Origin of the sequence: Notoacmeibacter marinus, assembly GCF_002238045.1 — a bacterium.
Classification (GTDB): Bacteria; Pseudomonadota; Alphaproteobacteria; order Rhizobiales; family Rhizobiaceae; genus Notoacmeibacter; species Notoacmeibacter marinus.
On sequence record NZ_NBYO01000003.1, the window covers coordinates 227,418 to 284,132 of the forward strand.

Consider the following 56,715-nt stretch of genomic DNA (forward strand, 5'->3'; position numbering starts at 1 on the left):
GCACATTGGCATAGCTGGTCTCATACATATGGCTCATCGCATCGATAACGGCGCGTGGCTTCTGTGCCGAAGCGCCATTGTCCAGATAGATCAGCGGCTTGCCGTGGATCTCGCGCGACAGGATCGGAAACTGCGCGCGAATGGCCTCGACATCGAAGCCGGCGAGCGGATCGCTTATGGTCGCCGCCTCAGCCATTTTTCGCGAACCATTCATCGACCTTGGCGACAAGCGCCTCGGAGATCGCCTCGTGATCCAGTTCCTCGATGATCTCGTCGACAAAGGCCTTGACGAGCAATGCGCGCGCCTGGTTTTCGGGAATGCCGCGGCTCATCAGGTAGAACAGATGATCCTCGTCGATCTCGGCGACCGTCGCGCCATGCCCGCAGGCCACATCATCGGCAAAGATCTCCAGTTCCGGCTTGGCCGAGAAATCGGCTTCATCCGAGACGAGAAGCGTGTTGCACGCCATGCGGGCATCGGTCTTCTGCGCTTCCTTGGCCACGCGAATCTGCCCTTGGAACACGCCCGACGCCTTGCCGGATGCGATGTTGCGAACAATCTCGGTACCCGTCGTATTGGGCACCACATGATCGAGCACCATGGTAACGTCGACATGGCTCTCGCCGCCAAGAAGATTGACACAGCGCATCTGGAAATCACCGCCCTCACCTTCCAGAACGCCACGAATTTCGTGACGCACCAGTCGCCCGCCAGCATTCAGAATCGCCAATGTGAATTTGCTGTCGCGGCCCAGGCGGAACTTCATCTGCGTCAACTGGTCGGTATCGGCCGGCTGCTCCTGGACAAGCACCCAAAGCAGTTCGGCGCCGTCGCCGACCGTCAGTTCGGTAACCCCGGTGATCAGCGCCGCGCCATCACCGACCTGCCGCTCGACGATGGTCGCTTTCGCGCCCGCGCCAACCGTGACCGGAACGCGCAGGTGCGCCTGCCCTTCGCCATGAAACGCCGACAGCTCGAGCGGCGTTTCGAGGTGCGTTCCGTCGTCGATTGCCAGAGCCACACCATACGACACGAAGGCCGCGTTGAGCGCCCCGATCACATCTTCCGGGTCGGCGGGCGCAAGCGAGCGATCCAACTCGCCCTTTTCGAGAAGGTCGCGCAAAGGTGTAACACGAACGCCTGCCGGCAGGTCCGAGGGCGCATCATCGGCAAAGAGATCGAGCCGCACCATCCCGTCGGCCAACGACGTCAGCGCATCACCAGCGGTGCGGGCATCACCCTCAGGCACCTGCTTCAACCGGTTGCGCAGGTCGGTGTAATGCCATTCCTCGACCCGTCGCGTCGGCAGGCCGCGCATGGAAACACCGCCGATGGCCGTCTTGCGTGCGGTCGTCGTGGTGGCAGCGCCAGGCAGTGTATCGACCAGCGCGCCGAACGTCTCGATCAGCGCGCTCTCGGCTTGCGTGTTCTTGATTAGCGTATGGGCTGTCATCAAACTGCTCCGTTACGCCGCTTCGCCGATGATCTCGGCATAGCCCTGATCCTCGAGCTGGAGCGCCAGTTCCTTGCCGCCCGATCGGATGACGCGTCCCTTGTAAAGTACATGGACGCTGTCCGGCACGATGTGATTGAGCAGGCGCTGGTAATGCGTGATGACGAGGAATGCCCTGTCCTGGCTGCGCAGATGGTTGACGCCATCGGCAACGACCTTCAGCGCATCGATATCAAGACCGGAATCGGTCTCGTCCAGCACGCAAAGCTTCGGCTCCAGCAGTTTCATCTGCAAAATCTCGGCGCGCTTCTTCTCACCGCCTGAAAAGCCGACATTAAGCGGTCTCTTCAACATGGAAAGGTCCATTTCCAGTTCGGCGGCTGCCGCCTTCACCCGCTTCAACATCTCCGGAATCTTCAGCGGCTCATCGCCGCGCGACGTCCGTTGGGCGTTAAGCGCGGTCTTGAGAAACTCCATCGTCGGAACGCCCGGAATTTCCATCGGATACTGGAAGGCCAGAAAGACACCGGAGGCGGCGCGCTCGGCCGGATCCATCTCCAGAATGCTCTCGCCGTTCCAGAGAATATCGCCATCGGTGACCTCATAATCGTCGCGGCCGGCGATCACGTAGGATAATGTCGATTTGCCCGAACCGTTCGGCCCCATGATTGCGGCAACCTCGCCGGGTTTCACGGTCAGATCGACGCCGTTCAGAATGGGAGTGCCATCTTCGGCAATGCGGGCGTGCAAATTCTTGATTTCAAGCATTTTTGTTTCCGATATTCAGATAACGCCAAACCATTGGAGGCCGGCTATAACGATGATGGCGATTATGACGAGGACCGCGTTCGCCTTTGTCGACTGCCGCCGCAGATTGGGTGACAGCCGCGTGGCGAGATAAGTGCCGACGCCTGCGCCAAGCGGTATCAGGGCCTTGTCGACAAGCGCCGCGAAATCCATTAGCCGACGCTGCCTTCCAGGCTGATTCCGATCAGTTTCTGTGCCTCGACAGCGAACTCCATCGGCAGTTCCTGAATCACGTCCTTGACGAAGCCATTGACGATCAGTGCGATCGCTTCCTCCTCGGGGATACCGCGCTGCATCACGTAGAAGAGCTGGTCCTCGGAAATCTTCGAGGTCGTCGCTTCATGCTCGAGACGCGCGGAGGCGTTTTTCGCCTCGATGTAGGGCACGGTGTGCGCCCCGCATTCATTGCCGATCAACAGGCTGTCGCACTGGGTGAAGTTGCGTGCATCGCTCGCCTTGCGCAGCACGGAGACCTGACCGCGATAGGTGTTCTGACTGTTGCCTGCGGAAATGCCCTTGCTGATGATCCGGCTCGTCGTGTTCCTGCCGATATGGATCATCTTGGTGCCGCTATCGATCTGCTGGTGACCGTTCGACACCGCGATCGAATAGAACTCGCCGCGGCTGTCGTCACCACGCAGAATGCAGGACGGGTATTTCCAGGTGATGGCCGAACCCGTCTCGACCTGCGTCCACGAAATGTGGCTGCGGGCGCCACGGCAATCGCCGCGCTTGGTGACAAAATTATAGATGCCGCCCTTGCCGTCCTTGTCGCCGGGATACCAGTTCTGAACGGTCGAATATTTGATCTCGGCGTCGTCCATCGCGATCAGTTCGACCACGGCCGCGTGAAGCTGGTTCTCGTCGCGCTGGGGCGCCGTGCAGCCTTCCAGATAGGAAACGTAAGACCCTTCTTCGGCGATGATGAGCGTCCGCTCGAACTGGCCGGTGTTCTGCTCGTTGATGCGGAAATAGGTGGACAGTTCCATTGGGCAGCGCACGCCCTTCGGCACGAAGACGAAGGAGCCGTCGGTGAAGACCGCACTGTTGAGCGCCGCGTAGTAATTGTCGCCCTGCGGCACGACCGAGCCCAGATATTTCTTGATGAGGTCGGGATGCTCCCTGATCGCCTCGGAGATCGGCATGAAGATCACGCCGGCCTTCTTCAACTCCTTCTTGAAAGTGGTCGCGACCGACACGGAGTCGAAGACGGCGTCGACCGCCACGCGGCCCTTGCCGTAGGGGGCGTCCGACAGGATCTCGCCATCGTCATCGAGCTGGCTCGGCTCGTCCATGCGGCGCACGCCAGCCAGAATTTCCTGCTCTTTCAGAGGAATGCCAAGCTTTTCATAGGTCTTGAGGATCTCGGGATCGACCTCGTCGAGGCTCTTCGGACCATCCTTGAAACCCTTGGGCGCCGAGTAGTAGTGAATGTCCTGGAAATCGATTTTCGGATAACTGACGCGCGCCCAGTCGGGCTCCACCATGGTCAGCCAGCGCTTATAGGCTTCCAGCCGCCATTCCAGCATCCATTCCGGCTCGTCCTTCTTGGCCGAAATCATGCGGATCGTATCTTCGGACAGGCCTTTCGGGGCCGTGTCGCTCTCAATGTCGGTCTGAAATCCGTATTTATACTGGTCCACATCGAGCGTGCGGACCTGCTCGATCGTCTCCTGCACAGCAGGCATGGCGTTCTCCATTCCTCGCCGGAGTCAAGGTCCGGCGGTTGGGGCCCGGCTCACCCGGGCATATCAGACGGTCTATCCGTCCATTTAGTGTGCCGGCACCGCGATTGAAAGCGGCGAGCGGCGACATTTGCATCATCCGTTTCAGGCGGCGTGAGCACTCAGGCTCCGCTTCAAGAGACGTTCGAGGCTGGCGAGGATCCGGTCGATATCGGCCGGACCTGCGCCCGGCACCAGCGACACGCGCAGAGCGCCATCGACCTTCTCCACACCCATGGCTTCGAGCACATGGCTCGGACCCACCTTTCCAGAGGAACAGGCCGAGCCCGCGGATACGGCGATACCATCGAGGTCCAGCGCGATCTGAGCCGTCTCGGCCTTAATACCAGGCAGGCTAAAAAAACTGGTATTGGGCAAGCGCGGCACGTGCTCTCCATAAATCGTCACCGATGGGCAAAGCGCCCGAAGACCGGTTTCGAAACGATCCCGCATCGTCGCAATTGCAGCCCAGCGGTCCCGCGCCAGATCGGCAAGCGCCGCTTCTACCGCCGCGCCGAACCCAGCGATGCCGACGGTGTTTTCCGTTCCGGCGCGATGGCCCTTCTCCTGTCCGCCGCCCCGAACGAGCGGCAGCGGCATCATGATGTCGGACAAGGCGATAAGCGCGCCAATACCGCGCGGCCCGCCAAGCTTGTGCGCCGAAACGATGAAGTAGTCGCCGACCGGCTCCGAGAGGCCTATCGCCATGCGTCCCGCCATTTGTACCGCATCGACCACGAGCGTTCCGCGATGCGCACGAACGAGGGCCGCGATTTCGCGGAGCGGCTGCAATACGCCAGTTTCGTTGCAAGCTGCCGGCATCGCCACCAAAGGCAGGCCGCTATCGGTGTCATGATCGCCGACCGTCCGTTCAAGGGCCGGAAGATCGACCATTCCATCGCCGGTCACGGGGACCTGTACGATATCATCTCCGGTGAACCGACCGCCCGAAAGCAGGCAGGGATGCGCGCTGGACGCCACATAGAGTTTGGAAAAGCGAACAAGGGCGCGTCCCATCGTCCAGTCCGGCGTCAGCGCAAAATTGGCGGCTTCGGTCGCCCCCGAAGTGAAGACAACCTGCTTGGCCTGAGAATCGAACAGCTTACCGATCTGTGAGCGCGCCTTTTCGACAACGGCCCGGGCCTTTCGACCGTCGTCATGGACGGACGACGGATTGGCGTCCAGATCCATAGCGGCAACCATGGCCTGCCGTGCCAGCGACCCCAGGGGGGCGCTGGCGTTGTAGTCCATGTAAAGACGCTCGTTGCTGACTGGCATTTCCGTCCATTGCTTCACGATACGCGCCGACGCACCGTAATTTTCTTGAAAAACAAGCCTTGGCTGTCCTATCTAGCCCACCGACCGCTCATCGCCACGATCATTTAGAATGGTTCTAAATGGTTGTAGGAAGCCGGCCGGATCGCGTCAAGACGCCGCAGTCGTCTTGCGTTGAGCAATGAACGCAATTCAAGAAAGAGTGAACAATGCCAGAGGTGATCTTCGCCGGCCCCGCCGGTCGGCTCGAGGGCCGTTACCAGCCTTCCAAGGAGAAGAATGCTCCGATCGCCATGGTGCTTCATCCGCACCCGCAATTTGGCGGTACGATGAACAATAAGATCATCTACGATCTGTTCTACATGTTCCAGAAACGCGGCTTCACCACGCTTCGGTTCAATTTTCGCTCCATCGGCCGTTCGCAGGGCCAGTTCGATCATGGCGACGGCGAACTGTCGGATGCAGCGGCAGCGCTGGACTGGGTGCAGAGCCTGCATCCCGATTCCAAACATTGCTGGATCGCCGGTTACAGCTTCGGTTCCTGGATCGGCATGCAGCTTCTAATGCGGCGGCCGGAGATCGAGGGTTTCATTTCGGTATCGCCCCAGCCCAATCTCTATGATTTCTCGTTTCTGGCGCCCTGTCCTTCCTCCGGCCTCATCATTCACGGGACGGAAGACCGCGTTTCAACACCGAAGGACGTGCAGCCGCTGGTCGACAAGCTTCACACGCAGAAGCACATCACGATCACCCAGCGCCAGATCGAGGGCGCGAACCATTTCTACACGGACCACCACGACGAACTGATCGAGAGCTGCTCGGAATATCTGGATCGCCGGCTCAACGGTGAACTGACCCAGCCGAAGCCAAAGCGTATACGCTAATCTCCCTTCGGGCGGTGGAGAACACCGCCCGTCACCGGCCTTGAGACGCCGGTCGTCGTTGGCCAGGTCAAGGGCAGGCTTTGCAGGCTTCGAACAGCCAGAAACGCCCACGCCTCCGCTTCCATCATGTCACCCGACAGACCACATTGCTCGGCGCTTTCGACCTGCACGCCGCCCGATGCCTGGCGGAGTTCATGCATGATGGCGGCATTGCGCGCACCGCCGCCGGCGACGATCCAACGCGCCGGCAGTATGTCCGCCAGCTTCGCTGCTTCGAGGATCCCGGTGGCGGTCAGCCGGGCCAGCGTTGCCGCGCCGTCGTGCAGTTCGACACCGTCCATCAAAGCCAGGGAGAAGTCGTTTCTGTCCAGCGATTTCGGGCCGTCTTTTCTGAAGAAAGGGTCGTCCAGATAGGCATTCAGCACCCGCTCAACGACCCGACCCTCGCTGGCGATGGTGCCGTTTTGGTCAAACGCGATTCCCGCTTGCTCCTGCATCCACTGGTCGATCAATGCGTTGCCGGGCCCGCAATCGAAAGCGACTGGCGGTTCACCCGGCTGGACGAAGGTGACGTTCGCTATACCGCCAATATTAACGAAGGCGACCGTCTCATCGCCGGCTCCGATCAGGCCGGCGAGAGCGGCGTGGTAAGCCGGTACGAGCGGCGCGCCCTGCCCGCCATGGATCATGTCGTTCGCACGCATATCTGCAATCGTTGCAATGCCCGTCGCAGTCGACAGCCGCGCACCGTCCCCCAACTGAACGGTCAGGGCATTCTTGGGTCGATGAAGAACCGTCTGGCCATGAAAGCCGATCACATCGATTTCAGAGGCACTTATTGCGAACTGCCGACAAAACGAATCAACGGCGGCAGCGTGGCGGTCGGTCAGTTCGACTTCGAGTTCGGCCAGGCCACCCGGCCGCTCGTCGCGACCGGTCAGCGCCTGCGCCATTGACAAACCGCTCTCCAGCCGCCGTCGGAAAGCCGCCTCATATGGGAAAAGATGGCTCGGCCCGCGCTCGACGATGACACGACCGTCCGACCGGACCAAGGCGACGTCGATCCCGTCCATCGAGGTGCCGCTCATAAGACCAAGTGCGGTTCGGACCGATACGATTCTTGTTTCGCTCATACGGACAGTGTTAAAGCGCCGGCGAACGCCGCGCCAGAAGCGCGCGCCCCTTCTCCCTAGCCGGAATACCCATCATGGCCTTCAAGTCCGATTTCCTGCGCATCATGTCCGAGCGCGGCTTCATCCATCAGATTTCCGACGAGACCGGGCTGGACGATCTTTTCGCGACCGAGACCGTGACGGCCTATATCGGCTTCGATCCGACGGCGAAGAGCCTTCATGTCGGCTCGCTTATGCAGATCATGATGCTGCGATGGATGCAGCAGACCGGTCACCGGCCCATAGCGCTGATGGGCGGCGGCACGGGTATGATCGGCGATCCATCCTTCAAGGACGAAGCCCGCAAGCTCCAAACGAACGAGACCATCGCGGAAAATCTCAGCGGCATTCGCCAGGCGTTCGAAAACTACCTGTCCTTCGGCGAGAGGCCGACCGATGCTCTCATGATCGACAATGCGGAATGGCTGATGGAGCTGCAATATGTGCCGTTCCTGCGCGATGTGGGACGGCATTTTTCGGTGAACCGGATGCTCTCCTTCGATTCCGTCAAGCTGCGGCTCGAGCGCGAACAGTCGCTGTCCTTCCTGGAATTCAACTACATGATCCTCCAGGCCTACGATTTCGTGGAACTGAACCGCCGCCATGGCTGCCGGCTGCAGCTCGGCGGCTCCGATCAGTGGGGCAACATCATCAACGGGATTGATCTGGGCCACCGGATGGGCACGCCGCAGCTCTACGCGCTGACCTCGCCACTACTGACGACGTCTTCCGGCGCGAAAATGGGCAAGACCGCCGACGGCGCCGTCTGGCTGAATGCGGACATGCTCTCGCCCTACGATTTCTGGCAGTTCTGGCGAAACACCGAAGACGCCGATGTCGAACGGTTCATGAAGCTCTACACCACGCTGCCGATGGACGAGATCGCGCGACTGGCCGCGCTGAAAGACGCCGAGATCAACGAAGCTAAGAAGGTGCTGGCCAATGAGGTGACGGCCCTGCTTCACGGCCGTGCGGTCGCGGAGGAAGCAGCGGAAACCGCCCGAAAGACGTTCGAAGAGGGCCAGAGCGGCTCGGCGCTGCCGCGTATCGCCATCCCACATGGCGAACTGGAGAAGGGCGTCGGCATTCTTTCGCTCTTCGTCCAGGCCGGCCTTGCCGCCTCGAACGGTGAAGCGCGCCGGCAGGTGAAGGGCGGCGGCCTCAAACTCAACGACCGGCCGGTTACCGACGAACGCGCCACGGTCACGGCGGACGATCTGGGCACCGAAGGTCACATCAAGCTGTCGGTCGGCAAGAAGCGACACGCGCTGGTCGTCCCCGAATAGGCGAACCTCAACGGAAGGCGAAGATCGACCGGAAAATTCCCGGCGCGACCACCGATAGCGGATTGATGGTCAGCTCCGGGTTTTTCGCCCTGCCCGACAGCCTATAGGTCACGCCGATCAACCCCTTATCGCGGCCATTTCCAAGCACCATGCCCAGGATCGGGATCTCGCCGAAGATGCGGTTGAGACCGTAGGCCGGCATGAAGGTGCCGGTCATGTTCATCTGTCCCTGTGAATCGTAGACGGTGCCTTCGAACATCATACCGATCTGCGGGCCGCGCACCACGCCATTGGCCACGTCGAGACGGTTTTTCGACTTCACAAGGCTGACGCTGCCGCTGTCGAAAGCAACATATTTGGTATCGAGCTTTCCGTTGACCGCCTGGTTCAGACTCTGACCGCCGGTTGGCCGAGAGGCTAGCGATTCCAGCCGCGGTTCGTTGACGATCATGAAGTTTTTCAGATCGACCGTACCCGTCATGGGCTGGGTCTCACCGCCGGTCAGCAGCGCCTCGATCCTTCCGCCGGAAACCTTGTCGTAGAGATCGGCAAAGCGCAGAAGCGCACCGGCATCGCCACTTGTCACCTGCAACTTGCGATTGGCCTGCCGCTCATAGGTGAAGGCCACGCGTCTGCCGGTTCGAAAAACGGCGCTGAGAACGGCGTGGTCGGGTTCGTCCGACGTTCCGCTGAAGGTGACCTTGGCGTTGCGAAGCGCTTCGCCACCGAAGCCGCCAAGTGTTCCGATCGACGCATCGAGTTCGATACGTTCCGCCAGTTTGGGTCCGCCTTCCGCAACCGTCAGCGCCTTTTGCGAAGCCGGGGCCGTAAGTGTGCGTATGATCGGTCGGCCATCCAGTTGCGATCCGCGTATCGTGATGCGCATGGTCTGGTCTTGCCGCTTAATGGACAGGCGCGCATCATCACCTTCATTCAGAGCCAGAAGCGGAAAGTCTGCGCTCTCCAGAATGCCGCCACGAAGAACCGCAGCGCCCGTCAGGCGCGTTTCGCCGGTGACGAAATCCAGATCCGATATGCGAGTCGTTCCGCCTGTTTCCTGAAGTTCTAGACTGGCTTTGCCAGGCACGCCCAGACCTTTGGACCAGCCGACCGGCGCAAACGAGATGGCGGCGTTTGTAAGGTCCAGTGTAACATGCTGCCGCCCATCGGGGTCCAGCTTCATACGAGCGTCGACCGTGCCGGTCACGTAATCGGCCATAGCTGGCGCGACACGCCTCAACCCCTTCTCGTCCAGCCGAGCGCGAACCGCCACGTCCATCCTTTTGTCGCCGACGCTCTTCAAATCGAGGCTGGCGTCGAGCTCGTCGATTTTCCCATCCAGGTTGAGGGTAAAGCCGTCCGGATCGACGAACAGCGTTCCATCGGCATTCGTGACCGTGTGGCCGTCGAACCCGCCCTTCAAACCGGCATCCTGAAATTGAGCACTGACCGCGAAGGCGCTGACCGGCTTCTGGCCGAGCGTCGGCCCCAAAATCAGATCGGCCTCGATATTGGCGGTTGCCTGACCGAGGAGCCTACCAGCCTCGATGGGCAGCTCGGCATTGATGGGCTCCGACTGTGCAATGTCAGCCAAGGCCGCCCCCTTGCCACTTACCGAGACTGACAGCTGGCCTCGTAACGGCTTGGCCTTGGTATCGGTTATCTTCAGGCGTGTCGGGCCAAGAGCGAGAGGCTGTCCGTCCCGTTCGCCGGAGCCGCGATCGATCAGAATTTCAGCATCTATTCCTTCAAGCGCTATAGTCCCGGATGCATTCTCGATTGCCGGTAGGTCTTGCGGCAGCTCTATGGTCACGCCTTCCATGCGAAGGCCAAGTTTCAACTCGTCCCTGTCGTGGCGCGATTCGGGGTTCAGCAGTTGCGGCAAGGGAGCCGCCACATCGAGCCGAACATCCCTGCCCGCGCCTTTTTTCAGATTCTGCAGAACGAAGGCCCGGCTTTTCGGTGCGACGGTGTAGGGCCACAAACGCTTCAGATCGTCGGCTGCCAGGTAGTCCAATTCCAGTGCCATGCCGAGATATGGCGTGTCGGCGATAGCCAGCGCGATCCAGCCTTCGGCCCTGCCGCCCGGCCAGTTGATCGCCATGCGGCTACCCGAAGCAATGTTCAAAAGAGGATCGTACTGGCCCCGCAGCAGCAGATTGCCCTCAAGCACCGGCAGGTCGGTATCCAGCGCATCGATGGATGCGCCGTTGGAGATCAGTTCGAACCGATAAAGCGGTGTGCCCTCTTCGCTGCGCAGGGGACTTGGGCCGATTGCGCCATCGATCGGCAATTGCGTTTGCCCGATCCGGACGAACCCGTCATCGAACTCCGCTTTGCCACTGCCCTCGCCCATACGCACCGTGAGCGAAAACGCGCCGTCGACCGGCTCATGCGGTTTGGGCGTCAGCTCGAACCGGTCGGTTGCAAGCGTAGCGGTGAGACGGCCGGGCGCCCGCACACCGACTTCGGTCGCCTCCAGTTCCAGACCAACCCGGTTCATGACCAATCGGCTGCGCGGCGAGGGCTGCAGGTCGACATCGGGAAGATCGAGGTGCGCCTTCAGGAGTTTTACGCGACGATCCACGGCGAAGACCGCCTCGGCATCCAGCGCGACCTTATGGTGCAGCGCCTCGGTCACACTGAACAGTTCGGTCTCTGTGCTCAGCGTCAATTTGCCCTCGCGACCGCGCTTTCTGCGAATACGGGCTTCCCCGACCCGCACCTCCAGCAGGCCATGGGCGATCGTCACATTCTCCAGGTCGACCCGCCGGAGGCCAAGATTTTCCGTGCGCCAGTCCAGAAACCGGGTTGCGGACATGACGAGCCCCGTCACCAATTCGGGATCGATCTGTCCGATCTGATTGCGAATGGGTGCGAGTGGATCTATCGAATCGCTTTGCATCAGAAGACCGGCTTCGATCCGTCCGTCTTCCAGCGCCAGGCTGGTCAGCGATATCTTGCCTTGCAAAAGTGCTGTCGGCGAAAGAATCAGATCGATTGTCTGCAGTGAAGCGAGTGGAACGGGGCTGTCGGGGGCTAGCAGGGCAACGTCTCGAAGATGAACCGCAAGACGCCAACCATCACGCAGACCGATATCGATTTCACCGATCCGCGATGCCACGGGCTGCGCCACCGCCTGTCGCAAGAAGCGATTGGCCTCTTCCGTGATGCGCTGGCGGCCATATTCGCTTTCCGCCACGAACCAAAGTCCGTAGAAGATGGCGGAAAGCAATACCAGAAGCGCAAGCAGAAACATTCCCGCGGCCCGACCGAAACGGACGAATAGCGATCTACCCCCAGGATTGTCTCCGGCGGCCTCGTTCTCCCCAAGCGCTGCGTTCAAATCTGCCCCGTGGACCTTGCCCGTCCGCTCCTGTATCGGACCAGAAACGAGCTATGTCAAAAGAGAGGCGAAGCTATGACACTTCCGCAGAAGGGCGACGCAGCGCCTGACTTCACACTGCCAACCGACGGCGAGCGCGATTTCTCACTCTCAGCGCAGCGCGGCAAGAAAGTCGTGCTGTTCTTCTACCCCAAGGACGACACGTCGGGCTGTACGGCCGAAGCGCTCGCCTTCACCGCGCTCAAAGACAAATTCGACGAGCATGGCGCGGTGATCGTCGGCATTTCGCCCGACAGTGTGAAAAAGCACGCCAAGTTCCGCGACAAGCACGAACTCGATGTCATCCTGGCGTCGGACGAAGAGAAGACGGTTCTGGAAACCTACGGCGTCTGGGTCGAGAAAAGTATGTATGGCCGCAAATATATGGGCGTGCAGCGCAGCACCGTCCTCGTCGGCGAAGACGGCACGGTGCTGGAAAGCTGGTGGAAGGTTAAGGTGCCCGGCCATGCCGAGGCCGTGCTGGCAGCCGTCGAATCGGCCTGACGCATCCGGGCCAGGCCGTGCCGGACACCCTTGCAGACGATGCCAGCCCGTTCCGCTCACTTCGCGACGGCGCCGCCCGCGCCGTCGCCGCAGCCGATCTGGATTGCAAGGTCGCGCTTACCCGGCGCCTCCATTCGGCATGGATGGGCCGGCATCTCTCGCTGCGCGACCCGCTCGACCGGCCTCTGGCCGACCGGCCGGGGCGACCGGACGAGCCGCAACTGGTGCCGCCGCGGCAGCTGAAGCGCCGTTCCCTGAACACGCTGCGCGGGCGGATCGCGCTTCTGCACGCCATTGCGCATATCGAACTTAACGCCATCGATCTGGCGCTCGACATCGTGGCCCGCTTCGCAACCGAGCCGATGCCACGCAGCTTCTTCGACGGATGGATGCTGGTGGCTTTCGAGGAAGCCAAGCATTTCACGCTGATCCGGGAGAGGCTGGCCGATCTCGGCGCCGCCTATGGCGATCTCCCCGCCCATGACGGGCTGTGGCAGGCGGCGCAGGATACGCGGCACCACCTGTTTGCGCGGCTGGCGATCGTTCCACTGGTTCTGGAAGCGCGAGGGCTCGACGTGACCCCTTCCATGATCGACCAATTGCTTGCCATTGGCGACAAGGACAGCGCGGCGGTGCTCCGTGTCATCTACGAGGACGAGAAAGGCCATGTCGCGACCGGGGCCAAATGGTTCCGCTTCTGTTGCGCGCGGCAGGGTATTGCCCCTGCCCCGGCTTTCCAGCGGCTGGTGCGTCAGCACTTTCACGGCCAGGTAAAACCGCCCTTCAACGATCTGGCGCGTGCTGCTGCCGGTCTGACGCCGACTTTCTGGCGCGGCCTCGCGTCGATTTCCAACAGCGATCACCGAGCCGACTGATCCCGCTACAACAACGCCGAAATACGTTGGAAAACACGGTTTCTTAACCCTAACGAACTGTAATGCCTCCACGCTACGATGGAGACGAAAATGCGTCCGGCCCACCTCAACCCCAGCAGTCCGTTCGGTCGCCGCGAACCGCATACGATCACTATCGCCCGTGGCGACAATATCCGCCAATTCCAGCTTCGCCCATGGAGCAAAGCCAGCCTTCTGGCGCTTGGTTCGGCGCTCCTCTTCGGCTATGTCGCATCGACGGGCTATCTTGTTCTGCGCGACGATCTGCTGGCCGCCAAGATGGCGCGGCAGGCGCGTATCGAACATGCCTATGAGGATCGGATTTCATCGCTTCGTCGGCAGGTTGACCGCATCACCAGCCGGCAGATGCTCGACCAAAATCTGGTTGAGACGCAAATGGCCGAACTGATGAGACGGCAGGATATTCTGGCAACCCGTTCAGAACAGATCACGCCATTGCTGCGTGAATTCGGTGTGACAACCGGCGCGGTGCCTCTGCCGCAGGCTCGTCCCGACCGCAAAGCAAGTGGCCCATCGCCGGTCCACTCTCTGCTGGCCGCGACCGAACGCGAGGCGCCGCTCTCTCTAGCCGATCGAGCCGACATCGCCTTCGTGGCGCTGCAGCACTCGCTGGAGGACATGGAGATTCGTCAGCTTCAAGAGATCGGCGAGGTTGTCGAGAAGACCGAGAATGCCACAGCCATGCTGAAAACCGCGCTTGACGAGATCGGCCTTTCACACGCCGGTCGCAAGGCCACCACCGGCATGGGTGGACCGTTCGAACCGGCCGGGGATGAACCGACCGACGCATTCGGCGTGGTCATCGAACGCCTCGATTCCGCACTGGCGCACTACAGCGACGCACGACGGGCGGCCGTCTCGGTGCCGCTTGCCAACCCTCTACCGGGCCGGGCCATCTCATCCAATTTCGGCGTGCGAAAGGATCCCCTCGTCGGGCGCCGGGCCATGCATTCGGGCCTGGATTTCAGCGCGCCGCGCGGCGCACCTATTCTGGCGGCGGCGGATGGCTTGGTCGTCAAGGCCGGCAGGCACGGCGGCTACGGCAAGATGGTTGAGATCCGCCACGCCGACGGGTTCGTTACACGCTATGCGCATATGAACCGGATCAATGTGACGAAGGGTCAAAGCGTCGAACGCGGCGCGATCGTCGGCAAGGTCGGATCGACCGGCCGCTCCACCGGACCGCATTTGCATTACGAGGTGCGGCGGCAAGGCGATGCGCTCAATCCCATGCGTTTTCTGAAGGCGGGCGAAACCGTCAAAAACCTTCTGTAACCGGAACGGTCCGAAAACGGCGCCTATTCGACGTCCTCGACCTGGCCGACCACCTTGCCGGCCAGCGCCGCCTCCATGAAAGGATCGAGCGAGCCGTCCAGCACTTCCGACGGGTTGGTGCTCTCCACACCAGTCCGCAGATCCTTGACCAGCTGGTAGGGCTGCAGAACGTAGGACCGGATCTGGTGACCCCAGCCGATATCCGTCTTGGAATCGTGCTCTGCCATCGCAGCGTCTTCGCGCTTCTTCATTTCCAGATCGTAGAGACGCGCGCGCAGCGCCTTCATGGCGTTGGCCCGGTTCTGGTGCTGGCTCTTCTCCGACGACGTCACCACGATACCGGTGGGCGCGTGGGTGATCCGCACCGCCGAATCGGTGGTGTTCACGTGCTGACCGCCCGCGCCGGACGAACGGAACGTATCGATCCGGATGTCCTTGTCCTGAATTTCGATCTCGATATTGTCGTCGATGACCGGATAGACGCCGACCGACGAAAAGGATGTGTGCCGGCGGGCGTTCGAATCGTAGGGCGAAATGCGCACCAGGCGATGCACGCCGCTTTCGGTCTTGAGCCAGCCATTAGCCTTCTCGCCCTTGATCAGAAGCGTGGCGCCCTTGATGCCGGCTTCATCGCCGTAGGAGATGTCCTGCACCTCGACCTTGTAGCCGCGCTTCTCGGCCCAGCGCGTATACATGCGCAGCAGCATGTTGGCCCAGTCCTGGCTTTCCGTTCCGCCGGCGCCGGCATGAATTTCCAGAAAGGCGTCGGACTGGTCCGTCTCGGCCGACAGGAGCGTTTCGATGCGCCGCTTGTCGATCTCGCCCTGAAGGTCGGCAATGGCCTTTTCGGCCTCGCGGACGATATCGCCGTCGCCCTCCATCTCGCCCATTTCGATCAACTCGATACTGTCGTCGAGCGTCTGCTGGATACGGTTGATGGAAGCGATATTGTCGTCGAGGGTCTGCCGCTCGCGCATCATTTTCTGCGCTTCGGCCGGATCATCCCACAATGAAGGGTCTTCGGCGCGGCTGTTCAGATAGCCCAGGCGTTTTTGTGCAGCATCCCAGTCAAAGATGCCTCCTCAGCAGGCTGAGTGCCTGCCTGATCTCGTCAACGAGAGTCTCGGTCTCTGCGCGCATGGCGTGAGCGTCCCTTCCCGATCAATGGTTCGTGTAAGAAGGCCGCCTGAAAGGGCGGCCTCGCTGCTGCCGCGCAACATAATCAGCCATGGCGGACTGTAAAGTAGCAACCGGCTCTTAAATCCGCCGGCCGGCGCTCAGTAGAGGCCGCCGCCCGCCGATTGAATGATCTGCCGCGATTCGCGCGAGACCGCGCGCGGCGTATCCATCCGCGTGGCCGTCTCCATGCCGATGACGCTATAGACATCGGCCGGGCCGGTCCCCGGCTTGAACGCCTCGATAATGACATTGCCGCCCCCATTGCTTGCGACCCGCATGCCGGACCGCCGGTCGATGGGGATCAGCAGCATGCCTTCCGGCACCTTGAAATCGACATTCGGCTTGCCCTCATGCGCCTTGCTCATGAAATCCTTGAAGATCGGCACGGCAAGCCCTCCGCCGGTCGAGCCTTTGCCCATCGGACGCGGCTTGTCGTATCCGAGATAGAGCGCCACAACGAGATCCGGCGTGAAACCGACGAACCACGCATCCTTCTCGTCATTGGTCGTGCCGGTTTTTCCCGCCACGGTGAAGCCGATGTCGGCCAGTTTGGCTGCAGTGCCGCGTTTTGCGACTCCTTCCATCATCGAGGTGATCTGATAAGCGGTCATCGGATCGAGCACCTGGTCGCGATTGTCGATCAGTTCCGGCTCGGGCTGACCGCTCCACTGCTCCGCCGCGCACCCCTCGCAACCGCGCTGGTCGTGCTTGAAGACAGTCTTGCCGTACCGGTCCTGAATACGGTCGATCAGGGAGGGCCGAACCTGCTTGCCGCCATTGGCCATGATCGAATAGGCGGTCGCCATGCGCATGACGGTGGTTTCGGAGGAGCCTAGCGAATTGGGCAGGTAAAGGCCCATCTTGTCGTAGACGCCGAACCGCTCGGCATATTCGCCAACCAGATCGATCCCCATATCCTTGGCCAACCGCACCGTCATCAGGTTACGGCTGCGCTCGATGCCAAGCCGGAGCGTCGAGGGGCCAGCCGACTTGCCATCATAGTTTTTCGGCTGCCAGAGCGTGTTGCCGCTCTGGATCGAAATGGGCGCATCCATGACAACGGACGCAGGCGTATAACCATTGTCCAGCGCAGCGGCGTACACGATCGGCTTGAAGGAGGAACCCGGCTGGCGCATGGCCTGGGTCGCGCGGTTGAACTCGCTATCGGCAAAAGAGAAGCCACCCACCATGGCCATCACACGACCGGTATGCGGGTCCATCGCCACCATAGCGCCCTCGATTTCGGGCGGCTGGCGAAGACGATAGGCGTTTTCGCCATCGTCCTTCTTTTCCACGAACACAACATCGCCGCGCTTCAGGACCCCGGCGGGCGAACTGGCGTTCTGCATCTTGCCGTCGACCTGGTGGCGAAGCGCCCAATTCATATCGTCCTTGGCAATGCTGCCCGTCGTCCGTGCCTCGACGATAGAACCGCCATCCTTGCGGGCTGGATCCAAGCCAATCTCGACGGATTGATCGCCGGCTTCCAGAACAACGGCCAGCTTCCATTCCGGCACATCGTAAAGTCCCTTGACCTTGGAAAGCGGGACGCCCCAATCGCCATCGATCTCAATGGCCGTAAGCGGCCCGCGATAGCCGCGCTTGATATCGAATTCGATCAACCCCTTCTGCATCGATGTGCGGGCCAAGCGCTGAAGCTCCGGATCGATCGTCGTGCGGACAGACAGTCCGCCTTCGTAAAGTTCGTCGACGCCGTAGCGATCGATGATCTCGCGGCGCACTTCCTCTGTGAAATATTCGCCGGCAAACAGATAGGTGTAGCGCGAGGGACGCCCGCGTGCGCCAAGCTCGGATGCCCGCGCCTCGTTCGCCTCGCGTTGCGTGATGTAACCATTGGCCAGCATCTGGCTGATGACCCAGTTGCGCCGATCGATGGCTCGTTCACGGTGGCGGAAGGGATGGTAATTGTTCGGCGCCTTGGGCAGCGCGGCAAGGTAGGCCGCTTCGGCGACAGTCAGTTCGTTGACGCTCTTGTCGAAATAGGCGAGCGCGGCGCCGGCGATGCCATAGGAGCCGAAGCCCAGGAAAATCTCATTCAGATAAAGTTCGAGAATCCGGTCTTTCGAATAGGCCTGCTCGATCCGGAAGGCGAGGATCGCCTCCTTTACCTTGCGCTCATAGGTCTGCTCGGTCGTCAGCAGGAAGTTCTTGGCGACCTGCTGGGTGATGGTCGACGCGCCCTGGCGGGTGCCGTTGCGCAGATTGTTGACGATCGCGCGCACCAAGCCCTGAACGTCCAGACCGGGATGGGTGTAGAAGTTCTTGTCTTCAGCGGAAAGGAACGCCGCCTTCACACGGTCCGGCACCGCCGCAATCGGCAAAAAGAGGCGTCTTTCACGGGCATATTCGGCCATGAGCTCGCCATTGGCCGCGTGAACCCGGGTGGTGACCGGCGGCTGATAATTGGCCAGAACCTCATAGTCGGGCAGATCGGAACTGACATGGGTAATGAAGATCGCCACCGCTCCGGCCATGGCAAGCGCCAGCACGATGCCAATGCCGAAAAAATAACCGATGATTCGAATCATTCCTGTCTGCCCCTGAAAGGTTCCGACGTCCACAAGCCACTATAGTAACAGCTTTGGACACTTCTTTGCACAATCGCCCGGCCAATACGCCCCGCCAGACCTGCCGTCCCCACCTATTCGACGCCGGTGATGGCCGACATTCTTGGACAAATTGCGGCAAATATGCCCGTGAGGACTGCATGCTCGGAGCCTGGCGCCCTAGCGAAAGGCCGCCATACGCACGTTCGCATATTTCTTCACCGCCGCCGCGATGGCCGCAGCCGCCTTGCGCCGCCAATCCTCGTCCTGCAGCAGCTTCTCGTCATTCTTGTTCGAAAGATAGCCCAGCTCTATCAGAATGGACGGCACGTCTGGCGCGGTCAGGACCCGAAATCCCGCATGGCGATGCGGCCGCTTGATCATGACCAGCACCTCTTCCATGGAGTCCACCACCTTGCGTGCGAAGCGCAGCGAGAATCCCTTGGTTTCGCGGCGGGTGAGATCGAGGAGGATATCGGTCACCTCTTCGTCCTCTTCCGGCAGATCGAGCCCGGCGACCGCATCGGCTGCATTTTCGGAATCGGCCAGTTCGGCGGCCATAGCGTCGGAGGCCTTTTTCGAGATCGTATAGACGGTCGCGCCCCGAACATAGGCCTGCCTGACAGAATCGGCGTGAACGGAAACGAAAAGATCGGCGCCCGCCTGACGGCCGATCCGAACGCGCTGGCTCAACGAAACGAAGCTGTCATCGTCGCGTGTCAGTATGACGCGTACTCCATCGATCTTCTCGATCTGTTTTTTAAGCTGACGGGCGAAGGCCAGCGTAATGTCCTTTTCCTTGGCGCCGTTCCGTCCACGGGCTCCAATGTCGATGCCGCCGTGCCCGGCATCGACAACCACGGTAAATGGCTTGTCCTGGGCGGTATTTCCGTCCAACCGGCCATTCTTCTGCGTCGATACGGCGATAGCGTCCGCCGGAGCGGCCCTGTCGCGAAGCATGGCCTCGAATGCGTTTCGCGAGGCCGTGTCCAGCTGAAGCGTCAACTGATGATGGCCGTTCTCATCCGTGGTTCTGACGGGCCCTTCCAAAGTAAAGGGACCGCCCAGACCGATGACGATCCGGGATCTCTCGCTATCCATTGCGCCATAGCGGATCGACTGGATCAGGCCTTTCGGGACGACTTCCTCGCTTGGCATTTCGAAAGCAGTCGCCGGCAGGTCCAGAATGAGTCGTTCCGGACCGCGCAGCATTTTGAGTACCAGCTCGGGCTCCCGGTCGAATTGCAGCATGACCGTCGTGGATTGGTCGTCGCCCGTCAGATCGATCGAAAACAGGCGATGGGGAAGTGGATCGCCAGCCCTGGCTCCAGAGGGTGCGGCGAGGAAAAAAACCAGAGCGAGAAGCGCTGCGAGGCCCCTCAACCCGCCGGCCATCCGGGCGTTGCGAAATTTAAAGGCCACGACGTCGTCTCCGAAATCTTCGATGTTGGCCAGCTCCTTCATGGCAAGGAAGAATCGCATGGGGCTGTTAAGCTTTCATTTACCGCGTCGGGCGGCCCGCCAACTTTTTGGCCGGCTTGCAAGACCGACGTCAAAGACATACAAGACCCTTGGATCAAACCATCCTTTCGATGGCCCGACCGCCATCAATCGACCGCTCCAGAAAAGCGCGTTCAGCGGCGGCACGGCATCGCGAAGTGAAGGTCCACACTGAATTCTCTCGGCAATCTGTTCCAATGATTCGCCGGTCCAGAGGAAAGCGGACGGGCCGGCTCATCCCGTGCCGCAACATACAGAGCTAAAGTCCGGAACCCAGCCATTTACGGCGGTTCCTTGTTGCAACGGTCAATTCGGCGAAACCATGGCATTGTCAGCGCGAAACGACAGATATCTCGCCAGGCGCAATTTCTGCGCGGCGAGCGGTCTGTCGAAGGCGCCGCCCGGCTTCGTTCAAGACCCCCTTTTTACCGGACAGACATCTTATTCCGAGCCGCCAAGACGGCCGGATGACGGAACCGGTCTGACCGCGGAGTTCATTCCCTATGTCCAACAACAAAATGCTGATCGACGCCTCCCACCCGGAAGAAACGCGCGTGGTGGTGTGTCGCGGCAATCGCATCGAAGAATTCGACTTCGAATCCCAGCATAAGAAGCAGCTCAAGGGCAATATCTATCTGGCGCGCGTAACGCGTGTCGAACCCTCATTGCAGGCCGCTTTCGTCGAATATGGCGGCAATCGCCACGGCTTCCTCGCCTTCTCCGAAATCCACCCGGATTACTACCAGATTCCGCTTGCCGACCGGCAGGCGCTCGCCGCCGCGGAAGCCGAAGAGGCCCTGCGCGAAAGCCAGGAAGAAGACGAAGAGCAGGAAGAAAACAGCCGCTCCCGCCGACGTCGGCGTTCCAGTCGGAGCCGCAAGAAAAATGATGATGCCAAGGGCGCGTCGAAGGCTGAAAAGAACCAGACCGACACAGAAGGCGATGGCGCTTCGGCACAATCCGGCGAAGACGGTGCCTCGACCGCAACCTCCGATGAAACCGCAGGTGGTGCAGACCATCTTCCGGCATCTGAAGAGATCGTTGCGTCGAATGACGGCCCGGCCGAACAGTCTTCAGCCGAAACCGCCGACCGGTCCGAGGAAGCGGTTGCTTCCGGTAGCGACGATCAGACCGGCAGCGGCGATCAAGCCACTGAAAGCGATGCGCAGGACGAAGATGACAACCCTTCGTCTATCGCCATGGCCGTCGACAGCGATGTCGTGTCCGAGAAGGTCGAAGAAGCCGCCGACGAGGACGATTCCGATTCGGATGATGACGACGACAGTGACGATGATGACAGCGATGACGACGAGGACGATGAAGAGGTCGAAAATCTCGGCTCCGACGATCCCGTCGAGGAAACCCGCCGCAAGCGCACCCCTCGGAAGAACTACAAGATTCAGGAGGTCATCAAGCGCCGCCAGATTCTGCTGGTTCAGGTCGTCAAGGAAGAGCGTGGCAATAAGGGCGCTGCTCTGACGACTTATCTGTCGCTCGCCGGACGCTACTCGGTTCTCATGCCGAACACGGCGCGTGGCGGCGGTATCTCGCGCAAGATCACCCAGGCGTCGGATCGCAAGCGCCTGAAGGACATCGTGAAGGATCTGGACGTTCCGCAGGGCATGGGCGTGATTTTACGCACGGCGGGCGCCAATCGTTCGAAGCCGGAGATCAAGCGCGACTACGAATATCTGATGCGGTTATGGGACAATGTCCGCTCACTGACCTTGGAATCCACCGCTCCGGCGTTGGTCTATGAAGAAGGCAGCCTCATCAAGCGCAGCGTCCGCGACCTCTACAACAAGGACATCAGCGAAATTCTGGTGTCCGGCGAAGAGGGCTATCGCGAGGCCAAGGACTTCATGCGGATGCTCACGCCGAGTCATGCCAAGGCCGTCCAGCCATATCGCGATCCGCAGCCTCTCTTCGCGCGCCACGGCGTGGAGTCGCAGCTCGACAGGATGCTGCAGCCACAAGTCACGCTCAAGAGCGGTGGCTACCTCATCATCAACCAGACCGAAGCGCTCGTAGCGATCGACGTCAATTCGGGACGCTCCACACGGGAGCACTCGATCGAGGACACCGCGCTCGCCACAAATCTCGAGGCGGCTGAAGAAGTGGCGCGGCAATTACGCCTGCGCGATCTGGCTGGTCTGATCGTCATCGATTTCATCGATATGGACGAGAAGCGTAACAACCGGTCCGTCGAGAAGCGGCTGAAGGACTGCCTGAAGGACGATCGCGCCCGTATTCAAGTCGGCCGCATCTCACCGTTCGGCCTTCTGGAAATGAGCCGTCAGCGCATCCGGTCTTCCGTTCTGGAAAGCACGATGAATCCGTGCGACCATTGCCATGGCACGGGCTACATCCGCTCGGATTCCTCGACAGCGCTTCACGTCATCCGTTCGATCGAGGATCATCTGACGCGCGACAGTCGTTTCAACATCACGGTGCGCACGGCTTCGCATATCGCGCTTTATGTACTGAACAACAAGCGCGCAATGCTGATCGAACTGGAACAGCGTTTCGGCGTCGCGATCCTGGTGGAAGCCGACGAAACGCTCGGCGCCAAGATCCTCGACATTCAGCGTGGCGAAGCCGCTGTCGCTGACGAGAATGCCGAGCGCCTTCCGCCCTCGACCGGACGGACCACGCTCGTCGAAGACGATCCAGCCGAAGACGAACAGGATGCTACAGCCGCTGCCGAAGAAGATCGCGCAGACGACGAGACCGAATCCGACGATGACAGTTCCGGCAATGGCCGTCGCAAGCGCCGTCGTCGCCGTCGTCGCGGAGGCGGAAAGGACGATGATGCCAGCCGCGAAGAAACACGGTCCAGCGAGTTGGAAACTGACAGCGACGGCGATAACGAAAGCGAAAACGACGATACGTCCAGCGACGACGATAACGATGGTGACGATCAGAAAGGTTCCGGCCGCCGCCGTCGCCGCGGTCGCCGGGGCGGTCGCCGCAATCGCGATCGGGCGAAATCCGCAGACGGCGAGAATGGTAACGATGCGCCATCGAGCGACGATAACGATCAGAATGCGGACGGCTCGAAGGACGATGAGGATCGTACCGGCACTGCCGATTCCGATAGCGTGCCGGACGCTGTAGCTGAGCAGGCCGATGACCAGGCTGAAGAGGCTGCTGTCAGCGAAACTGTAGCCGAGGCGGTTTCTGAAACTGCGCCTTCGACCGCGGAAGCCCAGCCGACGACAGAGGATAACGCGCCCGTGCCGAGTGTGAACGAGGTGTCGGAGGAAAAGGATCGTCCGGCGACTGTGGCCGGCGAACAGAAAGCCGCTAATGGCGAAAACGCCGATGCTGCGACTGCCGTGGAGGCCGCAAAGCCGAGGTCGCGCACACGCCGTGCAAAAACCGCGAGCAATGACGATGCTCCGGCCGAAGTGAAGGTGACGACTGTTGCGGCGGACAGCGACGAGCCAGCCGAGCCGCAGAAAAAGCCGCGCCGTTCCGGCTGGTGGAACCGCGGCGGTTTCTTCTGAGATTGTGAAGGAAGCGGGCTTCGGCCCGCTTCTTTTTTATCCCGCGTTCAACCAGTCTTTCAGGCGCTCCATCGCTTCGGCCACCCGTTCGGGCTTCTCGCAATAGGAAAAGCGCAGCGATTTGTGCCCTTCAATTGGATCGAAATCGATGCCGGTGGATGCAGCGACGCCCGTCTCATCCAGCATGGTTCTGGCGAACGCCTGGCTGTCTTCTGAATAGGCGCTGATGTCGCAATAGGCGTAGAACGCACCGTCCATCGGCGCCAGGAGCGGCAGGCCGAGCCGGGGCAGCGCGTCCATCATCAGTTCGCGGCTCTGCTGGTAACGAAGGCGTATGACATCGAGCTCTTCGCTGCAGTGAAACGCCTGAGCGGCTGCGATCTGGGAAATTTCCGACGCGCTGATATAAAGGCTCTGGGCGAGCCGCTCGACCGGCCGCACCAACCGTTCCGGCAAGATCATCCAGCCAATCCGCCACCCGGTCATGCAGTAATATTTGCTGAAGGAGTTGATGATCACGACGTCATCGGAGAAGGCGGCGGCTGTCACGTCCGGCCGCGAATAATTCAACCGGTGATAGATTTCGTCGGAGATGAGCGCGATGCCAAGCTCGGCGGCCACTTCGACGATCTCCTGCAACGCATCGTCCGGCATCGAAGCGCCCGTCGGATTAGCGGGGCTGGCAAAGAGCAACCCTTTCAATGGTTTGCGAGCATGAGCCTCACGTAGAGAATCCGCTGTCAGGTAACCCGTTTCCGCCGTCGAAATTTCCTCGACCTCAAGACCGAGCACGGCCAGGATGTTGCGGTAGGCCGGATAGCCGGGCCGCGTGATCGCGACGCGGTCGCCATGATCGAAAAGTGCGAGAAACGCCAGGTTGAAGCCGGCGGACGATCCGCTCGTCACCGCGACGCGACTCGCCGGAATCGTCACGCCATAAAAGTCCCGGTAATGATCGGCGATCGCCTGACGCAACATGTCGAGACCGAGCGCGTTGGTGTAACTGACACGTCCCTCCGCCGCCTTGGCCATGGCCGCTTCACGAACGGCGGTCGGCGCTGGATCGGCAGGCTGGCCGACGGCGAGCGAAATGACGTCCACGCCGGCTTGGCGTGCGCGACCGGCGGCCGCGAAGACATCCATCGCATGGAACGGCTCTACGAGACTGGCGCGCTGCGAAAGCCGCAGCGGGTCGGTCGGCGATTGCGGTGGGCGCGCGGACGATATGCTCATCGAGGTTCCGATCCAGTCTGAAACAAGACCGCAGAAATGCCCGATTGCCTGTCTAGCGACAAGTATGCGCCTGTCTCCGTCACAAAGCGGCCGTGCGCGTCACTGCTATACCGGGGCATACTATCCTCAACAGCGGCGAGCGACTACATATCGACCATGATGTCTTCGTTTATCTCCTCCCGCCTCCCCCGACGGCTGACCACCCTGGCAGCCGGTCTCGCCATTTTGACCGCCAGCCTTCCCACGCCGCTCGTCGCCGCCGGTTCGGGCCGCAATCTCAACGTGGTTAGGGATGCGGAGATCGAGAGCCTTATCGCGGCCTATAGCCGTCCGATCTTCAAGGTCGCCGGGATCGATCCACGGCGGGTTCGCATTGTCCTGGTCAACAATCCGAGCCTCAACGCCTTTGTGGATGGCAAGCGTCTGTTCATGAACACCGGCACAATCATGCAGGCCGCCACCCCCAATGAGGTGATCGGTGTAATCGCCCATGAGGCGGCGCATCTTGCAGGCGGTCATCTGCATCGATTGCGGGATCAGGCGCGCGGCGCGCAGACCATGGCCGTGATCGCGTCCATTCTCGGGGCAGGCGCAGCAGCGGCTGGCGCCCTGTCGGGCACAGGTGGACTGGCGGGCGTTGGCGCCGGACTGGGCGCTGGTGGCGTGGAAGCCTCCCGCCGTACGCTCCTTTCCTATCAGCGATCCGAAGAATTGACGGCCGATCGCGCCGCTCTGGATTATCTGCGCAAGACGGGTCAGTCGCCACGCGGCATGCTGACCACCTTCGAGCGCATGTCGCGCGGCATGGGCCTTGCCGGCATCCGCTCCGCCGATCCCTATCAGATGAGCCATCCCCTACCCCAGGATCGCTTGCAGGCCTTGCGGACATTGGCCTCCCAAAGCCCGCATTTCACCAAGACCGATACGCCGGATCTTATGGAACGACATGAACTGGCGCGTGCCAAGATCGCCGCCTATACCAGCCGTTCGGCCGGGCGCGTGGCTTCGCGGTTGAAAAGCCCGTTGGCCCGCGACTATGCCAGCGCCATGACCGAGCTTCTTCACGGCAACCCGCGCCGTGCCCTGCAAAAGGCTGACGCCTTGGTAAAAAAGCGGCCTCGCTATGCCTATTTCCACGAGGTTCGCGGGGACGCGCTCATGCGGCTTAATCGCGCTGCGGATGCCGCCGCCGCCTACGGCAAGGCGCGCAAGATGGACGGATCGAACTCTTCTGTTCTCGCCAGTCTGCAAGGCCAAGCGCTGATCGCAAGCGGACAGAGAGACGCCGCGCGACAGGCGATCACGATCCTCGAGGCGGCGCTTCGCAATGATCCGGAAACGCCGATCGGCTGGCGCTTTCTCGCACAGGCTTATGGTATTGGGGGCGACATCGCCGCTGCGGAACTGGCCAGCGCTAACGAACTCTTCTATTCCGGGCAGATCAGGCAGGCCAAGATCTTCGCCGCCCGGGCGCAGACAAAAACCCCGCGTGGCAGCCCGATTTGGCTCAAGGCGCAGGATATCGTTCAATACAAACCCATCGTGAAGGAACGCTGATGCCGTTTCGCCGGGAAAGGACCTCCATGCTTCATATCAGAAACCAGTTTCTGCCCGCCGCTCTGGCCGCCTTCGTTCTGACTGCCCTGCCCGGCGCGGCTCACGCGCAGGAGGCGGCCGAGCCGATGACCCGCACGGAAGTCGAAACCATCGTTCGGGACTATTTGCTGAACAATCCCGATATTCTGGTCGAGATGTCGCGGGCTTTATCGGAAAAGCAGCGCGCCCAGGCCCAAACCGACCTCTTCGGCAATCCGAACGATCCGTTTCTCGGCAACCCCGAAGGCACAATGGTCGTGGCCGAGTTCTTCGATTACAATTGCGGTTACTGCCGCAAGGCCTTCAGCGAGGCGCAGAAAGCCATCGACAGCAATCCCGATCTCAAGATCGTGCTGAAGGAATATCCCATCCTCGGGCCGGATTCGCTGGCGGCACACATTGTCGCCGTTGCGCTCAATCGGATCGCGCCGGAAAAATACAGCGAATTCCACAGCAAAATGTTCTCGACCGAGGGCCGCGCCACGGAAGACAAGGCGGTGGAAATGGCGGTCGAAGTCGGGGTCGACGAGGCAGCGCTCCGGGCCGCCATGGCTGAGGATGAAACCAGAGAACAGCTGGAAGATACGGAAAAGCTTGGACTTGGCCTTCAGGTGAACGGCACGCCGACCTATTTTGACGAGAACGGTCCCTTCGGTTTCGATCAACTCGTCAGTCGGACTTTGCCGAAGGACGCCTCGGACGGCTGACAAAAATCGAACGTCCCAGCCGGTTGCATCGAATCGGAAGCGCCGTAAAGGGCTTTCCGCCACCCGAAAGGCAGATTATAGCTGACCGCTCATCCGATGTCGCATTGGTCGAGCTGCGCCGGTCGGGTGCAAGAATTTTCAAGAAAGAGGTTTCCCATGTCGTCGGAGCATACGGTCGATCAAGCGCTCATCCGCAATCTGGCGGATATTCTCAACGAGACCAATCTCTCCGAAATCGAGGTGGAACAGGGCAAGCTGCGCATTCGCGTGTCGCGCCAGGCGCAAATGGCGCCCGCCGTAGCGGCCCCCGTTCCAGCTTCCGCTCCTTCGGCTCCCGCCGTGCAGGCCACCCCTTCGGGCACGAGCTCCGAAAGCGATGTCGATCTTTCCAATGCCATTCCGTCGCCCATGGTCGGCACGGTCTACATGTCGCCTGAGCCGGGTGCCCTTCCCTTCATCGAGGTCGGCACGAAGGTAGCGGCTGGCCAGACGCTTCTGATCATCGAAGCGATGAAGACGATGAACCAGATTCCTGCCCCCAAGGCGGGTACCGTCAAGCGAATCCTGATCACCGACGCCCAGCCCGTCGAGTACGGCGAGCCTCTCGTCATCATCGAATAAACCGAACCCGGGGCGTTAGCGATGTTCAACAAGATACTGATCGCCAATCGCGGCGAGATCGCGCTTCGTGTTTTGCGGGCATGCCGTGAGCTAGGCATTCAGACAGTGGCCGTGCATTCGACGGCCGATTCGGAAGCAATGCACGTCAAGCTTGCCGACGAAAGCGTCTGCATTGGACCGCCGGCCAGCCGGGAATCCTATCTGAACATTCACCAGATCGTCGCCGCATGCGAGATTACCGGCGCGGACGCCATTCATCCGGGTTACGGCTTTCTGTCGGAAAACGCCAAATTCGCCGAAATTCTGGAAGCGCACAATATCGCGTTTATCGGTCCCAGGGCCGAACACATCCGGATCATGGGCGACAAGATCGAGGCCAAACGCACGGCGCTGCGGCTTGGCATTCCGGTCGTGCCGGGCTCCGAGGGCGGCGTCACCGATCCGGATGAAGCGAAAAAGATCGCCGCGGATATCGGCTATCCCGTCATTATCAAGGCCGCTGCCGGCGGCGGTGGACGCGGCATGAAGGTCGCGAAGAGCGAAAGCGAACTCAAAACCGCCTTCCAGACCGCCCGGTCAGAAGCCGGTGCGGCCTTTGGCGACGATGCTGTCTATATCGAAAAATACCTGGCCAAGCCGCGCCATATCGAAGTGCAGGTGGTCGGTGATGGGCAGGGCAACGCCATTCATCTCGGCGAGCGCGACTGCTCCCTACAAAGACGGCACCAGAAGGTCTGGGAAGAAGCCAATTCGCCCGCGCTGAACAGCGATGCGCGTGAGAAGATCGGTGCGATCTGTTCCAACGCCGTTTCGGAGATGGGCTATGGTGGCGCCGGTACGGTCGAGTTTCTCTATGAGAACGGCGAATTCTACTTCATCGAAATGAACACGCGGCTACAGGTGGAGCATCCTGTCACCGAAGCGATCACCGGTATCGATCTGGTTCACGAGCAGATCAGAGTGGCTTCCGGCGGCGGTTTGTCGGTCAAACAGAGCGAGATCGAATTTCAGGGCCATGCGATCGAATGCCGGATCAATGCAGAGAATGCGCGCACCTTCGTGCCTTCACCCGGCACCATCACCCATTTTCATACGCCAGGCGGCCTGGGCGTGCGTGTCGATTCGGGCGTCTATAGCGGCTATCGGATTCCGCCCTATTATGACAGTCTCATCGGCAAGCTGATCGTTCATGGACGCAACCGCGTGGAGTGCCTGATGCGGCTACGCCGTGCGCTCGATGAATTCGTCGTTGACGGGATCGACACGACGCTGCCCCTTTTTCGCGATCTTGTCAGTGACAAGGACATTGCCGACGGCAAATACGATATTCATTGGCTGGAAAACTATCTGGCAGACGACTAGGCGGTTCAAGGGCCGCAAACCATGCGGAACAGAAGACGACCCCACGCTCCTGGCCAGGACATTCCCATCGAGCTGCTGCTGCGCGCCTACGCTTCCGGCGTCTTCCCCATGGCGGAAGATGCGGATGACGATGAGGTGTTCTGGGTGCGGCCCGACATTCGCGGCATCATCCCGCTCGACCGGTTCCACATTCCCAAAAGCCTCGAAAAGGCCGTTCGACGCGCGCCTTACGACATCACAACCGACCGCGATTTCGCCGCGGTGCTGGATGGTTGCGCCGAATCACGGCAAGGGCGGGAAACGACCTGGATCAACGATCCCATCCGCCGCGCCTATATCGCCCTTCATGAAAACGGCCATGCTCATAGCGTAGAAGCTTGGCAAGATGGTCGTCTGGTCGGCGGTCTTTACGGGGTCACGCTGGGCGCGGCCTTTTTCGGCGAGAGCATGTTCAGCCGGCAGCGCGATGCGTCGAAGATCTGTCTCGTCCACCTTGTGGCAAGAATGCGCGAGCGGAGCTTTCGTCTTCTCGATACGCAATTTACCACCGACCACCTCAAACAGTTCGGTGCGGTCGATGTGAAACGCGAGCAATATGAAGCGCTTCTTGCCGAGGCGCTGTCCTTCAGCGCGTCCTTTTCCGACTGATTATTGCCGCGCGGTCTCGTCTGCTTGGCGCGCATCCGCGGCCGTGCCCGCATCGGCATTCGGCGCCGCCACGTCCGTATCCTGTTTGCAGCCTTTGAGCCAGACATCGTAGACGGCATGCTCCACCGCGTTCAGGCCGGGGCTTTCGGCGAACATCCAGCCGGTGAAGATGCGCCGGACCTTCCGATCGAGCGTCATCTCGTCGATCTCGACAAAACTGTCAGTCTTCGGCTCCAGGCTCTCGGGCCGGTTGATGCAAACGCGCGGCGTGACCAGCAACGCGCCGAACTGCACCGTTTCGTCCACATAAACGTCGAAATGGTGGATTCGTCCGGTGATCTTGTCGATGCCGGTAAAGACGGCGACCTTGTTCTTGACGGGCCGATCCTCGACCGCCGGCGCTGGCTCGCTGACCTCACCACCCATCTGCTCGGCATCGGGCGCCACCATATTGGCGTCCGGCTGAACCGCCGGATCCTGCTGCGGACCGGCGGAGAAGGGATCGTTCGCCAATGGGTCGTAGGGCTCTGCGCCGGTTCCCGGCTCGGCATTGTCCAGCGGCGGGAACTGATCGTCCGGCGCTGGGAACTGATCGTCGGGCACAGGATCGATTGGCGCTTCGTAGTCCTGCGCGGGATCGGAGAAGGTGCCGTCAGGCTGGAGCGGTGACGGCAAAGGCCGGCGTTCGATCGTTTGGGCCAGGGCGGCGTTGGTCGTCAGCACGACCACTGCAACCGTCAATATCACGCCGATCCGCAGCAAAAGTGGGCTCCCCGAATGTCACGACTAAAACGGTCCAGCCGCTTCGTCCGATTGCGATGGCGACTCGATAGTCGCAGAATGTGGCGGTGCTACGCCACGCTCATCCGTCGATCGAAGGGCGAGACGTTTTACTCGCCCGGCGACCAGGCGTCGTAGTCGCCCGTGACGCGCGGCCTTTCGCCGGTATGGTGGAGAGAGCCTTTCGGGCGGTAGGCTGAGACGGTACCGGTCAAGTTGGGGCGGTGCGACTTCTGCCACTCATACGCTTCGTAAGCGGCCGACGGCGGCGCCACATTGGTCTTGTGATGCATCCAGCCATGCCAGCCGGGTGGAATCAGCGACGGTTCCGAAATGTCGGTATAGACGACATAGCGGCGCGGACGTCCCTCCGAGTCCTTGCCACCCTGATAATAGACATTGCCGAATTCATCCTCACCCACTTTTTCGGCGTTACGCCAGAGATGAAAGCGGAAGTTGAGCTGATTGCCGTTCCACCAGGTGAAGAACTGCTTCAGAAAGGTGCTCATGAACGTCCCATATCGCGCGGATTTACCTTTACGGGCTTATGGCGCTCCGCCCTGCCCTTGGCAAGGGCAGCAATGATCTAGCCCAGCGTCTTTTCCATAATCAGTGCCGGAATGCCGCTATCCTTCACGCCGCAATTCTCGGTCCGGTCGATCTGGGCGTAGCCCTGCTTGCGGTAGAAGGCGATTGCCTTTTCGTTGGCTTCCTCGACCTCGAGCCGCATGCGACCGGCTGCTGGAAACGCGCTCTCCATCTCGATCAGCAGGGCTGTGCCCGCTCCACGCCCCTGCACATCGGGATTGACGTATAACTGATGCAAAAACGCCGTGCGGTCATCGCCGCCATCGCCCATCGACGCGAAAGCCACGCCGAGAATGTCCTCACCATCATCGGCGATAACGAACTCGGAATAAGGCTTGTTCAGGCGCTTGCGAAGCGCCGGCTGCGAATGCCAGTTGGCCGTCAGGGCCGCCACGCGCTCCCTGCCGTATATATCGTCGTAAGTGGCGTGCCACGTGCGTGCCAGCAAAGCCTGAATTGCTGGAATGTCGTTCGGATCGACAGTGCGGATCCACATGATCGGTCGGTCGTAGTCGCGCCGGACGGTGCGGGCCGGCGTGTCCCGGGGTGCCTCTCGGCCTTGGACCTTGAAGGAAGCCGAAATGAGCACTGGCGTCAAGAAGCCCGGCCGCTCTTAGAAGGAGGAGCCGGCCTCCAAGGTCAGAGACCGAGCGAGCGGTAGCTCGCTGCGATCCGCTCTACAGCGATCATGTATGCGCTCGTGCGCAGATCGATCGTATGGTCGTCCTTGCGCTTTTCGTGCCATTTCTCGCGCATGGCCTGATAGGTGACACGCATCGTATCGTCGAGGCCGGAACGCACCAGAGCAAGCTCGTCCGACCCTTCAATGTAAAACTGCTTGAACGTGTCGGAAAGCTGCGCGCCGGTAGCCCGTTCGATCTCTTCGATCAAAAGGCGATGACGAGTCTCCTCGCCCCGGCGCTGCATCCGGCCGAAGCGGATATGGGAGAGGTTCTTGACCCATTCGAAATAGGAGACGGTCACGCCGCCGGCGTTCACATACATGTCCGGGATGATCACGATGCCGCGCTCGCGCAGCCGTTCATCGGCGCCTGCCGTGACCGGACCGTTCGCCGCCTCCACGATCAGCGGCGCACGGATGCGATCGGCATTGGAGAGATTGACGACGCCTTCGAGTGCCGCCGGGATCAGAATATCGCATTCGGCTTCCAGAAGGGACGAAGAGTTCTGGATGAACAGGCCCTTGTGGTAACCTTCGAAGCTTCCATTCTCCTGGAAATAGTCGCGCGCCTTGTCGACATCGATGCCGCTGTCATCGAACAGGCCGCCATTATATTCGGCGAGCCCGACGATCTTGCAGCCATCTTCCTTCTGCAGAAATTTTGCCGCATGATAGCCCACATTGCCAAGGCCCTGTACAACGACGCGTTGTCCCATCAGCGTGCCTTCAAGGTGCGCGATTTCCACATCGGCAGGGTGGCGGAAGAATTCCTGCAGCGCATATTGCACGCCACGGCCCGTCGCCTCGGAGCGGCCGCGAATACCACCTGCATTGAGCGGCTTGCCGGTCACGCAGGCCTGCGCATCGATATCCGTCGTATGAATACGGCGATACTGATCGGCGATCCAGGCCATCTCCCGTTCTCCCGTTCCCATGTCGGGGGCCGGAACGTTCTGGCTGGGATTGATCAGATCGCGCTTGATCAGTTCGGCGGCGAAACGCCGGGTGATCCGCTCCATCTCTTCTTCGGACCATTCGCGCGGATCGATCCGCAAACCGCCCTTCGAACCGCCGAAGGGCACCTCCACCAACGCGCATTTATAAGTCATGAGCGCGGCAAGCGCCTCCACTTCGTCCTGATGGACGCCGGTGGCGTAGCGTATGCCGCCCTTGACCGGCTCGGCATGCTCCGAATGAACGGCGCGATAGCCGGTGAAAGTGTGAATATGGCCACGCAGACGCACACCGAACCGCACCGTATAGGTCGAATTGCAAACCCGTATCTTCTGGGCGAGACCTGGCGAGAGTTCGAGCCGCTTGACGGCGCGCTCGAAATGCATGTCGACGCTCTCGCGAAAGGTCGGTTCCGTAATCGGCTGGGTCATGTTCTTCCTCCCCCGCGCTCCATTTGCTGACAAAGGAGGGGCGATCGCCGAAGAAAGCAAGGCAGCCGATCTAAATTTTTTAATCGATGCCCAGTTTCTCTCGCACGAGCTGATTGACAGCCTGCGGATTGGCTTTGCCGCCAGTCGCCTTCATCACCTGACCAACGAACCAGCCTGCCAAAGAGGGCTTTTCCCTAGCCTGTTCGACCTTGTCGGGATTGGCGGCGATGACCTTGTCGACTTCGGCCTCGATGGCGCCCGTATCGGTCACCTGCTTCATACCGCGTTCTTCGACGATCGCCCTGGGCTCGCCGCCCTCGGCAAAGACGATCTCGAACAGCTCCTTGGCGATCTTGCCGCTAATCGTGCCTTCCTTGATAAGGTTGATGACCTGCCCGAGCTGATCGGGCGAAACCGGAGTCTCTTCAATGGACTGTCCGGCCTTGTTCAAGGCGCCCAGCAGGTCGTTTATGACCCAGTTGGCCGCCTGTTTGCCATCGCGGCCCTTCGCCAGCGCTTCATAATAATCGGCGATTGCCTTTTCCGACACCAGGATCGAGGCGTCGTAGGCCGATAAGCCAGCCTCCGACATGAGCCGTGCCTTCTTGTCGTCCGGTAGCTCCGGCAGCGCAGTGGCTAGCTCTTCGACGAACGCATCGTCGAACTCCAGCGGCAGCAGATCGGGATCGGGGAAATAGCGGTAGTCATGCGCCTCCTCTTTGGAGCGCATGGAACGGGTCTCGCCCTTGGCCGGATCGAACAGGCGCGTTTCCTGATCGATCTGCCCGCCATCTTCCAGAATGGCGATCTGGCGACGCGCTTCCGACTCAATGGCCTGTCCGACAAAGCGAATGGAATTGACGTTCTTGATTTCGCAGCGCGTCCCGAAATCGCCGCCGGGCTTGCGGACCGATACGTTCACGTCGGCCCGCATGGAGCCTTCGTCCATATTGCCGTCGCACGTGCCCAGATATCGCAGGATGGTGCGGAGCTTGGTCAAATAGGCTTTCGCCTCATCGGCGGAGCGCAAATCGGGCTTGGAGACGATCTCCATCAAGCCGACGCCTGAACGGTTCAGGTCGACATAGCTCATGGTCGGATGCTGATCGTGCATGCTCTTGCCGGCGTCCTGCTCCAGATGCAGCCGCTCGATACCGATCTCGACCTCTTCGAAATTGCCCTGCCGGTCAGGGCCGACCGACACCATCACGACACCTTCGCCAACAATGGGATGGGCGAACTGGCTGATCTGATAGCCCTGCGGCAGATCGGGATAGAAATAGTTCTTGCGGTCGAACACCGAACGCTTGTTGATCTGCGCCTTCAGACCGAGCCCGGTCCGCACGGCCTGCCGAACGCATTGCTGGTTGATGACCGGCAACATGCCAGGCATGGCGGCATCGACGAGACTGACATTGTCGTTCGGCGCCGATCCGAAGCTGGTCGATGCGCCTGAGAACAACTTGCTCTCGGACGTCACCTGAGCATGAACTTCCATACCGACCACGATTTCCCAATCGCCGGTCGCACCGGAAAGAAAGCGCTTCGGATCGGGTGTGCGGCTATCGACGATGGCCATGAGTGCAATCGTTCCCTTCGCAAGGTGGAGAGCAATGGTTTGGGTCCGGAGTCCTGGCGCCCCGTCCTGACATCAGGACAGACGACGCCCGACCGCCTTCTCGGTGGATCGGGTAAAACAAAAGCCTGCACCGTTCAAGACGCCAGCGCACCTGTCACGACAGGCGGCCCCTGTCGTTCGCGCTGTGTCCCGCGTCGAGTTAGCTTGCAATATATTGTTTGAGCGAGTCCGCTTCTTCCTGCGCCTGACGAATACGGCGCTTTACAACATCGCCGATGGAGATGATCCCAACCATCTTGCCATCCTCGACGACCGGAAGATGGCGAAAACGGCCGTCGGTCATCTGATCCATCACCTCTTCGACAGTGCTGTTCTCGCTGCAGTTCTTGACGTCACTCGTCATGAAGTCGGAAAGCGGGCGGTCGAGAGCGGATGCGCCGTGATCGGCAATGGCGCGCACCGCGTCTCGCTCCGACAAAATACCGACAATCGTTTCTTCAGTAACGACGACCAACGCACCGATTTTCTTTTCAGCCAAGAGAGCCGTGGCCTCGCTCAGCGTGGCGTCCGGACCAAATGTCGCCACGTCGCGGCCCTTCTGCTCCAGGATCTGACGAACATTCATTGGTTTTCCTCCATCTCTGATACTCTGCATATCGTGCGTCGCGTATCACGATTTCGCAAGCCGATTCAGGCAGATCAGAAATGGCGGGCTCCCGGCGCGGGAAACAGCGGCAGGAGAAAAAACCCCGCCACAAAGCCGCCAATATGAGCCTGCCATGCAATGGCGGTGCCTCCCATCGGCAGAAAGAGCCCGGTGATAAGGTTCAAAACCAGCCATATCACGATGAAGGCGACAACGGCGCGCGATCTCATCACTTCGTCGAACGTCATCGGACGACCGGCAAATGCGCGTTGCGCGCGACGCCTGTCGACACGGAAACCGAGGCGTGTGGCCGCACCCATCATGCCGCTGATCGCCCCCGACGCGCCAACGAGAATCGACGGGCTGAACGGATCGATAGCGAAATGAAACGCCGCCGCTGAAAAAGCCGTCGCAATCCAGAACAACACGAATGGCCACGTGCCCATGCGCAATGCCAGGGGCGAGCCGAAAATCGCCAGCCAGACGCCATTCATGAAGAAATGGGGCCAGCTGCCATGCAACAGTGAATAGGTCACAGCAGCCCAGAGCTGATGCAGCAGGCCGAACAGACCGTATGAGGCGATCTCGGGAATGAAGGCGAACCAGTAGAGCACGAGGCGGTCGAGCCCGGGCGGCAAAACGAGGCTGCGGACGAGGTGGATCGTTCCCATCAGGACGAGGAAAAACACGATGGCCGGCGCCAGATTGACTAAAGGTTCGCCGCGTTGCCGCAACGCGTATGCATCGGAACTATCGTCGGGAACTTCGCGCTGGGGCGCGGCAGCCCAGGGTGAGTTCCCCGGCCGGGCCGGGTCATGAGAGCCACCCGGCCCGTCTCGATTTTCCGGTTCGCGATCCGTCACACTTCTGTCCCTTCGTCAGGCGGGAAGATGGGACGCGCCCGACCGACAACAAGCCGCTGCGTGCCGAAAACCCCGAAATTGCAGGGGCCTCTGCTTCATTGACCGCCGGACGGCAATCGCAGCCGCCGTGGCACGAACGATGCAACGCATCGGTCAAACGCCAGCCCAAGCGCACGCCCTGCGCCGAACTGGCACAACACTGACCGATCGAGGTACGCATGAGACAGCAACAGACAAAGGACCTGTTTCTTTATTGGAATCGTCTGCGCGGTTCGAACAAGGCGCCCCATCGCAACAGCATCGAACCCAGTGACATCCGCACATTGTTGCCGGGAACCTTCATTCTTCAGCGGTTGACGGACGGGACCATCGAGTTCCGCCTTGCCGGCACGGCCTTGTGCCAGCAGTTCGGCGCGGAATTGCGGGGTCAGGCCTTTCAGACGCTGTTCCACGCGCGGGACCGGCGGATGCTGCTTCGGCTGACCGATCAGGCGCTGACCGGCGATGCGATCACCGTTCTGGCCATGGACGGTTTCAGCGAAAGCGGCGAACAGATATCCTACGAGTTGCTTCTGCTACCGCTCGCCAGTGAACATAGTGGCGACCGCGCGCTCGGCTCGGCCGTACCCGGCGAACGGCCCTATTGGCTCGGCACCGATCCGATCGTCGAATGGAAGTTGCGTTCGGTGCGCATCATCGATCCGGAGCGCGAACCGGGCCTTCTTTCCAACCGGGCCGAGATCACGGTGCCGCCGCTGGTGCCCGCGCGCCACGCCATTCAGGATCTGCCCGCCGGCCGCAAGATCGGCCATCTGACTGTTCTGGAGGGTGGTCGGCAAAACTGAGATGGAGAATATTTTCCTCTGCCATGTTACGCCGCTTTAACCTTTGCATGGCAAGAGTCCGGTTCGAGGAATCTTCTGCTTTCAATCAGGGCGTAGCGATATGAGTCTGGCGCCAGACCTTCAAATGCCAGAATCGCCAGAGCGCAGAGCTTTTCAGCGTGTGACAGCCAAAGTGTATGGTCGCTTCATGCTCGAAGACGGCAGCGAGCATGTTTGCTACGTGGTCGATATGAGCCCAGGAAGCGCCGCCCTTCAAACGGAAGTGACCGGCGAGCCGGGCGAAAAGTGCATTTGCTATCTCGATCATATCGGACGGGTCGAAGGCGTTGTGACACGCCCGCTCGACGACGGCTTCGCGATGACCATCATCGCGTCTGATCGCAAGAAGGACAAGATCGCCTCGCAGCTGACATGGCTGGCCAACAGGCATGAGCTCGACCTGCCGGAAGATCGCCGTCATGCGCGTGTCGAACCGCGAAACCCGATCTCGGCCATGCGCATGGTCGACGGCCGAAAATATAGCTGCCGGATCATCGATCTGTCGCTGTCGGGCGCGGCAATCGCGACGGATGTCCGCCCGGCGCTCGGAACACCCGTTATCCTCGGCACGATGAAAGGCCGGGTGATCCGTCATTTCAATGATGGTATCGCGATCGAGTTCATCGATCTGGGAAAGATGGTCTGACCGCACGCAGCAGGCACGTTCGTCGCTAAAAATTTTGCTTTATCAAACCGGCGCAGCCGGTTTTTTTGTGCCCAGCGCATCCTGCACTCAAGCCATAGGGATCGAGTGCAGTTCGCCCTTTGGCTTAGGATGACGTCACGGGCACTGGCCTGAACGCAACCGGCACAGGCCACCAAGCGCCCGAAAACGCGCTTTCAGCACCTTAACAAACCCTTACCGACGCCGTTAACACCGTTAACAAAGCAATATTCAAATGCCTAGCATTTGATTTTGATTTGTCTATCCTTTGTATATAATGCCAGTGCTGATTTTTGCGTAGCGCAAAATTCTTTCTGCGATCTTTCTCCCTGTCAGGGGAGACAAGTCATGCAGAGCATTATCAAAGCGATATCGATTTCCATTACTTCCTTATTCTTTATTTGCGGCGCCGTCGAGGCCCGTCCCTTCATGGAAACTGTGGGCGCTGCCAACCCACCGCTCGGCCATGCCGAGTTCTGCTGGCAGGCACCGAACGAATGCAGCGACCGGGATTCGTCGCCGCACCCCTACCCTCTGTCCAAGAGTTCCTGGCAGGCCATTCTGGCCGTGAACGCCACCGTCAACGCCGAAGTTCTACCGCTAACGGATCTGCAGATCTGGGGCCGCGAAGAGCTTTGGTCCTATCCGCAGGGCGTGGGCGACTGCGAAGACTACGTTCTGGAAAAGCGTCGCCGCCTGCAGGCCATGGGCGTTCCGGCATCGGCCCTTCTCATTACGGTGGTGCTGCAACCCAATGGTGACGGACACGCCGTCCTGACGGTTCGCACCGATCGGGGCGACATCGTTCTGGACAATCTCAACGACCGCGTCCTGCCCTGGCAGCAGACGGACTACACGTTCCTGAAACTGCAAAGCCCACAGAACAGCGCGCATTGGGAACTGGTGAATGACGATCGCGCGATGACGGTCGGCGCCGTCAGCCGCTGACTGTCCGCCCCTCTCTATCTCGGCCGCGTCCACGTCCCTGACGGCCGAATCGGAAGCCGGTCTCTTCCCCTGGAGACCGGCTTCTGCATTTCGCAGAGGTTTCGGCCCATCGTCGGCAAAAGATTCGGGATGGTCGCTTACACTCCGTTTACCATAATGATGGCAGGGTTCATTCGCTGGCGATGCAGGCGGCGTGCCGGTTCGACATTTGCGGAGCGCCGCCCATAAGGACACAAAACGGGCGCGGACCATGATCGAAAACAAGATTGCGCCTACTGCCGATTCGATCATGGCGCGCCGGCTTGTCATGGCTGCCGTCCTGCTCGCTGCGGTGACAGCAGCGGTTCTCGGTGCCGGACACAGAGCCGGCCAGGCGCTGTCGCTCGGTGGGCATAGCGACCGCACCCAACCGATCGAGATCGTGATCGGCAATAATGTGCTGTCTGTGCCGGAAAACATGATCCGCCACGAGGAGCAACGGCGAGCTGCCGAATATGCCGGTCTGGAACTCTATCTTCGCTGGCCGGAGCTGACCGGCTATTCGCAGGGCGCAACGGATATTTTCAACAGCCAGTCGGATCAGCGGGCACTATTGTTCGTCACCCTCGAACGGGCGGCAATGTCGCGCGATATGAGCGGTCGCTATGCCAGCGTCTATCGGCCGCTCCTGCGCGAGCCCGGTATTGCCGGACCGCCCGGACTGACATTGCGAGCTTTTCGTCCGAGTGCGGGTTACGAAAATGAACTGCTGGCCAGTGGAAGGACTCTGGAGGGCGAACTCTATGTCGCACGCTGTCTTGCAGGGGTTCAGGGACGCCAGGCCATGGCCGGATGCGAACGCGATGTACATATTGGCAACGGCCTGTCGATGACCTACCGTTTCCCAAGAGAGCTACTGGGATATTGGCAGACCATGGATCGGGCATTGAAAAAGCGGATCAGTCACCTGATCCGCTGAGTTCGTCCGGCAATCTTTGTCCGGAAGGCGAACCGGTGCCGCCTCCCTCATTCCAGATCGATGTCCAGAATGGCCATGGCGAGGTTGTAAGACACTTCGCCTTCATCCTCGATTCTGTCGATGACGCCGAGAAACTCATCGTCGAGGTAAAGTTCGCAGGAATCGTCCTTGCGGGGCCGGGCCCGCACTTCGATTTTGTCTGTCCGGAACAGCCGCTTGAAGTAAGCGTCCAGCTTGCGAATTTCCTCAGGTTTCAAGGCAGTCTCCAAGTCATAATGTCAAAATGTCCGGCCGCGCGCATTGCGCATCCGACCAAGGGACCAGTTAGCGCGAGCAGCCACCGGGAATAGAGGCTGACGCTTCATTCGTCCACACAGATAATCAAGCGGATGGGACGATCTCAGTCATCGATGGAGAGCATCTGGTCCATGGCACGGCCCGGCTCGGCGCAATCGCTCTTCCCGACAATGCGGGCCGGCACGCCCGCGACCACGGAATTGGGCGGCACGGGGCGCAATACCACGGAACCGGCTGCGACCTTGGAGCAATGTCCGATCTCGATATTGCCGAGCACATTGGCGCCGGCACCGATCAGAACGCCATTGCCGATCTTGGGATGGCGGTCGCCATTTTCCTTACCGGTGCCGCCCAGGGTCACGCCCTGAAGGATGGACACGTCATCGCCGATCCGCGCCGTCTGCCCGATAACGATACCCGTGGCATGATCCAGAAACACGCCCTTGCCGACGATCGTCGCCGGATTGATGTCAACGCCAAGGACGGCTGAACTGCGGCTCTGAAGATAGAGTGCAAAATCCCGGCGGCCTTCGCCCCAAAGCCAATGCGCCACGCGGTGCGCCTGGAGGGCGTGAAAGCCCTTAAAGTAGAGGAAGGCGTCGAGGTATCGCTGGCAGGCCGGATCGCGGTCGTAGACAGCCTGCAGATCCGCGCGCAAGGACGTGGCGAAGCCTTCCGAAGCCTCGATCATCTGCGAGTAGGCCTGCTCGATGAGAGACGGCGCCATCAGCTCATGGCCGAGCCGTTCGGCAACGCGCCGGGCAATCGCGCTTTCCATATCGCAATTGTTCAGAATGTTGGCGCACAGAAAAGCGGCCATCATCGGCTCGCGATCGACCGCCTCCTCGGCTTCGGTTCGAAGCGCATTCCAAATGGGATCGAAGGTTTCCGGAGAAGTTCTATCCGCGCGCTGCTCCAGGGCCATGGCCATTTCGCCTCCGTTCGCTAAAGGCCAACGCTCCGGTCGACCCTGACGCATATCAATGCCGTCATATATGCCATTCCATACCGCAGTCCAACCGGGGCCCAGAATGAAAGCTAACACACTATGACGGCCATCGTCTGCATGACCGAGGCGCATGTCGCCACTATCACCATTCGGCGAATCGATAAACGCAACGCTCTGACGCAGGCGATGTGGACGACGCTTGCCGCGGAGATCGGGGCGTTGGCGAAGGCTGGCCGGACACGCGCTCTTATCCTGACCGGCGAAGGCGATCATTTCTGCGCAGGTGCGGATATTGCCGAATTCGAGTCGACCCGCCATGACGCGGCAAGCGCCCGCGTCTACGAAGCCGCCAATGTCGCCGCTTTTTCAGTGCTTCGTAACGCGCCCTTCCCGACCATCGCGGCCATATCCGGTATCTGTTTCGGCGGTGGGTTCGGGCTGGCTGCCGCCTGCGGTCTACGACTGGCCGACAGCACCGCTCGATTTTGTATCCCGGCGGCGCGGCTCGGCCTGGCCTATCCGCGTGACGCCATGATCGACATCGTAGCGGCGCTTGGTCCACAAATGGCCCGCTACCTTGCCTTCTCAGCCGATGTTCTCAGCGCCGACGATGCACTGTCCGCGCGCTTTCTTCTCAATATCGAAAGAGAACGACCGACAATGGAAGCCGCCCGCGAACTGGCGGATAGAATCGCGCAACATGCGCCACTCTCCGTTGCAGCATCGAAAGCGGCGATTCTGGCAACGTTGGACGCCGATCAGCCGCTTGCACGAAAAGCCGCCGCAATGGGCGATTCCACATTCGACAGCGCGGACTATGCCGAAGGACGAGCCGCCTTTGCCAACAAGCGAAAGCCGATCTTTCAGGGCCGCTAAGATCGGGGCCGCTAGGACAGGTCGTCAAGAAACGACAGAAGCGCCTCGGTAAAGGCGTCGTTCCTGTCGCCGACGATCATGTGGCCGGCATGCGCAATATCGACGTAGCGGCCATCCGGCAGGCGCTCGGCAGCATCTCGCGCATCCTTCTCGTCGACCAGTTCGCTCGACATGCCGCGAACGACGAGAACGGGTAGCGCCAGCCTTTCGATGGCCTCGTCGAACCGAAGGAGATGTTTGGGAGCGTCGGCCATGATCGAACGCTCGCCGCCCGATGCGAATACCGGGTCCCAGTGCCAATGCCAGCGGCCATCGTCTCTCTGACGCATGTTCTTGCGCAGGCCATCGAGCGAGTTCGGTCGTTTGCGCTGGGGCATGTAGGCGGCAATGGCCTCGGCTGCGGCCTCCAGCGATTCGAAGCCGTCCTGCGCGGCGGCGGTCATGAAGCTGATAATGCGCTGAGCGCCCTCTTGCCGCATCTTCGGCACGATATCGACCAGCGCGATGGCCCGAAAACGGGGCTCGTCGTCTTCGGCGCCGATCATGCTGAGGCCGCCGAGGGAAGCGCCGACGCCGATCGGCGCCGTTCCCGTTTCGCGTTTGAGCCAGTCCACGAGAGCGCCCGCATCACGGGCGTAATCGTGAAAACTGTAGCCGGCCTCAATCACCCATGCGCTGTCACCATGACCGCGCATGTCGAAGCTGTAGGCGGCATATCCGTTATCGGCGAGCCGTTCTGCCGTCCGTTGCCAGGCGTGCCGGGTCTGGCCCCCGCCATGGAGCATGAGAACGGGCCGGCCTTCACCGACAACGCTGCCAGAAAGCAAATTGCCGTCGGCTCCCTGCGCCTCCAACGTCTCCTTCGCCAACGCGCTCACAGGGGATGTTCCTCAAGAAATTCCAGCATCTGCGCCTTGAACGTCTTGTCGCCGGTGGCGATCAGATGGCTGCGGCGCTCGATATCGAAAGCGACGGCGTTCGGCATCAGCGCCGCGAGATCGTGCGGCGAGCCCGCAATCGTATCTTCGGTGCCGACGGCGATAAGCGTCGGTTGCTCGATACGCGCCACATCTTCTGCCGAAAGGAGGATACGGTTGCTTTCGATGCAGGCCGCCAGCGCCTTTCGGTCGGCGCCGGTGCGGTCGGCGAAGGCACGAAATTCCTGGCCGGTCGGGTCGGTGATCTTACCCGGCTCGTCGGTCAGGAGCGCCTCCGCGACCGGTTTCCAATCGCCACTGCCTTCGATCAGAGCCATGCCGATTCCACCGAGAGTAAGCGTCGCGACGCGTGGGCCATGATCGCGCGCCAGAAATGCGCCGATCCGCCCACCCATCGAATAGCCCATGATGTGGGCTTTCGGAATTTCCAGATGGTCGAGCAGCGCCGCCGCGTCATCCGCCATCCGAGGCGGCGTATAAGCCTTTGGATCGTAGAGCTTTTCGCTGTCGCCGTGACCGCGATTGTCGAAGGACACGACCCGATAGCCGGCTTCAGCCAGCGTTTTGGTCCAACCGGTCTCGACCCAGTTGATCCGTCTGTTGGAAGCAAAACCATGGATGAGGAGGATGGGATCGCCCTCGCGCGGCCCTTCGTCCCGATAGGCTATTTGCAGCCCGTCATACACAAAATTCGTCATGCCAACTGGTTACGTCGGCATGACGATCCATTCAAGAATGAAGATGGACGCACCGGTCGATCGAAGGCGGGCGCCTGTTATCCACCGATAACAGGATGGCGCAGCACAACGCCATCCTCGATGCCAAACGCGTCAGCCTGTCCCGCTTTCAGTTCCAGCACGTAACGGACCTTGCCATCCGAGCGCAACGGCGTCTCATCCAGCGGCTTGCCACGGCGGATCGAATCCACCTTGCCGTCGGCGCGGACAAAAATGATATCCAGCGGCATCACGGTGTTGCGCATCCAGAAGGAGCGCCTGCTCTCCCGGTCGAAAGCGAACAGCATGCCGTGATCGTTATCCATCTGTTTGCGGAACATGAGCCCCGCCGCCGTCTCGACCGGTGTGGTCGCGATCTCCACCATGATGGCGATGTCGTCCCGGCCTTCGACGGTAAGCGGCACCGGATCGGTCGACAGGATCATTGGCTCGCCGGGCGCTGGCATGTCGGAGCGCGCCGCGCCATGTCCGGTCAGCGCCAGCACGCCGCCAAGAAGCAGCGCGACAGCCAGAATGATCGAAAGAAAGTCGAAGGAAAACCGTTTCTGCCGCTTCACCGGGCGTCTCCAAACCGCAGGTCCCTATGGCGGGCAGAATTGACGCGTTTCGCGGCGGTAGTTTGACGCTGGACCGGCAAATCGATGATTACGCAGCCCAATTTCGGCCGGCTTTCCTAATCGGCCCAATGAGACCGACGGCAGCCTTGCCAAGAATTATCAGTTGGAAATGGCAGGCGTGCCAACATCGGGATGGATTTCCGCCGCCATCAGCCCCTTACCGGACCGGCCATAGCGGACCAGAACGGTCTGGCCGGGGCGCAGTTCGGTCAGGCCATAGCGTCGCAGCGTTTCCATGTGGACGAAGATGTCCTCGGTGCCCTCGCCCCGGGTCAGAAAACCGAAGCCCTTGGTCCGGTTGAACCATTTGACGAGCGCACGCTCCAGTCCGGTTTCCGGCTCCACCGCTACGCGGGTGCGCGGCGCCGAACTCTCGGACGGATGCACACCCGTCGAATTGTCCAACGAAAGTATCTTGAAGGTCTGCAGACCGCGCTCGCCGCGCCGGGCGAGAACGTGAATACGGGCAGCTTCGAGCGCCGCCTGATGACCATCCTGCCGAAGGCAAGTCACATGCAACAGAACATCGCCCGTTCCGGCCTCATCGGGCACGATGAAGCCATAGCCCTTTGCGGCGTCGAACCATTTGATATGTCCATGAATCTCGACGACACCTTCGTCCACACCAAGGGACAGGTCAGTGTCCGCCGCGCCATGTTGCCCTGTGATATCGTCCCCCATCGGCGATACGCACCCCTCGAACCAACGGACTCGCGAATCTCTCGACCAAGCTTAGCATAGGAAATTCGTGGCGTGACAAGGCCGCATCGACATAAACTTACGTTTCGTCACCGAGAAGATGCAACTTGCTGCTCTCCTGCGACGGTTCCATCGCTGGGCAAGCCGCGAATGAACCCTAGAGTTTCCAGTTCGAGCAATTCCATCTCTCAACATTCAAAGAAGGAGCAGAAGGCATGCGCTATCTGCACAGCATGATTCGAATTCGCGACATCGACGAGGCGCTCGATTTCTGGGTTGGCAAGATGGGGCTGACGGAGACGCGCCGTATCGACAATGAAAACGGCAAGTTCACGCTCATCTTCCTGGCCGCAGACGCCGATCTCGACCGGGCAAAGGACCGGCGTTCGCCGGAACTCGAACTGACCTATAACTGGCCGGACGAGAATGGCGAGCAGGAGAGCTATTCGAACGGCCGGAGTTTTGGCCATGTCGCCTACAAGGTCGATAACATTTACGAAACCTGCCAGAAATTGATGGATGCCGGCGTCACCATCAATCGGCCACCGCGCGATGGTTATATGGCTTTCGTCAAAAGCCCGGACAACATTTCTATCGAGCTTCTGCAGGAAGGCGAGGCGCTGGAACCGGCCGAACCCTGGAAAAGCATGGAAAACACCGGTAGCTGGTGAAAGAAAAGCCTCTCCTATCAAAGTGTTCGGCGCGCATTTATAGAAAGCGATTCAGCGGATGGGACCGCCTGCCTCCAGCAGTTGCAGAGCCTTTCGCGCCATGGATGGCGCGAAGGCCAGCCCGGTCTTATAGCCGCCAGACGCCATGACAGCACGGTCGCCGATCCTTTCGACGACCGGGTTGGCCGTCGGTCCTTTCGGGCGCAGATGGGCCCATCGTTCCAGCACGATCGCATCCTGCAAGGTCGGGCAGAGCCGGACCGCGCGGTCGATCAGATCGTCCAGTTTACGGTCGGTCGTGAACGGCTCGGACCAGGTCTTTTCCGTGGTCGAACCGAGACCGAGCGTGCCGTCGATATGGGGCACCAGATAGACGCCGTCACCGTAGATCAGCGGCATGTTTTCGGGTAGCGGCCGGCGGGGAAGCAATAATGCGCCCTGCCCCTTCACACCTTCGATAGCTGGCGTATCGGCAGGCGCAATGCCGAGCACCGCCAGCACATCCGTCGTCTGCGCGCCGGCCGCGACGATCAATTGGCCGGCGCCGACTGTTCCGTTGTTCAGAGCGAGCGTGCCGGAGGCCGTGTCCCAACAGGTGGGTTGGACTTCTTCGTAAACATCGACAGTACCAGCGATGGACGCGCGAAGCGCTGCCAGCAGCTTTCGCGGCGCGACGACGGCACTAAGCGTATCGAAGGCATGGCCGAACGACGTGGCGCGTTTGGATAAGACGTTCCATGGATCCGCGCCGTCGCGCACCTCCCAACGAAATGTTTCCGCAGCGCCAGCCTGCCAGTTGTGGCGCGCGGCTTGTCCCCAGTTTTCCTGCCGGTCCCGCTGGGCTTGATCGGTAATGGGCGTCAGCCGCCCGACCCGCCGATAACCGGTCGGCACGCCGGTTTCGCCTTCCAGCGTCCGGCACAGCGTCTCCAGTTCGATCAGCGCGTCGAACTGCGTCTGCTTCTTTTCGTTCCAGGGGACGGGCTGGTGCGGCATGAGCGCGCCGAGAACGCCACCGGATGCGCCATCGCCAATCCGTCCGCGCTCGATCAACGCCACCGACCGCCCGGCCTGGGATGCGAAGCGCGCCGCCCAGAGGCCAACGATCCCGCCGCCGATGATCGCCAGATCGTATGAACGAGCGAATGTGCCGATTATGTGTTCCTTTCCGCATGGCGCGCTATGGTTCCCGCATTATGACGAACCGGCGCGGCGTTCAATGAAAGCTTCCCCTCACCCGCTCGACTGGACCGAGGACGGGCAGGCCCGTTCCTCCCTCTATAACGATGTCTTCTTCAGCGAGGCTGACGGTCTGGCCGAAACGCTGCATGTCTTTCTGGGCGGCAACAGGCTCGGTGAACGCTTTGCGCAACTGGATGCAGGCGAGACCTTCACCATTGGCGAACTCGGCTTCGGCAGCGGGCTCAATATGCTCGCCGCGATGCATTTATGGCAGAGCCATGCGCCGGACGACGCCAGCCTCCGCCTCGTCAGTTTCGAAAAGCACCTGCTGCCGGCCTATGCCATCGAGAAGATGCTGAAGCCTTGGCCGCATCTGCTCGCCATTGCCGAACCGATATTGAAGAGCGTGACCGCCGAGCAGGACGGCGATCTCGATATCGCCTTTGACGAAGATGATAGGATTCGCCTGAGGGTTCTGGTAGGCGATGCACCGGCGCGGATCGCCGATATGCCAGCGTCCGCCGATGCCTGGTTTCTGGACGGGTTTTCGCCGGCCAAGAACCCCGATCTCTGGTCCGCCGAACTGATGGCGGCGGTGGCGAAGAAGACGGCACCGGGCGGCACCTTCGCGACCTACACGGCCGCCGGCTGGGTCCGCCGCAATCTGGAAGCCGCCGGCTTCAAAGTTGAGAAACAGCCGGGCTTCGGGACCAAGCGGGAGATGCTGGTGGGGTGCTTAATCGGGTCGAATTGCTGATTTACGACAGATTCTCGCGAAGAGCCCCAATCTCGTCAGCAACAGCCATGTCCGGTATCGTCAAGCCAGCGCGGCGATACCAGTAGTCGGCGTTCCATTCATCGCCCTCGATCCGATGCACGATCGCATGAATCCGATCGAACAGCGCATCGCCTTCATGCGCCTGGGCAATCTGGTGGGCGGCGTCCCATTCCGGCCCCATGGCATAGTCGCCTTCGTGAAGGAGCGTCAGCGCCTGCCGGGCAAGCGCCGCACGGTCCTTCTCGCTTACCACCAGCGCTCCGGCGTGAAGCGGCCCGCCGCCTTCTCGATAACGCGACCCGCGGCAAATAATGTTTCCTCGTCGAAGGGCTTGCCGATCAGCTGCAGGCCAAGCGGCAGTTTCTGCGCGTTCAGGCCCGCCGGCACGGCGATGCCCGGCAGACCGGCCATGTTCACCGTCACGGTGAAGATGTCGTTCAGATACATCGCGACCGGATCGACATGGCGCTCATTGTCGCCGATGGGAAAGGCCGCGCTTGGCGTCGCTGGTGTCAAAATCGCATCGACCCCCTCATCGAAGGCGGTCTCGAAATCGCGCTTGATGAGGGTGCGCACCTTCTGCGCGCGCAGATAATAGGCGTCGTAATAGCCGGCGGAGAGCACATAGGTGCCGATCATGATGCGGCGCTTGACCTCGTCGCCGAAGCCGGCGGCGCGGCTCTTTTCATACATGTCGGTGATGTCCTTGCCGGTCTCGCGCAGGCCGTAGCGGACGCCGTCATAGCGCGCGAGGTTGGACGAGGCCTCGGCCGGGGCGACGATGTAATAGGCCGGCAGAGCATATTTGGTGTGCGGCAGCGAGATATCGCGGATCTCGGCGCCCGCATCCTTCATCATGGCGATGCCATCCTGCCAGAGCGATTCGATTTCATCGCTCATGCCGTCCATGCGGTATTCCTTCGGAATGCCGATGGTCAGGCCCTTGACGCCGCGCTCGACCGCCGCCTCGAAATCCGGCACCGGCACGTCGGCCGATGTGCTGTCCTTCAGATCGAGGGACGCCATGGATTTCAGCATGATCGCCGCATCCTGCACGGTGCGCGTCACCGGGCCGGCTTGATCGAGCGAGGAAGCGAAGGCCACGACGCCCCAGCGCGAGCAACGGCCATAGGTCGGCTTGATCCCGACCGTGCCGGTGAACGCGGCGGGCTGGCGGATCGAGCCGCCCGTGTCGGTCGCCGTCGCCGCGACGCAAAGACCGGCCGCCACCGCCGTCGCCGAGCCGCCGGACGAGCCGCCAGGCACCAGATCGGTCGTCGCACCTTCCGCCCGCCACGGGTTCTTGACGGGGCCATAGCCACTGGTCTCGTTGGACGAGCCCATGGCGAATTCGTCCATGTTCAGCTTGCCCAGCATAACCGCGCCATCCGCCCAGAGATTGGCCGTGACCGTGCTTTCATAGGGCGGGTGGAAGTCATCGAGAATGCGGCTGCAGGCCTGGGTGTGATCGCCTTCGGTGGCGAACAGATCCTTGATGCCAAGCGGCACGCCCTCCAGCGGACCGCCCTGCCCCTTCGCCAGCTTCTCGTCCGACGCTTTCGCCATGGTCCGCGCCTTGTCGTGGCCGATGGCGACATAGGCGTTCAGGGCGCTATTGGCGGCATCGATCGCACCGAGATAGGCGTTGGTGATCTCCGAGGAGGTGAACTCCTTGCCGGCAAGGCCGTCGCGCGCCTCGGCGAGGGTGAGTTCTGTGAGATCAGTCATGCGGAAAGAACCTTACGGTAGAAACGGTTATGGTCTGAGGACGGATAGTAGAGAACGACGCCGCATGGGGCAAAGCCGGCGCGTTCGTAAAGGTGCCAGGCAGGCGCGAACGCCGCCGAAGTACCGGTTTCCAGAACCAGTTCGGACAGGCCTAGCGATTCGGCCTTCGCAATGATGGCGGCAAGCACCGAAGCGCCGATACCCTTTCCGCGCTGCTCGGGCGCGGCCCACATGCGCTTCACTTCACCGGTCTTCGCATCGTGCTGCTTGAGGCATCCCATACCGACCGGCGCACCCGTCTCATCGCGTACGATAAAGACGGTGCAGTCCGCGCCATCCATCTCTTCGGCAGTCATCTGAAACTGAAATTCCGGCGGATGAAGCGGCGCCATGGCCGCGTTTAGCGCTTCGACCATGGCTCGCACATCATCCTGCAGGGCTGTTTCCATGGTCACGGCAAAAGCCAAATTCCTACTCCACCACCTTGGGCACCAGGAAGAAATGGTCCTCGGTCGCCGGCGCGTTCTTCACAATATCGTCGGCCTTGCCGCCATCGGTCACTTCATCGTCGCGCAGGCGCATCGCCATCGGACGGACGGACGTCATCGGCTCGACCCCCTCCACATCCACTTCGGACAATTGCTCGACGAAACCGAGGATGGCGTTCAGTTCGCTCGTCATCCGCTCGGCCTCGCCCTCCTTCAGGGCGATGCGCGACAGATGGGCCACGCGGTGGACGGTGTCGGTATCGACGCTCATGGCAAACTCCGGACTGACGGATGGGCGCGGCCCTTCATCGGACCGCTCTCTTCGCGCCCGCTATAGCGAGGCGCTATCGGCGGTGCAACACGGCCGGACGCGATGGCGCAAACCTACCCACCCCGATCAGATGTCCACCACCTCGCCTATCTGCGGCACAACCATTTCGACTCCCGAACCTTCCAGTTCCCGACCGAAATCCTCGGCCGTGCCGCTCAGGAATTCGAACGAGCCGTAATGGCTCGGCACCACCTTGTCGAAATTGAAATATTTGCGGCAAGCCATGGCCGCCAGTTTCGGACCCATGGTCAGTCGGTCGCCGATGCAGACGACGCCGATCTTCGGCTTATGCACTTCCTCGATCAGCGCCATGTCGGAAAAGATGCCGGTATCGCCGGAGAAATAGATTGTGTCGTCGCCCTCGGTCGCCGGTTCGACCACCAGCCCGGTCGGATTGCCCAGATAGATAGTCTTGCCATCGCGGAAGGTCGAACTGGAATGCAGCGCCGGCCAGCAGGTGACGGAGAAAGCGTCGAAGCGCACGGTGCCGCCATGATTGATCGGGCTGCCCTGATTCTCGGGCAGACCCTCGGCGGTCAGAAACTGGATGATCTCGTAGGGCGCGACGACGATTGCCCCGGTCTTTTGCGCCATCTTCACCGTCACGCCGATGTGGTCGTCATGACCGTGGGTCAGAAGGATATGGGTGATGCCTTCGGCCGGCTCTTCCCAGCCGCCATCCCAGACAGGATTGCCCTCCAGAAAGGGATCAATGAAAATTCCGGCGTTGCTGGTATCGAGGCGAAAGGTTGCATGACCGTACCAAGTCAGCTTCATGGCGAATCTCCTCATCTGTTCCAGCCGTTGAGAATAGGTCGCGGCGGATTGGCGAAAAGAACAGGATCGGTGCATGGACAACGCCATTTCAATCGAAGCCATGTCAGAGCGGCTTGCCAACGGCAAGATTCTGGCCGGCCTCGATCTGGGTGAGAAGACGATCGGTCTGGCCGTTTCCGACCGGGCTCTCTCTTTCTCCCATGCCCGGCCGGTGATCGCCCGTAAAAAGTTCAGCCAGGATGCAGAGGCACTGCTCGCCGCCCTCGCCAGCGATCCGCTTGCCGGCTTCGTCATCGGTCTGCCGAACAATCTGGATGGATCGGCGGGCCCGCGTGTGCAGGCGACGCGCGCCTTCGTGCGCAACATGACGCGGTTCACGGAACTGCCGTTCGTCTTCTGGGACGAGCGTCTTTCCACGGTCGCCGTCGAGCGGACGATGATCGAAGCGGACGTTTCAAGGGCCAAACGCGCCGCGAAAATCGATTCGGCGGCGGCCGCCTTTATTCTACAGGGCGCGCTCGACCGGATCGCCCTGTTGCGGCAGAGCTAGACTGGCTGCAGTTGGCTCGCTGGCCGGCAGATCGACCTGTGCGGCCAGGCGGAGGCGTCGCCTTTCGTTCCACCAGGCGCGGATCCGTTTGCGGCGACGGAAAGCCACAATGCAAAGAACCACTGCGGCATCCCAGATGACTGCCCGGATCAGAAGAGCCGGTATGATATCAGGATCGAGACCCAGCAGATTGGCGTAGGTCTGCATGACAAGGTCGTGCATCTGCCGGGACAAATAGATGCTGCCGAAATTGACGTCGTTGGCAGACAAAACGAACCAGCTCGTATAGAGCGCCAGGGGCACGACCCAGAAGATAAGGGCGACGCGGGTAATCACTATCGCTTACCTTCGCGCCTGTCCGAACGCGCGGCATTCGCCAAGGCAACCAAATGGCTGGCCTGACGGGCCGGCAGTGTCGCTGGGGATGCTTCCTCGCCATCGGGTATGGATTTGTCGACCAACAGGAACGATGCGATCAAACCGGAGGCGGCGATGCAGCCGTCGACAATTGCGCAGAAGCCATGATCCGCCAGATGCGTGAGCATGACCGCGCCGATGACGACGAGCGCGAAGGCGAAAACCATTTGATAGGGCGGCAAATCCGAGGCCGTGCAATCATGCGCCGGTAACGTTGCGGTCGTCATGGCCACCCAGCCAAAGCCAAGCGCTGCCGCCCCGGCGATGGCCGGCAAAAGCAGCGCCGACCAGACGGTCGGATTGCCAGTGCTTTCGTCCGCCATGATCGCCATCAGTCCTGCCGCGGCAAACGCCACCATCCAGAACAGGCAGGTAAGAACCGGCATGAGCCGCGCCATGAAACACCCCGTATTAACGATTTGTAAACTGTATCGGGCGGTCCGGTCTGTCCATGCAATCTCCTGCTTAAGGTTAACAGCGCGGCCAGCTGTCCACATGCCGCTCAGGCATCGGCAGGATAGAGCGTCTGGAGGATCGTCGCCGGCTCGTAACGCGCATCGAGCGTGCCGTAGGTACTGCGCCATGCGCCGCCAAGCCGACTCTCGGCAAAGGCGTCCGCAATGCGTCCAGCGCCGAGGCGCCGCAGTTCCGCCGCAGCGGCTGCCAGTGCCAGTTGCTCCGTCAGAAAGCGGGCGCTGCCTTCATCGGTAAGGGCCACCTCGGCGGCGGCCCGCAGAACGCCGACGGTCGAATCGGCCGAACGGCCAAGGTCGTGGTGCAAATCCTCGAGGATCGTATCCAGAGCTTGTGGGGACCGTTTCAGCACACGCAGAAGATCCAGCGCCATCACATTGCCCGATCCCTCCCAGATCGCGTTGACGGGCGCTTCCCGATAGTGGCGCGCCATGGGAAAGGTCTCGCAATAGCCGTCGCCACCGAGGCATTCCATCGCTTCGTATGTCAGCGCTGGTGTGATCTTGCAGACCCAGTATTTGACGACCGGGGTCATCAGCCGCAGCCAGGCAGCCTGCGTGTCGTCATCAGCCGCCTCGTCGAAAGCGCGGGCGAGCCGGAACGCCAACGCCGTCGCCGCAGCGACGTCCAGCGCCATATCGGCCAGGACGCGCTTCATCAGCGGTTGATCATAGAGTTTTTCGCCGAACACCTCGCGATGGCGGCAATGATGGATGGCTTCGGCCAGCGCGCCGCGCATCAGGCCGGCGGATGCGAGGGCACAGTCCAGCCGGGTCAGGCCCACCATGTCCATAATGGTCCCGATGCCCCTGCCGGGCTCACCGAGAAGCTGACCGATCGTGCCATCGAAGCGCACCTCCGACGATGCGTTCGAGCGATTGCCGAGCTTGTCCTTCAGTCGCTGGAGGTGCAGGCCATTGCTCTGCCCGTCTCCGCGAATGCGCTGGATGAGGAAGCAGCTCGGGCCAGCCTCCGTTTGAGCGAGCACCAGAAAGCCGTCGCTCATCGGTGCTGAGAAGAACCATTTCTCGCCGTCGATCCGCCAGTAGCCGCCGCCGATTTCCGTGGCCTCGGTGCTGTTGGTCCGCAGATCGGTTCCGCCCTGGCGCTCCGTCATGCCCATACCGAGCGTCAAACCAGCTTTCCGCGAAGGCGGCCGGTGGCTGGGATCGTATTTTCGGCTGACGATGCGCGGCCGCCAATCTTCGAAAAGACCTTCCTCGCTGGCGATGGAGGCAAGCGACGCATTGGTCATCGTGATGGGGCACAGATGGCCGCATTCGAGCTGAGCCATGAGATAAAATTTCGCCGCCCGCATGGTCGCGCGCTGGCCCGCTTCATCGTCGCCCCCTTCCCAGAAAGAGCCGTGCAGGCCTTCCGCGACAGAGCGACGCATAAGCGCGTGATAGGCGGGATGGAACTCCACCCGGTCGAGGCGTTCGCCGTGCCGGTCATGGGTCTGAAGCGTCGGCGGCATCTGGTTGGCCAATCGCGCCATATCGAGCGCATCGGGCGCCAGAACGTAGGAGCCGAGCGAATCGAGACCGTCGCACACGTGTGCCGGGAACGGATCGGTGAGCTGCACCAGTAGCGGATCGCGCCGCCAGGCGTTTGCGCCGGCAAGAGGCGGTGTGCGGTTGAAATCGCTGACCATGATGGGCGTGTCCTTCTGCCAATCGGCGAATCGGGTCCATTCTATCGTGTCTTCAGCATGTTTCATGAGCCGACGGCCACCGTAATCGCTTGTGGCTGGGCGAGGATGAACGCTTGCGACCCGGAAGTCGCCCCGCTATCAGACACAGCCATGGTGGTCGGCCCGCACTCCTTTTCATCGCGTCATCTGCTCGGCATTCGTAATCTTTCCGAGCAGGATATCGAATTTCTGCTGAACCGGGCTGAGAAAGCGGTCGAAGTTTCGCGCCGGCCGGACAAGAAAACGTCATCGCTCCGTGGGCGCACCCAGATCAACCTGTTCTTCGAAGCATCGACGCGAACCCAGGCCTCGTTCGAGCTGGCCGGAAAGCGTCTCGGCGCCGATGTGATGAATATGAGCGTCGCCGCGTCCTCGGTGAAGAAGGGCGAAACGCTGATCGACACCGCCATGACGCTGAATGCCATGCGGCCGGACATTCTGGTGATCCGCCACGGCAGCTCGGGCGCGGCGGACCTCTTGGCGCAGAAGGTCGACTGCGCGGTCGTCAATGCCGGCGACGGCCAGCATGAGCACCCGACCCAGGCGCTGCTCGACGCGCTGACGATCCGCCGGCACAAGGGCAGATTGCAAGGCCTGACCGTCGCCATCTGCGGCGATGTGCTCCACAGCCGCGTGGCGCGGTCCGACATCTTTCTTCTCGGCAAAATGGGTGCCCGCATCCGCCTTGTCGGCCCATCGACGCTCATGCCGGCCGGGGTCGAGGAATTCGGCGTCGAAGTCTTTCACCGGTTGGAAGACGGGATCGCCAATGCCGATGTCGTTATGATGCTGCGTCTGCAGCGCGAGCGCATGGCGGGCGCCTTCGTGCCGAGCGAGCGCGAATATTTCCGCTATTTCGGCCTCGACACCAAGAAGCTCGCGTTTGCCAAGGACGACGCCATCGTCATGCATCCCGGCCCGATGAATCGCGGCGTTGAGATCGCCAGCCTGATGGCGGACGCCCCCCAGAGCGTGATCGAGGAACAGGTCGAGATGGGCGTGGCGGTACGCATGGCCGTCCTCGAACTCCTTGCCGCCCCTTCCCACAATGAAGAGGGTGCGACATGAGCGCCCTTCTTCTGACCCGCGGCCGGGTGGTCGATCCATCACGCGGAATCGACGCAATGGGCGCGGTGCTGATCGAAGGTGATAATATCGTCGCGGCCGGCCCCGACGTTCTCAACCAGGGCGCGCCGGAGGGTGCGGAGATTGTCGAATGCAGGGGACATATCATCGCGCCGGGATTGGTCGACGGCCGCGTTTTCATCGGCGAGCCAGGCTACGAATATCGCGAAACGATCCGCTCCGCTTCCGAAGCAGCGGCGGCAGGCGGCGTTACTTCGCTCGTCATGATGCCCGATACCAGCCCGGTCATGGATGAGCCATCGCTGGTGGAGTATGTGCTGCGTACCGCACGCGCCACATCTCGCGTCCGCATCCATCCGTCCGCCGCCATTACCAGAGGTTTGCGCGGTCAGGAGATGACCGAATTCGGCCTTCTGCGCGAAGCGGGAGCCGTTGCTTTCACCGACGGTCGCAACACGCTCGACAACCCGGTCGTAATGCGTCGCGCCATGAGTTACGCGCGCGATTTCGACTCGCTGATCGTTTCGGAAACGCAGGACCGAGCGCTTGCCGCTGGCGGCGTCATGAACGAAGGCAAACTGGCCACGCTGATGGGCCTGCCCGGCATTCCGCGCGAGGCCGAACTCATTCCACTGCAGCGCGACCTGGCGCTGGCGGGCCTGACCGGCGCGCGTTATCATGCCGCCAAGATCTCCTGCATGATGAGCGCCGATGCGGTGCGCCGAGCCAAGGACAACGGCCAGAAAGTGACCGCTGGCGTCTCGATCAATCATCTGTCATTGAACGAGAACGACGTTCAGGGCTACCGCACCTTCTACCGGCTTTCGCCGCCCCTGCGCGACGAGCTGGACCGCCACGCGATGGCCAATGCGATCGCCGACGGCACCATCGATATTGTGGTCTCCAGCCACGATCCGCAGGACGTCGATACGAAGCGTCTGCCATTCGCCGAAGCCGCGCCCGGCGCGATCGGCCTGGAAACACTTCTGGCGGCCCTTCTGCGCCGCGTTCATGACGGCACGCTCACCCTGATGCGCGCCATCGAAGTGGTGACGAGCGCGCCAGCAAGTCTGTTCGGCCTGCCCTATGGCACGCTGAAGCCGGGTGCCAAGGCCGATATCGCCGTCATCGACCTTGACGCGCCCTGGGAGGTCTCGGACAAGGATTTGCGCTCGCATTCGCGCAATAGCTGTTTTGAGAATGCAAAGATGAGCGGGCGGGTTGTCAGAACCATCGTATCGGGGAAGACCGTCTTCGAACTGAACAAGTAGTCGGCAGGAAGGAGGGAGGGTCAAGATGGAACTATCGGTCGAGACGCTGGCGATGACCCTTTTGGCCCTGGCCGGCGGCTATCTCTGCGGGTCGGTGCCATTCGGTCTCCTTTTTACCCGGATGGCGGGGCTCGGCGATATTCGCGCCATCGGTTCGGGCAATATCGGCATGACCAATGTCCTTCGGACCGGCAATAAGGGCCTCGCGGCGCTGACCCTTCTGGCCGACGCGCTGAAGGGCACCCTGCCCGTCCTCCTCGCGCTCTGGTGGGGCCGCCAAAACGCCATGGGGCCTTACCCGGCCATGGGCGCCGGGCTCGGCGCGTTTCTCGGCCATCTCTATCCGGTCTGGCTCGGATTCAAGGGCGGCAAGGGCGTTGCGACCTATCTGGGCGTTCTGCTGGGACTGGCCTGGCCAGGCTTTCTCGTCTTTGTCGCAGCATGGGTCGGCTGCGCGGTCGTTACACGTATTTCCTCCCTCTCCGCGCTGATCGCCACGCTGGCCGTGCCCATCGTTCTTCTTCTTTTCGGTTACGGGCCGATCGCGTGGTTCTTTCTTCTGATGAGCCTCATCGTT

The 56,715-nt window shown here is 61.1% G+C and carries 56 protein-coding genes (2 of these 56 running past the window's edge); 22 read left to right on the plus strand and 34 right to left on the minus strand.

The features are described 5' to 3' along the window. The 6 genes from B7H23_RS13440 to B7H23_RS13460 form a co-directional block, all read right to left on the minus strand. Positions 1-196, minus strand: partial view of a cysteine desulfurase gene (locus tag B7H23_RS13440; RefSeq protein WP_094077975.1) — the start only. The gene continues 1,058 nt to the left of window position 1, outside the view; 196 of the gene's 1,254 nt are visible here — the first part of the coding sequence; it begins with the start codon at positions 194-196; its stop codon lies off the left edge, out of view. Then, positions 189-1,454 (minus strand): Fe-S cluster assembly protein SufD, encoded by a 1,266-nt coding sequence (sufD, locus tag B7H23_RS13445; protein ID WP_094077976.1) that lies wholly within the window; start codon positions 1,452-1,454, stop codon positions 189-191. Before sufD ends, B7H23_RS13440 begins: the two co-directional genes overlap by 8 nt. Before the next feature lie 12 nt (positions 1,455-1,466). Next, positions 1,467-2,222 (minus strand): Fe-S cluster assembly ATPase SufC, encoded by a 756-nt coding sequence (gene sufC, locus B7H23_RS13450; protein ID WP_094077977.1) that lies wholly within the window; start codon positions 2,220-2,222, stop codon positions 1,467-1,469. Between the two features lie 15 nt (positions 2,223-2,237). After that, complete coding sequence (locus B7H23_RS16075) at positions 2,238-2,414, minus strand: hypothetical protein (protein ID WP_158215842.1); 177 nt, start codon at positions 2,412-2,414, stop codon at positions 2,238-2,240. Then, a complete protein-coding gene (gene sufB / locus B7H23_RS13455) occupies positions 2,414-3,949 on the minus strand; it encodes a Fe-S cluster assembly protein SufB (RefSeq protein WP_094078386.1) in 1,536 nt (511 codons plus the stop codon). Before sufB ends, B7H23_RS16075 begins: the two co-directional genes overlap by 1 nt. Positions 3,950-4,090: 141 nt before the next feature. Beyond that, complete coding sequence (locus B7H23_RS13460; RefSeq protein ID WP_094077978.1) at positions 4,091-5,263, minus strand: cysteine desulfurase family protein; 1,173 nt, start codon at positions 5,261-5,263, stop codon at positions 4,091-4,093. Between the two features lie 206 nt (positions 5,264-5,469). On the opposite strand from B7H23_RS13460, the gene B7H23_RS13465 reads away from it, so the two are divergent. Beyond that, entirely contained in the window at positions 5,470-6,144 is a 675-nt protein-coding gene (locus B7H23_RS13465; protein ID WP_094077979.1) for an alpha/beta hydrolase, read from the plus strand. Here the strand turns inward: B7H23_RS13465 and B7H23_RS13470 are convergent. Further along, entirely contained in the window at positions 6,141-7,277 is a 1,137-nt protein-coding gene (locus B7H23_RS13470) for an anhydro-N-acetylmuramic acid kinase (protein WP_420814487.1), read from the minus strand. The two genes, B7H23_RS13465 and B7H23_RS13470, sit on opposite strands and share 4 nt — an antisense overlap. 71 nt (positions 7,278-7,348) lie before the next feature. Here B7H23_RS13470 and tyrS point away from each other — a divergent pair, with 71 nt between their 5' ends. Next, complete coding sequence (tyrS, locus tag B7H23_RS13475; protein WP_094077980.1) at positions 7,349-8,602, plus strand: tyrosine--tRNA ligase; 1,254 nt, start codon at positions 7,349-7,351, stop codon at positions 8,600-8,602. A gap of 7 nt (positions 8,603-8,609) precedes the next feature. Here tyrS and B7H23_RS13480 read toward each other — a convergent pair whose 3' ends face one another. After that, a complete protein-coding gene (locus tag B7H23_RS13480) occupies positions 8,610-11,861 on the minus strand; it encodes a YhdP family protein (RefSeq protein WP_094077981.1) in 3,252 nt (1,083 codons plus the stop codon). A gap of 162 nt (positions 11,862-12,023) precedes the next feature. On the opposite strand from B7H23_RS13480, the gene B7H23_RS13485 reads away from it, so the two are divergent. From B7H23_RS13485 to B7H23_RS13495, 3 genes are all read left to right on the plus strand, one after another. After that, a complete protein-coding gene (locus tag B7H23_RS13485) occupies positions 12,024-12,491 on the plus strand; it encodes a peroxiredoxin (protein WP_094077982.1) in 468 nt (155 codons plus the stop codon). A gap of 17 nt (positions 12,492-12,508) precedes the next feature. Further along, positions 12,509-13,366: a ferritin-like domain-containing protein gene (locus B7H23_RS13490; protein WP_094077983.1), complete on the plus strand. Its 858-nt coding sequence runs from the start codon at positions 12,509-12,511 to the stop codon at positions 13,364-13,366. A 90-nt stretch (positions 13,367-13,456) separates the two neighbouring features. Next, positions 13,457-14,680 carry a M23 family metallopeptidase gene (locus B7H23_RS13495; RefSeq protein WP_094078388.1) on the plus strand — a complete coding sequence of 408 codons (1,224 nt, stop codon included), beginning with the start codon at positions 13,457-13,459 and terminating at the stop codon, positions 14,678-14,680. A gap of 23 nt (positions 14,681-14,703) precedes the next feature. Here B7H23_RS13495 and prfB read toward each other — a convergent pair. The 3 genes from prfB to B7H23_RS13510 form a co-directional block, all read right to left on the minus strand. Next, a protein-coding gene (gene prfB / locus B7H23_RS13500; protein WP_143534776.1) for a peptide chain release factor 2 occupies positions 14,704-15,820 on the minus strand; the annotation gives its coding sequence in 2 pieces (ribosomal slippage) (positions 14,704-15,750 and positions 15,752-15,820; 1,116 coding nt in all). A 137-nt stretch (positions 15,821-15,957) separates the two neighbouring features. Continuing rightward, on the minus strand, positions 15,958-18,408 hold the full coding sequence (locus B7H23_RS13505) for a penicillin-binding protein 1A (RefSeq protein WP_094077984.1): 2,451 nt from the start codon (positions 18,406-18,408) through the stop codon (positions 15,958-15,960). Positions 18,409-18,606: 198 nt separating this feature from the next. Next, a complete protein-coding gene (locus tag B7H23_RS13510; protein ID WP_094077985.1) occupies positions 18,607-19,908 on the minus strand; it encodes an N-acetylmuramoyl-L-alanine amidase in 1,302 nt (433 codons plus the stop codon). Between the two features lie 521 nt (positions 19,909-20,429). Here B7H23_RS13510 and B7H23_RS13515 point away from each other — a divergent pair. After that, positions 20,430-23,435 carry an Rne/Rng family ribonuclease gene (locus B7H23_RS13515; protein WP_094077986.1) on the plus strand — a complete coding sequence of 1,002 codons (3,006 nt, stop codon included), beginning with the start codon at positions 20,430-20,432 and terminating at the stop codon, positions 23,433-23,435. 36 nt (positions 23,436-23,471) lie between these two features. Here the strand turns inward: B7H23_RS13515 and B7H23_RS13520 are convergent, their stop codons facing one another. Beyond that, positions 23,472-24,668 (minus strand): pyridoxal phosphate-dependent aminotransferase, encoded by a 1,197-nt coding sequence (locus B7H23_RS13520; RefSeq protein ID WP_094077987.1) that lies wholly within the window; start codon positions 24,666-24,668, stop codon positions 23,472-23,474. Positions 24,669-24,824: 156 nt separating this feature from the next. On the opposite strand from B7H23_RS13520, the gene B7H23_RS13525 reads away from it, so the two are divergent. The 5 genes from B7H23_RS13525 (at position 24,825) to aat (ending at position 29,602) form a co-directional block, all read left to right on the plus strand. Continuing rightward, a complete protein-coding gene (locus B7H23_RS13525; protein ID WP_240535109.1) occupies positions 24,825-26,225 on the plus strand; it encodes a M48 family metalloprotease in 1,401 nt (466 codons plus the stop codon). A 26-nt stretch (positions 26,226-26,251) separates the two neighbouring features. Beyond that, positions 26,252-26,971 (plus strand): DsbA family protein, encoded by a 720-nt coding sequence (locus B7H23_RS13530; RefSeq protein WP_158215843.1) that lies wholly within the window; start codon positions 26,252-26,254, stop codon positions 26,969-26,971. Between the two features lie 156 nt (positions 26,972-27,127). Next, positions 27,128-27,592, plus strand: coding sequence for an acetyl-CoA carboxylase biotin carboxyl carrier protein (gene accB / locus B7H23_RS13535; RefSeq protein WP_094077989.1), 465 nt, complete (start codon positions 27,128-27,130; stop codon positions 27,590-27,592). 21 nt (positions 27,593-27,613) lie between these two features. Beyond that, positions 27,614-28,954, plus strand: coding sequence for an acetyl-CoA carboxylase biotin carboxylase subunit (gene accC / locus B7H23_RS13540; protein WP_094077990.1), 1,341 nt, complete (start codon positions 27,614-27,616; stop codon positions 28,952-28,954). 21 nt (positions 28,955-28,975) lie between these two features. Continuing rightward, positions 28,976-29,602 carry a leucyl/phenylalanyl-tRNA--protein transferase gene (gene aat / locus B7H23_RS13545; protein WP_094077991.1) on the plus strand — a complete coding sequence of 209 codons (627 nt, stop codon included), beginning with the start codon at positions 28,976-28,978 and terminating at the stop codon, positions 29,600-29,602. On the opposite strand, the gene B7H23_RS13550 is transcribed toward aat, so the two are convergent. From B7H23_RS13550 to B7H23_RS13580, 7 genes are all read right to left on the minus strand, one after another. After that, complete coding sequence (locus B7H23_RS13550) at positions 29,603-30,052, minus strand: DUF2155 domain-containing protein (RefSeq protein ID WP_094078390.1); 450 nt, start codon at positions 30,050-30,052, stop codon at positions 29,603-29,605. It lies immediately after the preceding gene. A gap of 440 nt (positions 30,053-30,492) precedes the next feature. Next, positions 30,493-30,891: an NADH:ubiquinone oxidoreductase subunit NDUFA12 gene (locus B7H23_RS13555; protein ID WP_094077992.1), complete on the minus strand. Its 399-nt coding sequence runs from the start codon at positions 30,889-30,891 to the stop codon at positions 30,493-30,495. A 77-nt stretch (positions 30,892-30,968) separates the two neighbouring features. Continuing rightward, positions 30,969-31,469 carry a GNAT family N-acetyltransferase gene (locus B7H23_RS13560; protein ID WP_173861926.1) on the minus strand — a complete coding sequence of 167 codons (501 nt, stop codon included), beginning with the start codon at positions 31,467-31,469 and terminating at the stop codon, positions 30,969-30,971. A gap of 140 nt (positions 31,470-31,609) precedes the next feature. After that, on the minus strand, positions 31,610-33,037 hold the full coding sequence (locus tag B7H23_RS13565) for a Glu/Leu/Phe/Val family dehydrogenase (protein ID WP_094077993.1): 1,428 nt from the start codon (positions 33,035-33,037) through the stop codon (positions 31,610-31,612). Positions 33,038-33,116: 79 nt separating this feature from the next. Further along, positions 33,117-34,616, minus strand: coding sequence for an Asp-tRNA(Asn)/Glu-tRNA(Gln) amidotransferase subunit GatB (gene gatB / locus B7H23_RS13570; protein WP_094077994.1), 1,500 nt, complete (start codon positions 34,614-34,616; stop codon positions 33,117-33,119). 199 nt (positions 34,617-34,815) lie between these two features. Beyond that, positions 34,816-35,241: a CBS domain-containing protein gene (locus B7H23_RS13575; RefSeq protein WP_094077995.1), complete on the minus strand. Its 426-nt coding sequence runs from the start codon at positions 35,239-35,241 to the stop codon at positions 34,816-34,818. Positions 35,242-35,315: 74 nt separating this feature from the next. After that, positions 35,316-36,125, minus strand: a complete 810-nt coding sequence (locus tag B7H23_RS13580; protein WP_143534777.1) for a rhomboid family intramembrane serine protease — start codon at positions 36,123-36,125, stop codon at positions 35,316-35,318. 218 nt (positions 36,126-36,343) lie between these two features. On the opposite strand from B7H23_RS13580, the gene B7H23_RS13585 reads away from it, so the two are divergent. From B7H23_RS13585 to B7H23_RS13600, 4 genes are all read left to right on the plus strand, one after another. Beyond that, entirely contained in the window at positions 36,344-36,970 is a 627-nt protein-coding gene (locus B7H23_RS13585) for a PAS domain-containing protein (RefSeq protein ID WP_094077997.1), read from the plus strand. Between the two features lie 124 nt (positions 36,971-37,094). Beyond that, positions 37,095-37,655: a PilZ domain-containing protein gene (locus B7H23_RS13590; RefSeq protein ID WP_240535110.1), complete on the plus strand. Its 561-nt coding sequence runs from the start codon at positions 37,095-37,097 to the stop codon at positions 37,653-37,655. A gap of 366 nt (positions 37,656-38,021) precedes the next feature. After that, complete coding sequence (locus tag B7H23_RS13595) at positions 38,022-38,621, plus strand: transglutaminase-like cysteine peptidase (protein ID WP_094077999.1); 600 nt, start codon at positions 38,022-38,024, stop codon at positions 38,619-38,621. 250 nt (positions 38,622-38,871) lie between these two features. Continuing rightward, positions 38,872-39,579, plus strand: coding sequence for a hypothetical protein (locus tag B7H23_RS13600; protein WP_094078000.1), 708 nt, complete (start codon positions 38,872-38,874; stop codon positions 39,577-39,579). Positions 39,580-39,626: 47 nt separating this feature from the next. Here the strand turns inward: B7H23_RS13600 and B7H23_RS13605 are convergent, their stop codons facing one another. Beyond that, positions 39,627-39,836, minus strand: coding sequence for a DUF3126 family protein (locus B7H23_RS13605; protein WP_094078392.1), 210 nt, complete (start codon positions 39,834-39,836; stop codon positions 39,627-39,629). Positions 39,837-39,979: 143 nt separating this feature from the next. Then, positions 39,980-40,801, minus strand: coding sequence for a serine O-acetyltransferase (gene cysE / locus B7H23_RS13610; protein WP_094078393.1), 822 nt, complete (start codon positions 40,799-40,801; stop codon positions 39,980-39,982). A gap of 123 nt (positions 40,802-40,924) precedes the next feature. On the opposite strand from cysE, the gene B7H23_RS13615 reads away from it, so the two are divergent. Continuing rightward, positions 40,925-41,701, plus strand: coding sequence for an enoyl-CoA hydratase-related protein (locus tag B7H23_RS13615; RefSeq protein ID WP_094078001.1), 777 nt, complete (start codon positions 40,925-40,927; stop codon positions 41,699-41,701). Positions 41,702-41,712: 11 nt separating this feature from the next. Here the strand turns inward: B7H23_RS13615 and B7H23_RS13620 are convergent, their stop codons facing one another. The 4 genes from B7H23_RS13620 to B7H23_RS13635 all read right to left on the minus strand — a co-directional run bounded on the left by B7H23_RS13620 (position 41,713) and on the right by B7H23_RS13635 (position 44,674). Beyond that, a complete protein-coding gene (locus tag B7H23_RS13620; protein ID WP_206608909.1) occupies positions 41,713-42,579 on the minus strand; it encodes an alpha/beta fold hydrolase in 867 nt (288 codons plus the stop codon). Next, positions 42,576-43,337 carry an alpha/beta fold hydrolase gene (locus tag B7H23_RS13625; protein WP_094078002.1) on the minus strand — a complete coding sequence of 254 codons (762 nt, stop codon included), beginning with the start codon at positions 43,335-43,337 and terminating at the stop codon, positions 42,576-42,578. Before B7H23_RS13625 ends, B7H23_RS13620 begins: the two co-directional genes overlap by 4 nt. A 77-nt stretch (positions 43,338-43,414) precedes the next feature. Continuing rightward, positions 43,415-43,933, minus strand: coding sequence for a DUF192 domain-containing protein (locus tag B7H23_RS13630; protein WP_240535111.1), 519 nt, complete (start codon positions 43,931-43,933; stop codon positions 43,415-43,417). Between the two features lie 159 nt (positions 43,934-44,092). Beyond that, entirely contained in the window at positions 44,093-44,674 is a 582-nt protein-coding gene (locus B7H23_RS13635) for a cold-shock protein (protein WP_094078003.1), read from the minus strand. A gap of 233 nt (positions 44,675-44,907) precedes the next feature. Here B7H23_RS13635 and B7H23_RS13640 point away from each other — a divergent pair, with 233 nt between their 5' ends. After that, the gene (locus B7H23_RS13640) at positions 44,908-45,363 is read left to right on the plus strand and encodes a VOC family protein (RefSeq protein WP_094078004.1); all 456 of its coding nucleotides are present in this window, start codon (positions 44,908-44,910) and stop codon (positions 45,361-45,363) included. A 51-nt stretch (positions 45,364-45,414) separates the two neighbouring features. Here B7H23_RS13640 and B7H23_RS13645 read toward each other — a convergent pair whose 3' ends face one another. Further along, complete coding sequence (locus B7H23_RS13645) at positions 45,415-46,521, minus strand: NAD(P)/FAD-dependent oxidoreductase (RefSeq protein ID WP_094078005.1); 1,107 nt, start codon at positions 46,519-46,521, stop codon at positions 45,415-45,417. Between the two features lie 61 nt (positions 46,522-46,582). Here B7H23_RS13645 and mnmC2 point away from each other — a divergent pair, with 61 nt between their 5' ends. Then, positions 46,583-47,302: a tRNA (5-methylaminomethyl-2-thiouridine)(34)-methyltransferase MnmC2 gene (mnmC2, locus tag B7H23_RS13650; RefSeq protein WP_158215844.1), complete on the plus strand. Its 720-nt coding sequence runs from the start codon at positions 46,583-46,585 to the stop codon at positions 47,300-47,302. A 1-nt stretch (position 47,303) separates the two neighbouring features. Here the strand turns inward: mnmC2 and B7H23_RS13655 are convergent, their stop codons facing one another. The 5 genes from B7H23_RS13655 to B7H23_RS13675 all read right to left on the minus strand — a co-directional run bounded on the left by B7H23_RS13655 (position 47,304) and on the right by B7H23_RS13675 (position 50,647). Then, positions 47,304-47,576 carry a hypothetical protein gene (locus tag B7H23_RS13655; RefSeq protein WP_240535112.1) on the minus strand — a complete coding sequence of 91 codons (273 nt, stop codon included), beginning with the start codon at positions 47,574-47,576 and terminating at the stop codon, positions 47,304-47,306. After that, positions 47,570-49,051 (minus strand): Asp-tRNA(Asn)/Glu-tRNA(Gln) amidotransferase subunit GatA, encoded by a 1,482-nt coding sequence (gene gatA, locus B7H23_RS13660; protein ID WP_094078007.1) that lies wholly within the window; start codon positions 49,049-49,051, stop codon positions 47,570-47,572. Before gatA ends, B7H23_RS13655 begins: the two co-directional genes overlap by 7 nt. Next, entirely contained in the window at positions 49,048-49,518 is a 471-nt protein-coding gene (locus tag B7H23_RS13665; protein ID WP_094078008.1) for a GNAT family N-acetyltransferase, read from the minus strand. The genes gatA and B7H23_RS13665 overlap by 4 nt, the downstream gene beginning before the upstream one ends. Before the next feature lie 4 nt (positions 49,519-49,522). Next, complete coding sequence (gene gatC, locus B7H23_RS13670) at positions 49,523-49,810, minus strand: Asp-tRNA(Asn)/Glu-tRNA(Gln) amidotransferase subunit GatC (protein WP_094078009.1); 288 nt, start codon at positions 49,808-49,810, stop codon at positions 49,523-49,525. A gap of 126 nt (positions 49,811-49,936) precedes the next feature. Continuing rightward, on the minus strand, positions 49,937-50,647 hold the full coding sequence (locus B7H23_RS13675; protein WP_094078010.1) for a metal-dependent hydrolase: 711 nt from the start codon (positions 50,645-50,647) through the stop codon (positions 49,937-49,939). A gap of 73 nt (positions 50,648-50,720) precedes the next feature. Here B7H23_RS13675 and ruvX point away from each other — a divergent pair, with 73 nt between their 5' ends. Then, positions 50,721-51,197: a Holliday junction resolvase RuvX gene (ruvX, locus tag B7H23_RS13680; protein WP_094078011.1), complete on the plus strand. Its 477-nt coding sequence runs from the start codon at positions 50,721-50,723 to the stop codon at positions 51,195-51,197. On the opposite strand, the gene B7H23_RS13685 is transcribed toward ruvX, so the two are convergent. From B7H23_RS13685 to B7H23_RS13695, 3 genes are all read right to left on the minus strand, one after another. Further along, positions 51,153-51,533 carry a DUF6105 family protein gene (locus B7H23_RS13685; RefSeq protein WP_240535113.1) on the minus strand — a complete coding sequence of 127 codons (381 nt, stop codon included), beginning with the start codon at positions 51,531-51,533 and terminating at the stop codon, positions 51,153-51,155. The two genes, ruvX and B7H23_RS13685, sit on opposite strands and share 45 nt — an antisense overlap. Next, positions 51,533-52,000, minus strand: a complete 468-nt coding sequence (locus B7H23_RS13690) for a hypothetical protein (RefSeq protein ID WP_139944430.1) — start codon at positions 51,998-52,000, stop codon at positions 51,533-51,535. The genes B7H23_RS13685 and B7H23_RS13690 overlap by 1 nt, the downstream gene beginning before the upstream one ends. Positions 52,001-52,116: 116 nt before the next feature. Beyond that, positions 52,117-53,742, minus strand: coding sequence for an acyl-CoA dehydrogenase family protein (locus B7H23_RS13695; protein WP_094078398.1), 1,626 nt, complete (start codon positions 53,740-53,742; stop codon positions 52,117-52,119). 150 nt (positions 53,743-53,892) lie between these two features. Here B7H23_RS13695 and B7H23_RS13700 point away from each other — a divergent pair, with 150 nt between their 5' ends. The 3 genes in view from B7H23_RS13700 to plsY are tightly spaced (at most 25 nt apart) and all read left to right on the plus strand, a layout consistent with a single transcriptional unit that may run on beyond the window. Next, a complete protein-coding gene (locus B7H23_RS13700) occupies positions 53,893-54,849 on the plus strand; it encodes an aspartate carbamoyltransferase catalytic subunit (RefSeq protein WP_094078013.1) in 957 nt (318 codons plus the stop codon). Continuing rightward, positions 54,846-56,138 (plus strand): dihydroorotase, encoded by a 1,293-nt coding sequence (locus B7H23_RS13705; protein ID WP_094078014.1) that lies wholly within the window; start codon positions 54,846-54,848, stop codon positions 56,136-56,138. Before B7H23_RS13700 ends, B7H23_RS13705 begins: the two co-directional genes overlap by 4 nt. Positions 56,139-56,163: 25 nt before the next feature. After that, positions 56,164-56,715, plus strand: the 5' portion of a protein-coding gene (gene plsY / locus B7H23_RS13710) for a glycerol-3-phosphate 1-O-acyltransferase PlsY (RefSeq protein WP_094078015.1). The gene runs 84 nt beyond the window's last position; only the first 552 of its 636 coding nucleotides appear in the window; its start codon is at positions 56,164-56,166; its stop codon lies off the right edge, out of view.

Bases quoted from the DNA above. Each gene is read 5' to 3' on its own strand.
- sufD (WP_094077976.1), bottom strand. From the start codon at position 1,454: ATGACAGCCCATACGCTAATCAAGAACACGCAAGCCGAGAGCGCGCTG.
- sufC (WP_094077977.1), bottom strand. From the start codon at position 2,222: ATGCTTGAAATCAAGAATTTGCACGCCCGCATTGCCGAAGATGGCACT.
- B7H23_RS16075 (WP_158215842.1), bottom strand. From the start codon at position 2,414: ATGGATTTCGCGGCGCTTGTCGACAAGGCCCTGATACCGCTTGGCGCA.
- sufB (WP_094078386.1), bottom strand. From the start codon at position 3,949: ATGCCTGCTGTGCAGGAGACGATCGAGCAGGTCCGCACGCTCGATGTG.
- B7H23_RS13460 (WP_094077978.1), bottom strand. From the start codon at position 5,263: ATGCCAGTCAGCAACGAGCGTCTTTACATGGACTACAACGCCAGCGCC.
- B7H23_RS13465 (WP_094077979.1), top strand. From the start codon at position 5,470: ATGCCAGAGGTGATCTTCGCCGGCCCCGCCGGTCGGCTCGAGGGCCGT.
- B7H23_RS13470 (WP_420814487.1), bottom strand. From the start codon at position 7,277: ATGAGCGAAACAAGAATCGTATCGGTCCGAACCGCACTTGGTCTTATG.
- B7H23_RS13480 (WP_094077981.1), bottom strand. From the start codon at position 11,861: ATGTTTCTGCTTGCGCTTCTGGTATTGCTTTCCGCCATCTTCTACGGA.
- B7H23_RS13485 (WP_094077982.1), top strand. From the start codon at position 12,024: ATGACACTTCCGCAGAAGGGCGACGCAGCGCCTGACTTCACACTGCCA.
- B7H23_RS13495 (WP_094078388.1), top strand. From the start codon at position 13,457: ATGCGTCCGGCCCACCTCAACCCCAGCAGTCCGTTCGGTCGCCGCGAA.
- B7H23_RS13505 (WP_094077984.1), bottom strand. From the start codon at position 18,408: ATGATTCGAATCATCGGTTATTTTTTCGGCATTGGCATCGTGCTGGCG.
- B7H23_RS13510 (WP_094077985.1), bottom strand. From the start codon at position 19,908: ATGCGATTCTTCCTTGCCATGAAGGAGCTGGCCAACATCGAAGATTTC.
- B7H23_RS13515 (WP_094077986.1), top strand. From the start codon at position 20,430: ATGTCCAACAACAAAATGCTGATCGACGCCTCCCACCCGGAAGAAACG.
- B7H23_RS13520 (WP_094077987.1), bottom strand. From the start codon at position 24,668: ATGAGCATATCGTCCGCGCGCCCACCGCAATCGCCGACCGACCCGCTG.
- B7H23_RS13525 (WP_240535109.1), top strand. From the start codon at position 24,825: ATGATGTCTTCGTTTATCTCCTCCCGCCTCCCCCGACGGCTGACCACC.
- B7H23_RS13530 (WP_158215843.1), top strand. From the start codon at position 26,252: ATGCTTCATATCAGAAACCAGTTTCTGCCCGCCGCTCTGGCCGCCTTC.
- accB (WP_094077989.1), top strand. From the start codon at position 27,128: ATGTCGTCGGAGCATACGGTCGATCAAGCGCTCATCCGCAATCTGGCG.
- accC (WP_094077990.1), top strand. From the start codon at position 27,614: ATGTTCAACAAGATACTGATCGCCAATCGCGGCGAGATCGCGCTTCGT.
- aat (WP_094077991.1), top strand. From the start codon at position 28,976: ATGCGGAACAGAAGACGACCCCACGCTCCTGGCCAGGACATTCCCATC.
- B7H23_RS13550 (WP_094078390.1), bottom strand. From the start codon at position 30,052: ATGGTGGCGCCCGATGCCGAGCAGATGGGTGGTGAGGTCAGCGAGCCA.
- B7H23_RS13555 (WP_094077992.1), bottom strand. From the start codon at position 30,891: ATGAGCACCTTTCTGAAGCAGTTCTTCACCTGGTGGAACGGCAATCAG.
- B7H23_RS13565 (WP_094077993.1), bottom strand. From the start codon at position 33,037: ATGACCCAGCCGATTACGGAACCGACCTTTCGCGAGAGCGTCGACATG.
- gatB (WP_094077994.1), bottom strand. From the start codon at position 34,616: ATGGCCATCGTCGATAGCCGCACACCCGATCCGAAGCGCTTTCTTTCC.
- B7H23_RS13575 (WP_094077995.1), bottom strand. From the start codon at position 35,241: ATGAATGTTCGTCAGATCCTGGAGCAGAAGGGCCGCGACGTGGCGACA.
- B7H23_RS13585 (WP_094077997.1), top strand. From the start codon at position 36,344: ATGAGACAGCAACAGACAAAGGACCTGTTTCTTTATTGGAATCGTCTG.
- B7H23_RS13590 (WP_240535110.1), top strand. From the start codon at position 37,095: ATGCCAGAATCGCCAGAGCGCAGAGCTTTTCAGCGTGTGACAGCCAAA.
- B7H23_RS13595 (WP_094077999.1), top strand. From the start codon at position 38,022: ATGCAGAGCATTATCAAAGCGATATCGATTTCCATTACTTCCTTATTC.
- B7H23_RS13600 (WP_094078000.1), top strand. From the start codon at position 38,872: ATGATCGAAAACAAGATTGCGCCTACTGCCGATTCGATCATGGCGCGC.
- cysE (WP_094078393.1), bottom strand. From the start codon at position 40,801: ATGGCCCTGGAGCAGCGCGCGGATAGAACTTCTCCGGAAACCTTCGAT.
- B7H23_RS13615 (WP_094078001.1), top strand. From the start codon at position 40,925: ATGACGGCCATCGTCTGCATGACCGAGGCGCATGTCGCCACTATCACC.
- B7H23_RS13625 (WP_094078002.1), bottom strand. From the start codon at position 43,337: ATGACGAATTTTGTGTATGACGGGCTGCAAATAGCCTATCGGGACGAA.
- B7H23_RS13635 (WP_094078003.1), bottom strand. From the start codon at position 44,674: ATGGGGGACGATATCACAGGGCAACATGGCGCGGCGGACACTGACCTG.
- B7H23_RS13640 (WP_094078004.1), top strand. From the start codon at position 44,908: ATGCGCTATCTGCACAGCATGATTCGAATTCGCGACATCGACGAGGCG.
- mnmC2 (WP_158215844.1), top strand. From the start codon at position 46,583: ATGAAAGCTTCCCCTCACCCGCTCGACTGGACCGAGGACGGGCAGGCC.
- gatA (WP_094078007.1), bottom strand. From the start codon at position 49,051: ATGACTGATCTCACAGAACTCACCCTCGCCGAGGCGCGCGACGGCCTT.
- gatC (WP_094078009.1), bottom strand. From the start codon at position 49,810: ATGAGCGTCGATACCGACACCGTCCACCGCGTGGCCCATCTGTCGCGC.
- B7H23_RS13675 (WP_094078010.1), bottom strand. From the start codon at position 50,647: ATGAAGCTGACTTGGTACGGTCATGCAACCTTTCGCCTCGATACCAGC.
- ruvX (WP_094078011.1), top strand. From the start codon at position 50,721: ATGGACAACGCCATTTCAATCGAAGCCATGTCAGAGCGGCTTGCCAAC.
- B7H23_RS13690 (WP_139944430.1), bottom strand. From the start codon at position 52,000: ATGCCGGTTCTTACCTGCCTGTTCTGGATGGTGGCGTTTGCCGCGGCA.
- B7H23_RS13695 (WP_094078398.1), bottom strand. From the start codon at position 53,742: ATGGTCAGCGATTTCAACCGCACACCGCCTCTTGCCGGCGCAAACGCC.
- B7H23_RS13700 (WP_094078013.1), top strand. From the start codon at position 53,893: ATGGTGGTCGGCCCGCACTCCTTTTCATCGCGTCATCTGCTCGGCATT.
- B7H23_RS13705 (WP_094078014.1), top strand. From the start codon at position 54,846: ATGAGCGCCCTTCTTCTGACCCGCGGCCGGGTGGTCGATCCATCACGC.